Genomic DNA, 57,671 nt, shown 5'->3' on the forward strand with positions numbered 1-57,671 from the left:
GCTGACGTTTTAGGATTAAGCGATGTAGGTTCCGTTATCACACCAAAAGATTACGATAAGGTCGATGCTGATGATTACGTAATGCATGAAGATGGGGAGAAAATTTACTTTCTTATTAAATCAAAATCAGATGAATATTGTTTCACAAACAAAGGATTAATTCACCTAGATGGTACAAGTGCCACAAGCAAAAAACGTACATTACGCCGCTTTAGCTATAGTAAATATCAAATTAAAAACGCAGCACTTGAAACTGCAGGAACGATTGATTTAGATGTGGAAATTAAATTTCAAATGGGAGATGAGCACTACTCAATTGATGTTCATAAAAAACATATTGAAGAATTAAAAGATTTATATAAGGCTTTACTTAAAATCGAAGAAATTTCATACGACAACGACATTACATTGCAGTACGCTCATAAAAGTTTAGATATGGCTTCTAACACATTTAGCCGTATTTCAAATGCACAAGTGAATCTGGCAGAGCAATTTAAAGAGATGAATGAGATTGCCTTTAACTGGCTCGTTGATACGAAAAAGCAATATAATGTGAAAGATTACGGTTTTGTCTTTGAAAAGTTTATTAATAACTAATTTAAAACAAACAAAAAACCTTGTTATCAAAAGATAACAAGGTTTTCTTAGCGTCCCAGGAGAGATTCGAACTCCCGACCGTACGCTTAGAAGGCGTATGCTCTATCCGGCTGAGCTACTGGGACATGGAGCGGGTGAAGAGAATCGAACTCTCGACCAGAGCTTGGAAGGCTCTTGTTTTACCACTAAACTACACCCGCATATATTATTTTATTTTTCTTCGTTAGCGCCGTTGCCCTATCGACAATACTTAGTATATTCTCCACTCAACATAAAGTCAACACTTTTTAAAAAAAGAGGATAATTTTTCTTATCCTCTTTTAAAAGTTGCTTGTTCCACCAGCTGTCCGTCTAATGTTTCAAAACGAACTTCTATATGATTTTCATCCACTTCTAATAAAGCGAATGTTTTTTCCACACGAGAGCGCGGGAGCAAAATACTTCCTGGATTAATAAATAAAATCCCATCAATTAATTCTGCCCCTAATACATGAGAGTGTCCAAAGCACGCTACTTGCACTCCTACTTCTTCTGCATGATACGCTAACGTTTGTAACGTCATTTTCACATTATGACGATGACCGTGTACAACTAAGAAACGAATTCCATCTACATCAGTTACAATTTCATCTTGAAAGTTAGCATAATCACAATTCCCTTTTACAACATGGAAACCTTGCAGCTCTTCGTGAGCAGGCGTTAGCTCTGAATCACCACAATGAATCATGACATCTACTTTCCCTTCGTAATTCTCTTTTAACTGCTGTAATTCCTTCACAGAGCTATGACTATCGCTTACGATTAAAGCTTTCATCAATCTCTCTCCCTTATTCTTCTAAAAACCATTCTGGGATTTTTTCTTCTAATTTACGAAGAGCATGTCCGCGGTGACTAATCGCATTTTTCTCATCTGAGCTTAGCTCCGCCATCGCTTTTTTATATTCTTCTACATAAAAAATCGGATCGTATCCGAAACCATTTTCCCCGCGGCGCTGTTCTAAGATTTTCCCTTCGCACGTTCCGTTTACAATAACCGGCTCTTTATCAGCTTCAGGGAAAGCAACTGCTAGCGCACAGTAAAAACGAGCTGTACGTTTTTCGAAATCGACGTCAGTTAACCCTTGTAACACCTTATCTATATTCGCCTGATCATCTTTCGGTTCTCCAGCAAAACGAGCTGAATATACACCTGGCTTCCCGTTTAAGGCATCTACAATAAGACCAGAGTCATCCGCAATTACGATGGAATTCAACTGTCTACTAAGACTGTCTGCTTTTAAAATTGCGTTTTCTTCAAATGTTTCACCAGTTTCTTCGACTTCTTCAATATGAGGAAAATCGTGTAAAGACTTCACTTCTAAGTCAAATCTCTCAAATAACTCAGCAAACTCACGTACTTTCCCAAGATTTTTCGTCGCTACAACAACTTGCTTCATATTTTCCACCTCTACTCTATATGAGATACGATGTCACCTAACGCTTCTTTTTGCTTTTCAACAAGTTGAAGAATCCCTTGTTCAGCAGCATCAAGTAATTCATTTAACTGAGCTCTGCTAAACGTCGCTTCTTCTCCAGTTCCTTGTACTTCAACAAACTGACCTTTTCCAGTCATAATAACGTTCATATCAACGTCTGCTTTAGAATCTTCTACGTAGTTTAAATCTAAAACAACACCTTGTTCTTCAACAATGCCTACTGACGTTGCCGCTAAATAATCTTTCACCGGAATTTTAGATACTTTTTCTGCTTGCAATAATTTTTCAAAAGCTAATACCATCGCTACATAAGCACCTGTAATAGAAGCTGTTCTCGTTCCGCCATCCGCTTGAATTACATCACAGTCAATCCAAACCGTTCTTTCGCCAAGCGCTTCTAAATCAACAACCGCACGTAATGCTCGTCCAATTAAACGCTGGATTTCCATTGTGCGCCCTGTTACTTTCCCTTTACTTGATTCCCTGATTGTACGTTGCTCTGTCGCACGTGGAATCATTGCGTATTCTGCTGTTACCCAGCCTTTTCCTTCTCCACGCATAAACGGCGGTACACGCTCTTCAATTGTCGCTGAACAAATTACCTTTGTATCCCCAACTTCAATTAGTACTGATCCCTCTGGATGTTTTAAATAATTTGTATGAATATGTATATGGCGTAGCTCTGCTTTTCCTCTACCATCTACTCGCATAAAAATAACCCCCTCATAAATACTCTCATTAGTATAGCCAAATTTAAATGTACGATATGTATAACAATAAAAGAAGGGGAACTCAAAAAGCAATTCCCCTTTCTTACATAAGTATATCAAATTATTCGCGATTAAAAACTACCTGTATTCACGTTTTGTGGACGATCAACAGGTTTTATTAACTTTTCACCTTTCTCATCCATAAGATTTGCTTTCCCATTCACTTCAATAGAAACATTTTTCACACCTTGTTTTTCCGTTAAAGATAAGACTAACGATTTCAACACATAATTTGAAATCATATTTTTGTCTGGGTTCACAAATATATTTTCATTAAAGTTTAATGTAATATTTCCGTCCTGCACTTTCGGATTCGTAATAAGCTTAGCTCCTGGATTAAAATCATTTAGTAGCGATCCTTGAATCGGACCTTTTACAAGCTCATCCACAATGGCCGCATAATCATTTTCTTTTCCTTCTGCCACGCGTCTTGTTACCGGTACGTAATATTGCTGCTTATTATTATTTTGCGCCATAAAGTAAAGTGTAACCGGTTTTGTATGCGTCACATCTGCTACTTGTTCATCATCAAAGTTAATTCCATCCGCACGACTTACCCCTTCACCAAGTGGTGTACCCGCAACAGGCATCTTCGCTAACTTTTCACCATTTATTTGGAACTGCACTTGTTTTATTTCTGTAAATTGAGTCAAAGTCCACGCTACTGATTCAACAATTTGACGTTCTTCTTCTTTTGAATAATTTTTCATTTCTTTAGAGAAATCAATTACTGCTGTCCCGCCTTTTTTCAAATTCAAGGTCATCGTCGTATTCGCTGGAAGGACTGCTCGAAATCCATTTGGCAATAAATTTGTGACCGGTCCATCTTTCACAAGATACTCTAACGTTTGCTGTACAACTTCATTCGCTTTCGGAGTAGGCATTGTAATAGTTTGCGGTACGACATATCCATTTTTATCAACGAGGTATAACTCTCTATTTACTGTTTGCTCTTGTTTATCTTTTTTAGCAGTTTCTTTCTTTTCACCTTCTGTATACGTAACTTTTTTTGGCGGATCAATTTGTTCTGTCGCTTTCTCTTGATTTAACAAGCCACACCCTGATAATAAAATCGCACTCACAGTAGCACCAACAACCCATTTAAAAGTGGATTTAGGCATGCCATTCCCCCCTAAAATCTAAGTTTGTACTATTATGTATACGAGCTGTTTCATATTTTAGAACAAGCTATAGCCACTTACACAGAAAAAACCCCTGATTTCTCAGGAGTTCTCTTATATGAATCTACTATTATTCTGTATCTAAATTAATATGCTTCACATTTTCAATCGGCTGACCGAACCACTTTGATGCAATTTCTTTAAACAGACCTATTTTACCAGTCGTTAAGAAGAGGTGATCACTTTGTTCTTCTCCCTCATTTAACATCTTACTATGGTATAAAATCGTACTTACCTCACGCGCTGTTTCATCACCCGAACTAATTAATCGCACTTGATCCCCCATTACCTTTTTAATAACAGGACCTAAAATCGGATAATGTGTACACCCTAGAATAAGCGTATCAATGTCAGTACTTTTCAACGGTTGCAATGTTTCTCTTACAACTTCATACGCCATTTCACTTTCGAAATTCCCACTCTCTACAAGCTCAACGAAAGGTGGGCACGCTAAACTTTCTACCATAACACGGTTATTAATAGACTTTAGCGCCTCTTCATAGGCACCACTTTTTACCGTTCCAATCGTTCCAATAACCCCAACATGATACGTATTTGTCACTTTTAAAGCTGTACGTGATCCTGGATGAATAACTCCAACCACTGGAATTGGTAATTGTTTCTGCATTTCTTCTAATACAACCGCAGTTGCTGTATTACACGCAATCACTAACATTTTGATATTCAAATCTAATAAATGCTCCGTCATTTCCCACGTAAATTGACGCACTTCTTCACGAGAACGCGGACCATAAGGGCAACGTGCTGTATCCCCTAAATATATAATGCGCTCTTTCGGCAACTGACGAATTAATTCCTTCGCTACTGTTAAACCGCCCACTCCTGAATCAATAACACCGATCGCTCTATTCAACTTAATCACCCGTTTTCTCATTCATCATCTTATTTTATCATTATATTTTACGCACTTTAAGTTCGCTCACTTAAAGTGCTCCTGTATGAAAAATTTTTATGTGTACCTGTATAGACTAGGACCTTTTTTATTTTGCTCCTTTTTTTCGTAATTTGCAAGACAGAAAAATAACCGACCTTCTATATGAAAGTCGGTTTCTTCTATATAAAACAAAGCTCCTTCTTCTTTCAATTTACTTTCTAGCAAAAACGGAACTCTTTTTTCTAAATGTACAGCTTTCTCTTCATCATTTGTATAACCCGTTATACGCTTACCCGCACTAAAAAACGAACCATCCTCATTTTTCACACCAACTAATGCACTGACACCGTGACAAACAGCCGCTACAACCCGGTTATTGTTATACATATTCTCAATCAAATTTGCTACATATGGATTCCCCGGAAAATCTACAATCGCCCCGTGCCCACCACCAAATAAAACCGCATCATAATCCGAAAAGTGAACAGTTGAGACTGGCTTCGTATTTTGCAATAAAGAAGCGACATACTTAAATTCACGAGGTATACCATTCGGAATAGACACTCTATCAATAGGCTCTCGCCTTTTATCGACACAATATCAACATCGAACTTAGCCTTTTTAAACAAATTAAAAGGAGCTGCGAGCTCTTCAAGCCATAAACCAGTCGGGTGTCCCTTCATATCATGGGCACTTGTTGAAACTAACAATATCCTTTTCAACATATCCCCCTCCTTAATACCTATTTATGTATGAGACATTATTATCATTCATATAGAACATGAAACAAACAAAAAAATAGCCGACCTCTTGTATAAAAGTCGGCTGCTTTCTTATAGTTCGAGCTCTCCCATGCGAAGAAGCTCAACAACTGCTTGTGAACGTCCTTTAACCCCTAGCTTTTGCATTGCGTTTGATATGTGGTTGCGAACTGTTTTTTCACTTATAAAAAGTTCACCTGCAATTTCCTTCGTCGTTTTATCTTGAACCAGTAATTCAAACACTTCTCTTTCTCTCTTTGTGAGTAACGGTTTAGATTGATACGCTTTTTCCTTCAACTGGTATAACCCTCCTTGCTTAAGCCAGAGCTGTATATGTGTAAGTTGGGTGTTTATTTAGTCAAGATATTGTATGAACGAAATGTGCAGGTGGTGAATGAAAATGGGCTTTATTTCTTATGTTATTTTAGACTTTTATACATTGCGTGCACTCATTTTATCCACTTACTTTCCAATGCGCCATATTTGTTCTAGTAATATACTTACAACTGTACCTACAAACAAACCATTTCCAAATATATATTGCATAACAGAAGGCAATGATTGGAGTGCTACAGGCGGTAAAAACATAACGCCGCAGCCAAATAATACTGCAATCCCTAAAATCGTTACATTCCTTTCGCTAAGCTCCACTTGTTTTATATTATTAAACCCAATTCCAATTAGTTGTACGAATGAAGCCATTAAAACTGCAGATGCGACAGCGGATGGTAACGATGCTAAGTAACGAATAATACTTGGAAAAAGAGACATTACGACTAGTAACGCACATGCCATTAAGAACGATCGTATATATTTTTGTTTCGTTAAGCGTATAAATCCTGCCGTTGCTGGCAACGGCACGACACCTACTGTTGAAAATACAGAGGAAATGATATGTGAAATCCCTCCAACCCACGTACCATCCTTCAGCTGTTTTTGTTCAATAGTCGCCTTATGAATCGTAGCCTGATTAATTGCTATAATAGCTGCCACTGTATTTGAAACTAAAATACATACCATAACGAAACTTGATACAGCCATACCTGTATTCCATTTTGGAAGCCCCCAAGCAAATATATGTGGAAGTTGCACAAAATGAGTTACTTGAGATGGAATCGTCACTTTTCCTGCAATTAGAAAAATAATCCACCCACTAATTAATCCTATTAAAACTGCATAACTTTTGACAAAACCTTTTCCAAAATTAGACAGTATAACAACGAACAGAAATATACTAAACGCTATTATTGCTGTAAATCCATCGATTTGAGAAATAGTAGCTGTAATTCCTAGCATTCCTTTTAAAAATACACCACTTAATTGCAAGCATAATAAAAGTAAGAACGTCCCTGTCACGAGCGGCGTAAATAAAAATAAAATACGCCCGATAAATCCCGTTACTCCTAGTCCTATTAAAACAACTCCCGCAACCATCATCCCTAATTCTAAAATTTGCAATGTACTATGTAATTGATCCTGCCCTACAGTTGCATAAGCAAGCACGGTAAATACACCAACCCAAGATCCAGCTGGTCCATCTGCAATCGGAAGTTTATGTCCAAGCCATCCTTGTAAAAAAGAAGATATACCAACTACGAAAAACGTACGCTGCATTAAATAAAATACTTCTTCCGTCGTAAGATGAAATAATCCGCCAACGACAATTGGTAGCGCGATTGAATTTGCTAATAAAAAAATAAACCACTGCAAGGTTCCCATAATATGATTGTGATTATGTTGATTGTCCAAATTTCCCATCCCTTCTAGCTTTCCTATAAAAAATATAGTATTAATGCTATTCAACTAAAAAAGAAGAGTTCTATTTTTACAATTAGAACCCTTCTCAAAACCTCTAAACGATTCTTCTATACGAGATTATCTAATTTCACTTGATCTAAATTCCCTACAACCATATTCCCTTTATACATAACTACACACTTCTCTGTTTGACGAGCTACTGCCTCAGCGGCGCATGTCGCGTCCGTCAAAACAAAACTTGCCTCATCTCCTACATTTGGCCATACTCGCTTCCCTTCATTATTTAACGTTTCCTTCCCTCCTGTAATAAAACGAAGAGCTTTTCCTAAAGACCTTTCATCACTCCAACCAAATCGTTCTGCCAATCGATTTGCCTTTTGAAGCATATCTCCCGTTCCGAACGGAGACCAATGATCTGTAATACTATCATTTCCTAATGAAACTTTAACTCCTTTTCGAGCTAATAATGGAATTGGGATTACTTGTTTACCGATTGGAACCGTTGAAGTAATATCAATCTTCAAGGCTGCTAGTCTTTCTGCCACTTCTTCAGCTTCTTTATCAGTAACGCCCCCAAGTCCCAGCGCATGACTAATTGTTACACGACCTTGCCATCCTGCTTCTTCCGTTAGGCTTGCCAATCTCTTCATTGTAAACGTTCCAAGGTTATTCGCATCATGCAAATGAATATCAACATCCGCATTAAACTCTACCGCAATGTCCATAATCGTATGTAATGATTTTTCAATATCATTATCTACTGTAGCTGGGTCCACTCCGCCAACTAATTGTGCGCCCATACGCATCGCATCCTTCACAAGTTGTACGGAATTACTGCGCAATAATCCATGTTGCGGAAAAGCAACTATTCTACCAGACAACCGATTTTTATACGTTTCTAATGCCGCTAACGTTGCCTCTAAATTACGAAGTCCAATAACCGGATCCACATTACAATGCGTTCTAATATTCGTTGCGCCATTTCGAAGCAATAACTCTAGCATATTTTCCGCCCTGTCTTGAGCAGTTGCTAATTGCTTTGGTAAAATCGTTTTTTCTTCATTAAAACGTGTAAAAATATTTTCTGCTGGCATACAAGCTTTCCAAGGCCCACTATAATATGTTTTATCAATATGAATATGCATCTCTTCAAAAGCTGGTAAAACTAATAAACGATTAGCATCAAAAGTTAATATTCCTTCCTCTTGAACGATTCCCGATATAATTCTTTTAATTCTCCCATCTTCAATAAGAAGACTACATATTTCTGTTTCCGTTCGTGAAATTTTCGCTTCTTCATATGTATACCCTGTTTCAAGCTTTACGTTAGTCAACCAATACAATGTCGTTGTCATTGCCATTTCCCCACCTTATATTAGAAAATACGTCACACCCTCATTATTATTTTAATATCAACTGAAAATTAAGACAATTAATACACCACATTGCCCCTTCACAAAAAAATGTAATATAACCTAATGGTCTTCTCATAAATTTCCATATAGAATAAAAGTACACTGTATCACTCATACATAACAGTGGTGATATAAAAAGGAGAGGATCATAATATGTCAAAAAAATTATATAAATCCGAAACTGATAAAATGCTATTCGGTGTGTGCGGTGGTTTAGGAGAGTATTTCGATATAAGCACTAGTCTAATTCGTATCATCTGGGTTATTGCCGTTTTATGTTTCGGAACGGGCTTTTTAGCTTATCTCATTTGTTTATTACTGATGCCACGTTCTTACTAACAGCACCAGCAATTATGCGGTGCCTTTTTTTATGTTTCCTACTTACTCATATCCTTTAAAATAACGCCTATAGAATCTTTTTCTATAGGCGCTTTTTCATGAAGAATATTTCATCGTTAAATGTAATACCGCCACTTCATCCTCTTCATTTTTATAACTATGTTTCTTATTCGCTTCAAATTGAATCGAATCAAACTCATTTAGCACGTACACATCGTTCTCCACTTGAATAGAAACTTTCCCTTTCATTACTGTTACAAGCTCAATTGCTCCTTCATGATGCGCTTCAGGTTCATATATACTATCCGCTCTTAAACAAGCTCGGTGCATTTCCATCCCCGTTTCTTTCGTGTAACGAAACATTGTTTCTAAGTGCCACGCTTGTCCTACATCTACTGCAAAGCCTTCTCCGCAGCGCGCAACAGCTACAGGCTCTCCAACAACCATCAATCTCGATAAAGGGATTGATAACCCTTTCGTAATTTTCCAGATGACAGCTAATGTTGGATTCGTTTCACCTCTTTCAATTTTTCCTAACGTTAATTTACTAACACTTGTCTTTTGGGCTAAATCTTCTAAACTTAATTTTTGTTCATTTCGAATTTGTCTTAATAACTGACCTACTTGCTGAATTACTTCTTTCGTTTGCATATCTTCATTTTCTTTCATCTATAAAACCACCTTAAAGTATAAAATAGTTTACTTTTATTATTTTAAAGTATATTATACTATACATAATTATTTAATTCCAAAAGGAGTGTTATACTTCATGCGCGCAATATTATTAGGGCTTTTATCATCAGCCTTTTTTTCTGCAACTTTTATTATTAATCGAGCGATGAATGTATCTGGAACAAGCTGGGCTTGGACCGCTTCCTTCCGTTTTCTATTTGCTCTTCCTATTTTATTCCTTATCGTTTTATTTCGCAAAAACTTAAGGGGGTTATGGGAAGAGTTAAAAAAACATCCATTGGTGTGGATCGGATGGGGTTCCGTTGCAGGTATTGGTTTCTATTCTTTATTAAGTTTCGCGGCTGTCTTTTCTCCCGCTTGGCTCGTTGCTGGAACTTGGCAAGTTACGATATTAGCAGGTTTACTACTATCACCACTATTTTTTGTTAAAATAGAAACGAAATCAGGTACAAAATTTGTACGCGGAAAAATTCCACTTCGTAGTTTATATGTAGCATTATTTATTTTACTTGGTGTAATTTGTATGCAAGCGACTGCAGCAGGCCACATTACAATATCTCAGTTCATTTCAGGTTTTTTACCTGTCGTGTTAGCTGCTTTCTTATATCCGTTTGGCAACCGAAAAATGATGGAACTTGTTGGCGGACGTCTTGATACATTCCAACGTGTATTAGGAATGGCAATCGGAAGTCTCCCTATTACAATTTTACTTGGTATATACGGATTTTCTACTACTGGTATTCCATCATCAACTCAAATGCTTCAAGGATTTTTGTTAGCATTATGTTCCGGAGTTATTGCGACGATGACATTTTTCTTTGCTACTGACTTAGCAAAAGATAATCTTGCTTTACTTGGAGCTGTTGAAGCAACACAAGCTGGAACGATGGTCTTTACCGTGCTTGGTGAGATTATTTTCTTAAATGGCTCATTTCCTAGTGGTCTGTCACTGATTGGGATGATTATTATCATGCTAGGAATGGTCGTAAATAGTGTTTTAAACCGTTCTGTTCCAGTCATTAAACAAAAAAAATCAGCATAAAAATAGATATGGTTCTTCTTCATAGAACCATATCTATTTTTATTGTCCCCCTATTTCGCCTTATCAGAATAGTATTTCATTAGCTATTTATACTAAAACCTATGCTATAATACGTTTCATGCGCATTAATAGGAGGTAAATTATGTTAAAAAAAGCAATCGCTGAATTTATTGGTACATTTGTACTTGTATTATTCGGAACTGGAGTAGCTGTCATTGGTGGCGGAATTGAAGGAATTGGAACACTAGGTATCGCTATGGCTTTCGGATTATCTATCGTAGCTATGGCATATAGCATTGGAACAATTTCTGGATGTCATATTAACCCAGCAGTATCAATCGCTATGTTCATCAACAAAAGAATGAACGGTATGGAACTTAGCTATTATTTATTAGCTCAAATTTTAGGTGGTTTATTAGGAACTGCAACGTTAGTAACAATTTTACGATCTGCTAAATTACCTTTAGATAATTTAGGACAAAATAGTTTTGGAACTCTTGGTTTATCTGGAGCATTTTTAGTTGAATTCATTTTAACTTTCGTATTTGTTTTAGTTATCGTTGCTGTAACAGGTAAAAAGGGAAGTTCTTCTTTAGCTGGACTAGTAATTGGTTTCACATTAGTATTAATTCACTTATTAGGTATTCCGTTAACTGGAACATCTGTTAACCCAGCTCGTAGTATCGCACCAGCTCTATTCGCTGGCGGAGAAGCAATTTCTCAACTATGGGTGTTCATCGTTGCCCCAATTCTTGGTGGTATCGTAGCAGCTGTTGTAGGAAAGTTTATTTTAAATACTGAAAAATAGAATTTTCAACATTTCCGAATATGAAAAAAAGCGAGCCCTCTTTATGAGGAAGCTCGCTTTTTTATTCTTTAATTTTCGACTTTAAATTTGTAACTAACTGCTGCACCGTTACATTTGCAAGTACATTTTCCATCGCTTCTTGCGATTGTATTAAAACAATCTCTAATACCGATTGAATATTAGCTCCTACTGGACATTCAATGTTGGGATTTTCATGGAAAGAAAATAGATGTCCTTCTTCTACAACTTCCACAGCTTTATATACATCAAGTAATGTAATTTCATCTAAATCACGAGCAAGTGTCGTACCACCTTTACCAGCTTGTACATCAACAAGTCCGGCTCTCTTCAACATTCCTGTAATGCGACGAATCACAACTGGATTTGTATTCACACTACCAGCAATCCATTCAGAGGTACAGCGAGAGTTTCGATCTATCGCAAGTAACGTTAACATATGAACACCTACTGTAAAACGACTACTAATTCCCATCTGCACACCCTCCTTTTTATTCATTCTATTAAAAGACGACCCTTATTATTATATACTATTTTTAATTTATACATAAAGAAAAAGCATGATTCCATTAGAAAATCATGCTTTCCCTCTATTATTGACGTTTAATAAATTTCGCTAAATCTTTAAATTTCACTTTATCTGAGTAATTCATTACACCATTTACATAGATACGGCTTGTAATAGCATTTAATATACCAATCGTCGCCAATAAAACTACTAATGTTATCGTAATCTCTAACATACCTGCTTCACCAGCTACAATCCGCGAGAAGGTGACCATCGGTGTGAAAAACGGAACATACGAACTTACAACAACAATAGTACTATTCGGATCACTTAATGATTTAATACTAATGAAGAATGCAGCCATGATCAAAATCATTACCGGGAAAGATACAGCTTGTAAATCCTCTGTCTTAGACACAACAGCTCCAGCCGCAGCGTACATCATCGCATAAAGTAAATACCCCGTAATGAAATAAACAAGAAACATACTTATAACCTTTGCATCTAATTTTGTAAAGTCAATTGGAATACCAAATAATGAGGCACTTTCTAAATCGACCCAACCTAACAAATAAGGAATAAGATAACCACACGCCAATATTACAAGTTGTAATAACGCCGTTGAAACAACCGCCAAAATTTTCGCATACATCATCGTAAGAGGCTTTACTTTCGGAAGCATTACTTCCATTACACGTGACGCCTTTTCAGATGCAATATTCATTGCGATTGTATTTCCGAAAGCTACAATAAACATATACAAAGCAAATGTAAAGAAATATGCAATTCCGAAAGAAGATGTGCGATCTTTTATCGCCTCTTGCTTCACTTGAATTTCTGCCTGTAATTGCTGCGCAATTTCTGGTGAAACATTATTTTTTGCAATCGTCACCATCGTATATTGTTGTTTTAAATAGCCTGCCATAATTGCAGAAGTTGCTTGGCTTGGAAATCCATTATACATATATGTAACTGCTGGAGCCCCATCCTTTTCCGTCACATGGAATAGACCATCTAAATCTCCCTCTTCTACTTGCTTATGCAGTTTATCAAAATCATCCTTTGAACCGACCGTTATGTTTGCTGATGGCAATAGCTTATTTAACTCTTCCTTTTGTACTTTGTATGTGGAACTCTCTACTACAACTGCAATTTTATCTTTATCCTTATTTTTATCATCGCCTGAAGTAAAATGATTAAATGCAAAAATCCCAAACACAACTAAAAATAAAATCGCACTCATAATTAATGATTTTTTAGATAAAAACGCTTCCCTAAAATAAAATGAAAATACATGAGAAAATTTACGCATCTTTATTTCGCCCTCTCTACAAAGATTTCGTTTAGCGTCGGCTCTAGCATTTTAAATTGTCGTAAGCTAACACCTTGTTCTTGCAATTGTTGCAAAATCTTTAGAGCTTCTGCATCGTCTTGTACTTTCACATAAAGAAGGCCTTGTTGTTTTTCATACGGAACATGTATAGCTTCTAATCCCTTTTCATTCTCTGCTATATCTTCAATCGTTAAATTACGAAAACCGTATTCTTTCTTAATATCACTTAACTGTCCTTCTACAACTGCTTCACCCTTTTTCAAAATACATACATGTTGGCAAAAAGCCTCTACTTGCTCCATACGGTGACTTGATAAAATAATTGTCTTTCCGCTCTGTACTTGTTCTCCAATAATACTAGCTAGCATTCCAGCATTAACTGGATCAAGTCCGCTAAATGGTTCATCCAAAATAAGGAGTTCTGGATCATGAAGAAGAGCAGCAATCAATTGAATTTTTTGCTGATTCCCTTTTGAAAGTTCTCCCGCCGTTTTAAATTTATATTCTGGAATTGCTAAGCGCTCTAACCAGTAATCAATTGCAAGATCCACTTCTTTTTTCGTCATGCCTTCTAATCTACCAAAATATCGCAACTGATCTATTACTCTACTTTTTGTATATAGTCCTCTTTCTTCTGGTAAATATCCAATTGTTACCCCGCTATCACCAAATGATTTTCCATCCCACGTAATAGAACCTTCATTTGGCGTTAATAAACCTAGTAACATTTTAATTGTCGTTGTTTTCCCTGCACCATTTCGGCCAAGTAACCCTAACACTTCACCTTTCGGTAACGAGATTTGCAAACCATTAACTGCTTTAGATTCTCCGAATATTTTTGTTAAGTTTTGAATTTGTAAACTCAATGTATATATCCTCCCCTTCAATAGCATTCTCGCTCTCGGTTACTATATGTTTGTTTAAAACAACATATAGTAACCTTATTCCATCTTCTTACATACATTCCTTTTCTTCAGCTACTTAGTTTTTATCTTATCTTTTTTATTTACCCTATCTACTATAGGACAAACTACTACATATACAAAAGACAATATGCAAATGTTCATAAAAAAAATATCATATTTTAATATATAATATTAAATGATTTTCTAACATCGAGGAGGATACATATGAAGATGAAGAGGGGTATTACCACTTTATTATCTGTAGCCGTTCTTTCCACATCGCTTGTAGCATGTTCAGGAACAGCTGAGAAAACAGTGGCAAAAGAAGAGAAAGTACAATTAACAGACCAGCAATTGATGGCTGATTTATGGTATCAAACAGCTGGCGAAACGAAAGCACTATACTACCAAGGATATAATATTGGTCAATTGAAGCTTGATGCAGCTCTTGCAAAAGGGACCGGCAAAAAACCTGCTATTGTACTTGATCTAGACGAAACTGTTTTAGATAACAGTCCTCATCAAGCAATGAGCGTTAAGACAGGAAAAGGTTATCCTTATAAATGGGACGATTGGATTAATAAAGCTGAAGCTGAAGCCCTTCCAGGCGCAATTGATTTCTTAAAATATACAGAGTCTAAAGGTGTAGATATTTACTACATCTCAAATCGTAAAACGAATCAATTAGATGCAACAATTAAAAACCTTGAGCGCGTTGGTGCTCCACAAGCAACGAAAGAACATATATTACTACAAGACCCGAAAGAAAAAGGAAAAGAAAAACGCCGTGAAATCGTTTCTCAAACACATGATATTGTCCTATTCTTCGGTGATAACTTATCTGATTTCACTGGTTTTGATGGAAAATCGGTAAAAGATCGCAACGAAACAGTAGCAGAATCCAAAGCACAATTTGGCGAGAAATTCATCGTTTTCCCTAATCCAATGTACGGCGATTGGGAAGGCGCTTTATATGATTATGATTTCAAAAAATCAGATACAGAAAAAGACAAAATTCGTCGTGACAACTTAAAATCATTTGATGCAAAATAATAAAGAGGATGGCATTTGCCATCCTCTTTATTGCATATTTCTTGTTAAAGGTAAAATAAACACTTCTACACGTCTATTTTTCGCTTTTCCTTCTGGCGTATCATTTGGTGCAATTGAACGGTATTCTCCGTAACCAATTGCACTAAATTTTTCTGGTTGCAATTCTTTATTTTGAAGTAATACCTGCATAAAATTAACGGCACGCTGTGTACTTAACTCCCAGTTTGATGCAAACTGAGCATTTGCGATAGGAACAGTATCTGTATGACCAGACACTGTAATTTCACGAGGTGATGCCGAAACAAGTAGGTTAGACATCTCTTTTGCAATCCCTAACGATTCTAACTTCACATCCGCTTTCCCTGAATCAAATAGTACATTTTCTAATATCGTTAACATTAATCCTTTTTCAGTTAACTTAGTTTGAAAAGAAGAGGATAGTTGTTTCTCATTAATATATTGATCAATCTTTTTTTGTAATGCTTTCAACTCATCCATTTCTTTTTTTTCTTTAGCTCTATCTTCCGCTTGTTTTTTTGCTTGTTCTGCCTCAAGACTACTTGCTGATAATTCTTTTTCCTCATTTGGTTTTTGATCACTTAAAAACTCTTTGTTTCCTGTTCCACCGGCTAACTCACTTCGAAAAGCAACAGCCATTTGTTTGAACTTCGCAGCATCTATACTACTCATTGCAAATAAAACAATAAACAAAGCAAACAATAACGTTAGCATATCAGAATACGGAATTAACCAAGTTTCATCAATATGCTCGTCATGCTTTTTCCTTTTACTTCTTCTATTCTTCCTACTCCGCATTTTTTTCCGCTCCTTTTTCTAGCTTCTTACGCTCAGTCGCAGAAAGCGCACCTAAAATGCGGTTTTTCATAATAAACGGATATGTACCTTCTTGTAGCATTAATAAACAATCAATAATTAAACGTTTCTTCTCTAATTCAGCAGCAGACTTTTGCTTTAATTTATTTGCAAATGGATGCCATAATACGTAACCTGAAAAAATACCGAAAATCGTTGCAATAAATGCACCGGAAATAGCATGTCCTAACTTTTCAATATCAGTTAAGTTTCCAAGCGCAGCTACAAGACCAATAACAGCGCCTAAAACCCCTAATGTAGGTGCATATGTACCAGCTTGCGAAAAAATAGCAGCCCCTTTTGCATGTCTTTCTTCAATCGCTTCTAATTCGGCTTCTAAAATTTGTTCTAAATCCTCTGCAGATACACCATCAATAACAAATTTCATACCACGCAAAAGAAATTCATCTTCAATTTCATCTAATTGTTGCTCTAAAGACAAAATTCCGTATTTTCTACTCTCAGATGTCCAATGAACAAATAATTCTAGCAATTGTTCATAACTTAAATCTTTTTTATTTGAACCAAAAAGAACTTTAAATAATTTTGGAACTCTTTTTAGTTGATTCATCGGAAATGCAATACACACTGCAGCAAATGTACCGACGAAAATAATTAGTGCTGCGGCAGGATTTAGTAAGGCTGTTATGTCAGCGCCCTTGACGACCATCCCTACGACTACCGCTAATACTCCTAAAATGATTCCAATAATTGTTGCAAAATCCATTCCCATTCACTCCTAGTCTATACAAGAAGTCTTTTATTCTCGATAATCGCTACATCTTCTTATATACATATATTACATAAAAAATGAACTTCATGAAAGATAAGAAATGAATTATATGAAAAAATACTACATTTTCACACATTTTCTGACATTTTCTTTGCATTTCTATTACGTTACGACTCTTATATTTCTTTTTCAACAAACTAGACTTATAATAAAAACGATACATATTTTATTAAGAAAGGACTGTTATTACAGGGCATCATGAAAAAAATAATAATTATTTCTGCCGCTACTATTGTAATCGGTATTACATCTTTCGTTTACTTTGGTTCTAAATCACCACTACAAAACGAAGCGAAAGCTGTCGAAAGTCAAAAACATAATAACCACCAAAAAGAAGAGATTCCTGCTTTTCAAAAAGCTGATCATAACGCAAAGAAACTAGATGATAATTTTTCCGTTGTAACAAATCCAGATTCTGCTCTTGTATTAGTCAATAAACATCGTAAATTACCAGATGGGTACATTCCAGAAGATTTGACGAAACCGAACGTACCATTTACTAGTCCAAAAGATAAAGAGAAAACATTACTTCGTAAAGATGCTGCAGATGCGCTTGAGAAAATGTTCCAAGCAGCGAAAGACGAAGGATTAGAACTTACAGCAGTTTCAGGTTACCGTTCTTACAAGCGCCAACAATCATTACATAACACATATATTAAACGCCAAGGAAAAGCTGAAGCTGATTCGGTAAGTGCAATTCCTGGAACAAGTGAGCATCAAACCGGTCTAGCAATGGATATTAGCTCAAAATCTGCTAAATTCCAATTAGAACCAATCTTCGGAGAGACAGCAGAAGGAAAATGGGTTGCAGAACATGCCCATGAGTTCGGATTTGTCATTCGTTATTTAGAGGATAAAACAAAAACAACAGAGTATGCATATGAACCGTGGCACTTACGCTACGTCGGTAATCCATACGCCACATACATATATAAGCACCATCTAACATTAGAAGAGGCGATGGAGGACAAAAAATAAGAGAGCCAATCGCTCTCTTATTTTTCTTTTATTCTATTATAATAGCGATTTCTTCCATTCCTCAGACCACGGTTCGCCTCTTCCAGTTTTTTTCGATGCTTGCACCATCATACCGCGCCCAGCTAAGCAAACTTCCCCTTCTGCATTTTTGACCATATAGTGTAAATCTAAAGAGGAATTCCCAACAGCTCCTGCCTTTACATATACTTTCAACTGCTCATCAAAATAAATTTGTTTTATGAAATTGCATTGTAGATCTGCGACGACTATCATCGTTTCTGATGATTCATGTGTCCATTCTTGCATAAATCCGAGTTCTTTAAACAATGCGATACGCGCTTCTTCAAAATATGTAAAAGCAACGACATTATTTACATGTCCAAACATATCTACTTCACCAAAACGAACTTTGACAGGATTATAAAATGAAAAACCATTTTCCCATTGCTCAAAGTCTTCAATATAAGAAATTCTCTTCATTGTTCCCTCTCCTTTTCGTTCTTAAAATAAACAGAATAAACAGAATAATAAAGTTATAAATATTGCCTCTTCAACATGAAGAGGCAATATTTATTAATAGTTATTGTCGCTACCAAAGAAATCTTTGAACGATTGAATTGTTGTATCACGGTTTAATGCTGCAATTGAAGTTGTTAATGGAATACCTTTCGGACATGATTGTACACAGTTTTGAGAGTTACCACAGTTTGCAAGTCCTCCATCACCCATAATTGCACGTAAGCGATCTGCTTTATGCATTTCACCAGTTGGATGCGAGTTAAATAAACGCGCTTGTGAAAGCGGTGCTGGTCCAATAAAGTCAGACTTACTGTTTACGTTCGGACATGACTCTAAGCAAACACCACATGTCATACATTTTGAAAGTTCATATGCCCATTGACGCTTTTTCTCTGGCATTCTTGGACCTGGTCCTAGGTCGTACGTACCGTCGATTGGAATCCAAGCTTTAACACGTTTTAACGCGTTAAACATACGGCTACGGTCAACTTGTAAATCACGTACAATCGGGAATGTCTTCATTGGCTTTAAGCGAATTGGTTGTTCTAACTGGTCAATAAGAGCTGTACATGATTGACGTGGTTTTCCGTTAATCACCATCGAACAAGCACCACATACTTCTTCTAAACAGTTCATATCCCATGCAATCGGAGTTGTTTGGTTCCCTTTTGAGTCAACAGGATTTCGGCGAATTTCCATAAGCGCCGAAATAATATTCATATTAGGACGATATGGAATTTCAAACTCTTGATCAAACTCTTGTGCATCTGGTCCATCTTGTCTCGTAATGATGAGGCGGATTGTTTTCTCAGACATGTTGTTTATCCCCCTTCTCTTCATCCTTAGCAGCTACATCGTGTTTTGAGGAATAGTCACGTTTACGTGGTTTAATTAATGAAACATCCACTTCTTCGTAATGGAATGCTGGTGCATTTCCTTCTCCCTCAAATTTCGCCATCGTAGTTTTTAAGAAGTTCGCATCATCACGATTTGGGAATTCTGGTTTGTAATGCGCTCCGCGGCTTTCATTACGGTTATATGCGCCAATTGTAATAACACGTGCTAACTCGAACATATTTGCAAGTTGGCGTGTAAATGAAGCACCTTGGTTACTCCATCTCGCTGTATCGTTAATGTTAATGCGTTTGTAACGTGCCATTAACTCTTCAATTTTCGCATCAGTTTCTATTAGCTTTTTATTTTCACGAACTACTGTAACGTTATCTGTCATCCATTCTCCAAGCTCTTTATGAAGAACATATGCATTTTCGTTACCATCAAGCGTTAAAATATTGTTAAATTTCTCTGTTTCGATTAATTCATTTTGCTCATATACAGTAGATGAAACAGCATCAGATGATTTAGAAAGACCTTTCATATACTCAATTGCGTTCGGTCCTGCTACCATACCACCATAAATTGCTGATAATAGTGAATTCGCTCCTAAGCGGTTTCCACCGTGCATAGAATAATCACACTCACCTGCTGCAAATAAACCTGGAATACTTGTCATTTGCTTATAATCGACCCATAATCCGCCCATTGAATAGTGAACCGCTGGGAAGATTTTCATTGGTAGTTTACGAGGATCATCACCTGTAAATTTCTCATAGATTTCAATAATTCCACCAAGTTTAATATCTAGTTCTTTCGGATCTTTATGAGAAAGATCTAAGTACACCATGTTTTCACCGTTAATACCTAGTTTTTGCTCTACGCAAACATCAAAGATTTCACGCGTTGCAATATCACGAGGTACAAGGTTTCCGTAAGCTGGATATTTTTCTTCTAAGAAGTACCATGGCTTACCATCTTTATACGTCCAAACACGTCCACCTTCACCACGTGCAGATTCACTCATAAGACGTAACTTATCGTCTCCAGGAATTGCCGTTGGATGGATTTGAATGAACTCACCGTTCGCATAATATGCACCTTGTTGATATACAGCAGACGCTGCTGTACCTGTATTAATAATAGAGTTTGTTGATTTCCCAAAGATGATACCAGGGCCCCCTGTTGCCATAATCACGGCATCAGCTTGGAAACTTTTTATCTCCATAGTTTGTAAGTCTTGCGCGACGATTCCTCGGCACACACCTTCATCATCTACAACAGCTCGTAAGAAATCCCAACCTTCATATTTCGTTACAAGTCCTGCTACTTCATGACGACGTACTTGCTCATCTAATGCATATAGTAATTGTTGACCAGTTGTTGCGCCAGCAAATGCTGTACGATGATGTTGTGTTCCACCAAAGCGACGGAAATCCAGAAGTCCTTCTTCCGTACGGTTGAACATAACACCCATGCGGTCCATTAAATGAATAATACCAGGTGCTGCATCACACATCGCTTTAACTGGTGGTTGGTTCGCTAAGAAGTCCCCACCATAAATTGTATCGTCAAAGTGGATCCATGGAGAATCCCCTTCACCTTTTGTATTTACGGCACCGTTAATTCCACCTTGGGCACATACAGAATGTGAACGTTTTACTGGTACTAAAGAAAATAGTTCAACATTTACTCCTGCTTCTGCCGCTTTAATCGTTGCCATTAAGCCGGCCAAGCCACCGCCGACTACTATAAGTTTCCCTTTCATGCTCTCCCACTCCTTACTGGTTTGCTAGCTGTGGATCGATGAACGCTAATAATGCACTCACACCTACATAAGATAGACCTAAGAAAATAGCTAATGTTACATAAGTAGAGATTCTTTGTGAACGTGGAGATACTGTAATTCCCCAGCTTATACAGAATGTCCATAGTCCATTTGCAAAGTGGAAAATTGTTGAAACAACACCAACTAAATAGAAACCAAACATAAATGGGTTGTTTAAAATATCTGCCATCATATCATAGTTTACCTCTTTACCTAACAATGCTTGAATACGAGTTTCCCAGACGTGCCAAGAAATGAAGATCAGCGTAACGATACCTGAAATTCGTTGGAAGGCGAACATCCAGTTACGGAAATAGCCGTAAGATACCGCATTGTTCTTAGCTGTAAATGCAATATATAAGCCATATATAGCATGGTACAGTATAGGTAAAAAGATGATGAAAATTTCTAGCGCATACCGGAATGGAAGGAGCTCCATAAAGCCTGCAGCTTTGTTAAAAGCCTCTGCTCCTCTTGTTGCAAAGTTGTTTACAATTAAATGTTGCGTCAAAAAGACACCAACCGGGATGACCCCCATTAATGAGTGCCACTTACGAAACGTATACTCGCGGCCTTTCATGTCCCCATTACCCCCTTGAATGTTTGACTGCTGTTTTCAGATTAATTTACAACAATAATGTTTTTTCACTATTGGCATAAGAAAAACTGAAAAAATTATTCGAAATATTTCAGCATAATTTGATTCCAAGTTCATTTTACCCCTATTTTTGTCGAAGCGTCAAGAAAACGTATACATAATTTGCATATAATTTGCCAATTCTTTTTTTTTCTTATATATTCAGATTTCCCAAAAGAAAAATCTGTTTTTATAAATGAAAAATGTTATATAATAATCCCTATAGAAAGAGGGGAATATTGTGAGCAAAAATACAATCGATATAACATCTTTAGAAGATGTTTCATTGAACGCCTTCGCTTATGAATTGCTACGTGAAGAATTACTACCTGATTTAATTGGTAACGATTTAGATGGTATTTTATACTGGGCCGGTAGAAACCTTGCGAGAAAATATCCGCTAGAAACAATTGAAGAAGTCATTCAGTTTTTTGAAAAAGCTGGTTGGGGCACTTTAAGCATCATTGAACATAAACGTCGTGAAATGCAGTTTCAACTTAAAGGTGTACTTATTACTGAGCGTCAAAAACAAAAAAGACATTCTTCTTATCAATTAGAAGCTGGATTTATCGCCGAGCAAATTCAGAAGCAACGAAACGTCGTTGCAGAGTCTTACGAAGAACAGAAAAAACGTTCAGACTCTATTACATTTCTTGTTAAATGGGATATAAAAGATCTCATTGAAGTGTAGCATCTACCTACAGTCAACTAGACATATAAGTTTAGTTGACTTTTTTGTATATTCATTCAGGTGTGTTTATTTTAAATCTTCAGAAATTATACCAAAAAACAGAAGACATTGTAAACTACAACGTCTTCTTATCTGTTAAATACGTATAAATTGTCTCTGCGACATTTTTCGGCATACCCGCTTCGACAAATTCCGATATGGAGGCTTCTTTCATCTTCTTTAATGAACCAAAATGTTTTAGCAATACCTTTTTTCGTTTATCACCGATTCCTGGAATATCATCCAACGCGGATTGAATAACAGATTTCCCATGTAATTGACGATGGAATGTAATTGCAAATCGATGCACTTCATCTTGAATGCGCTGCAATAAATAAAATTCTTGGCTATTCCTCGCAAGCATCACAGGCTCAGGCGGATCCCCAATAATTAAATGTGATGTTTTATGTTTTTCATCTTTTACAAGCCCTGCCATTGGAATATATAATCCTAGCTCGTTTTCAAGAACATCACTTGTAGCCGCGAGGTGTCCTTTTCCCCCATCGATAATTATTAAATCTGGCAAAGGTAACTTTTCCTTTAATGCTCTCGTATAACGGCGTCTCACAACTTCCCTCATAGACTCGTAATCATCTGGTCCTTGGACCGTTTTAATTTTATATTTCCGATATTCTTTCTTCGCTGGTTTCCCATCGATAAAAGCAATCATTGCTGAAACAGGATTGACTCCTTGAATATTCGAGTTATCAAACGCTTCAATACGATATGGCGTTTCAATCCCTAGTTGCTTTCCTAGATTATCAACAGCTTTAATCGTCCGTTCTTCATCACGTTCAATTAAGTGAAATTTCTCTTCTAGTGCAATTTTTGCATTTTTATTTGCTAATTCCACAAGATCTTTTTTCTTCCCACGCTTCGGCTGTGTCGCTTCAACTTCTAAAAAGCGCTCTACTAATTCTGAATCTATACTTCCTGGAACGACAATTTCCTTTGGCTTAAAATGACTACTGTTTTCATAAAATTGACCGATAAAAGTTAAAAAACCTTCTTCAGGTTCATCATATATCGGGAACATGGAAACATCGCGCTCAATTAACTTTCCTTTTCGAACAAAGAAAACTTGAACACACATCCACCCTTTATCAACTGCATATCCAAACACATCACGATCCACTAAGTCACTCATAATCATCTTTTGCTTTTCCATAATTGCATCAATATGAGCAATTTGATCGCGCAACTCTTTTGCTCGTTCAAATTCTAGTTTCTCTGAAGCTTCATACATCTTCGTTTCTAATTCTGAACGAATTTCTTTATGCCCACCGTTTAAGAATTTAATAATTTCATCAACAATTTCTTTGTTTTGCTCATCCGTTACTTCTTTCACACAAGGCGCTAAACATTGGCCCATATGATAATATAAGCAAACTTTATCTGGCATATTTGAGCATTTACGAAGTGGATACATTCGATCTAGCAATTTTTTCGTTTCATGAGCTGATTGCGCATTCGGATAAGGGCCAAAATACTTTCCTTTATCCTTTTTTACGTTTCGCGTAATGAGTAAGCGAGGCTGTTTTTCAGCTGTAACTTTAATGAAAGGATATGTTTTATCATCTTTTAATTGAATATTATATTTTGGATCATATTTTTTTATTAAATTTAACTCTAAAATAAGAGCCTCCAAATTTGAGGAAGTCACAATATATTCAAAATCAACAATTTCTCCAACAAGCCGAAGTGTTTTCCCATCATGTGAACCAGTAAAGTACGAGCGCACACGATTTTTGAGTACCTTTGCTTTTCCGACGTATATAACCGTTCCCTGCTTATCCTTCATTAAATAACAACCAGGTTGATCGGGCAAAATTGCTAACTTCTCTTTTAAATGCTCGTGCACTCGTCTCCCTCCATTTCTACATGCTTATCATTTTTATTTTCACATAAAAACATACTATGCCAAAACACCCAACATACGTTCTTTTATTGTAACGGAAAGGTTGTAAAAAAGAAAATAAAAAAAGCTACCAAATGGTAGCTTCTTTATTTTAGAAGTGTTTAGAAACTAATTCTACTAACGCTTCTTTCGGTTTGTAACCTAACGCTTGATCAACCACTTTACCGTCTTTTAATACGAAAAGAGCTGGAATGCTCATTACTTCGAATTGACGAGCAGTTTCTTGGTTTTCATCAACGTCTACTTTTATTACTTTTACTTTCTCGCCTAACTCTGCATCAATTTCCTCTAATACAGGAGCGATCATTTTACAAGGTCCACACCAAGGTGCCCAGAAATCTAATAATACAACACCTTCGCTAGTCTCAGCTGCGAAGCTTTGGTCATTTGCATTTATAATTGCCATTTTATTTCCTCCTTCAAGTATATTCTACCAAGAGTATATCATTAACTTTTATACGTGGCGAATATTATGTATCGTTATGTATTGTAACAAAAAAATGTTCCTTTATACTATATAAAAATATGGATGAAATACTAAAAAGATGAGAGACAGGGGATCTCTCACCTTTTTCTATATATAGGGGTACTTCACTTGGAACTCAAGGGTATTCAAATCATGAATGTACTTTTAACTTTTTAAACTCTTCTGTTAAAAGAGGTAATACTTCAAATAGATCACCGACAATACCGTAGTCAGCTACTTTGAAGATACTTGCTTCTGGATCTTTATTAATCGCAACAATTATTTTTGAATTAGACATACCAGCTAAATGTTGAATCGCACCAGAAATCCCGCATGCAATGTATAGGTCTGGTGTAACAACTTTACCTGTTTGACCAATTTGTAATGAATAATCACAATACTCAGCATCACAAGCACCACGAGATGCTCCAACAGCGCCGCCTAGCACGTCAGCTAATTCTTTTAACGGTTTAAATCCTTCTTCACTCTTCACACCGCGTCCACCAGCGATAATAACTTTCGCTTCAGAAAGATCCACACCTTCTGCAGTTTTACGGACAACGTCTTGAATAATTGTACGTAAGTCTTTCACATCAACTGTAATAGAAGAAACGTCACCTGTGCGAGATTCATCTTTTTCAAGAGTTGCGATATTATTTGGACGTACTGTCGCAAATAATATACCATCTGTTACAATCTTCTTCTCAAATGCTTTACCAGAATAGATTGGACGAGTAAAGATAACATTGCCACCTTCAATTTCTAAAGCAGTTACGTCAGAAATTAAACCAGCTTCAAGCTTCGCTGCTAGTTTTGGTGATAAATCTTTACCAAGTGCTGTATGTCCAAATACAATGCTTTCTGGATTTTCTTCAGCATATACAGCTAAAAATGCTTGTGCATAGCCATCAGATGTATATGATTTTAATTTATCATTTTCAACTGTCACAACGCGATCTGCACCGTAATGAATCAATTCATTTGCAAAAGAGGCAACGCTGTCTCCAACTAGAAGACCTACCACTTCACCGCCTTCTGCAATTGTTTTTGCTGCTGCTACCGCTTCAAACGAAACGTTACGTAGCGATCCATCACGAACTTCACCCATTACTAATACTTTACGAGCCATAGATTTTCCCTCCTGCATATATAATTTCGTATTTTATTAGATTACTTTCGCTTCTGTGTGGAGCAACGATACAAGTTCTTTTACTTGATCTTGCAGCTCGCCTTGTAACACTTTTCCTGCATCTTTCTTAGGAGGCAAATAGATTTCAATTGTTTTTGTTTTTGCTTCCACATCATCTTCTTCTAAATCTAAATCATCTAATTCTACTTCTTCTAGTGGCTTCTTCTTCGCTTTCATAATACCTGGTAGTGATGGATAACGCGGTTCATTTAAACCTTGTTGCGCTGTTACTAGAAGAGGTAATGATGTTTCAATTACTTCTGTATCTCCTTCAACATCACGCTCAATCTTCACATTTGTGCCATCAATTTCAAGCTTCGTAATCGTCGTTACGTATGGGATATTTAACGCTTCAGCTACTCTTGGACCAACTTGTCCAGATGCACCGTCAATCGCAACGTTCCCGCCTAAAATTAAATCTATTTCTTTATCTTTTAAATATTCAGCAAGCACTTTTGCTGTTGTAAATTGGTCACCATTCTCAACATCATCTTCAATGTTAATTAGTACCGCTTTATCGCAGCCCATCGCTAATGCTGTGCGAAGTTCTTTTTCACTATCCTCGCCACCAACTGTTATAACAGTAACTTCTCCACCTTGTGCATCTCTTACTTGAATTGCTTCTTCAATTGCATATTCATCGTAAGGGTTGATGATGAATTCCGCTTCGCCATCGTAAATTGCACCGTTTTTAATTACGATTTTTTCTTCTGTATCAAATGTTCGTTTCATGAGTACGTAGATGTTCATTCCATTTACCCCCTTATTTTTCAGAAAGATTCTATCAATTTTAAAATTCTGTTAATTTTTATTAAAAAAATAACTGGACTACCTACCACTAAATGACGGCTTACGTTTTTCTAGAAACGCCGCTACGCCTTCTCTTCCATCTTCACTCGTAAATACTTCACCAAAAATCTGTGCTTCACGCTGTACACCTTCATAATAATGAGACGATTTTGTCGTTTGTAATAACTCTAGCACTGCACGAGTTGTTGCTGGGCTTTTTCCAGCAATCTGTTTTGCAATTTTAAGCGTATCTTCTAAAATGGATTCTTCAGAAAACACTCCGTTAACAAGCCCCCATTGCAATGCTTCTGCACCAGTAATTGGTGTACTTGTTAACATCATTTCACAAGCTTTCGCTTTACCAACATAACGTGATAAGCGCTGTGTACCTGCAAAACCAGGAATTAATCCAAGTGTTAATTCAGGTAAACCAAGCTTTGCACTTTCAGTTACAAAGCGCATGTGGCAAGACATAGCAAACTCCAGGCCGCCGCCAAGTGCCGCTCCATGAATTGCCGCAATAACTGGTTTTGAGCATTTTTCAACACGCTCAAACGTAACTTGTCCAAGCTGTGCTAACTCTGTTGCTTGCTTCGCTTCAGTAACAGATGTAAATTCTTTAATATCTGCCCCTGCTGAGAAGAAGCGTCCTTCACCATGTAGAACAACAACACGAATGTTATCATCCTTTTCCACTTGATCGATTAATTCAGTAACGTCATGCATAACTTGTGAAGACATCGCATTAGCTGGAGCATGATTTAACGTCGCCACCGCGATGTGATCTTCAACTTTTACAGATAGGAATTTCAACATGATCCCTCCCATTATTTACGATAACCACAAGCTGCAATAAGTAGCCCGTGTACCGTTTTTGAAAGTGCGACCAGATCATACTTATGATCGCTCATTACCCAATTGGTCACAACTTCATCTACTGTTCCAAAGATCATTTGTCTTGCCACGCGAACATTTAAATCCGCCTGAAATTCACCTTGCTTTATACCTGTCTCTAAAATCTCATCCATAACTTGTAAGTAGCCTTTTAATACTTCATTTATTTTAAGGCGCAAGTCTTGATTGGACTGCCTTAGCTCTAATTGTGTAACGATAGCAAGAGGATCATTTTGTGACAACAGCAAGAAGTGCGTTTCTACCAACATGAATAACTTCGCTATAGCGCTTTCAATTCCTGCTGTTTTTTGACGAATTGTTTCAACAAATTCTCCCATCTTCTCTTGGAATAAGGATATTAATATATCTTCTTTATTTTTAAAATATAAATAAATCGTGCCATCAGCTACCCCAGCTTGCTTTGCAATTTTAGAAACTTGCGCTTGATGGTATCCATTCTCCGCAATCACAATGACTGCAGCATCAATAATCTGATTGTATTTCGGTCTATTTTTCTTCACTTTACTGTCCCCTTCAAGAAGATGACTGAATGAATAGTCATTCATCTTCTTATAATACTGACTATTTAGAAAAGTGTCAATCCTATTTTTTCAAAAAGAAAGGGCCTTAGCCCGTTTGCTCATCCTCATCCTCATTCTTTCTCTTCTCTTCATCTATTAGGACACGACGTAAAATTTTTCCGACTGTCGTCTTCGGCAACTCACTTCTAAACTCATATACCTTCGGAACTTTGTAAGCTGCTAAATATTTACGTGCAAACTGATCTAATTCTTCTTCAGAACACTCAGCGCCTTCTTTCAAAACAACAAACGCTTTTACAGTTTCCCCTCGATACGGATCAGGAACACCGATTGTTACCACTTCTTGCACCTTTTCGTGTTCATATAACACTTCTTCTACTTCACGAGGATATACGTTAAAGCCACTAGCAACGATCATATCTTTCTTACGATCTTTCACATAGAAAAAGCCATCCTCATCCATGTATCCTACATCACCTGTATGGAGCCAGCCATCTTGCAGTACAGCTGCCGTTTCTTCTGGCTTATTCCAATACCCTTTCATAATTTGTGGGCCCTTTACAACAATTTCACCAATTTCACCTGGAGGTAATGACTCTCCTGTTTCAAGTGACATGATGATTGCCTCTGTATCCGGCCACGGTACCCCAATACTTCCCGGCACACGCTTTTCCCACAAAAAATTCCCATGTGTAACTGGTGATGACTCCGTTAATCCATAACCCTCTACTAATTTACCACCTGTAACTCTCTCAAACTCCTCCTGCACTTCTACAGGAAGCGGTGCAGAACCACTAATACAAGCCTGAATTGAAGAAATATCATATTCTTTTAAAAGAGGACTATTTAATAGAGCAATATAAATGGTTGGTGCTCCTGGAAATAGTGTAACTTTATGTTTCTTAATTGCTTCAAAAACCATTTTCATATCAAACTTCGGAATAAGCACCATTTTATATCCTTGCATAATACTTAAATTCATTACAGCTGTCATCCCGTACACATGAAAAAACGGAAGAACACCAAGAATTACCTCTTCTCCTTCTTTACAATTATATAACCAATGCGCTCCCATTAAAGTGTTCGAAACGAGGTTTTTATGCGTTAACATAACCCCTTTTGGAAACCCTGTCGTTCCCCCTGTATACTGCAAAAGGGCTAGATCATTTTCAGGATCACATGGAACTTCAACATCAGCATTACTTTCTCTTTCTACCGATTTCCAAAGATGAATCGTTTCGCTTTCCGACACATTCACAACAAGATTTGCCTGCTTTTTTTGTACAAATGGATAAAGTAAATTTTTAGGGAATGGTAAAAAATCTGCAATACGGGTTACGATAATATGCTCAAGCTTTGTTGCAGTTTGAACATTAGTAACTCTCGGAAACACTAAATCAAGGCAAAGAATAACTTTTGCCCCTGAGTCATGAAGTTGGTACTCAAGCTCTCTTTCTGTATAAAGAGGATTCGTTTGTACAACAATCCCCCCCGCAAGCAAAGTACCATAATAACCAATTACAGATTGCGGACAATTCGGTAACATAATCGCAACTCTATCGCCTTTTTCAATACCAAGCCTTTGAAGGTAATTCGCAAATTTCTTTACCTTGTCATGGAAATCTGAAAATGTAACATCTTTACCTAAAAAGTGAAGCGCTTTCTTTTTTGGATAACGAGCAGCCATTTTCTCTAAATATCTATGAAGTGGCTGAATATCATAAGAAATTGTCCCTGGAATTTCATCTGGATAACTCTGCAGCCAAGGTTTTTCCACTCTCATTCCCCCTTCCAATACTTGTGAAAATAAATGAATGTTCATTCATGATGGTTGTTTTCATTATATTATAGTCAGAACAGCGTTACAATCATAATATTCTGACTATAATATAACTATGCTTTACTTCCTTAACTTCTTATTATATGTAGAAACTCTCCTAATTTTAAAAGAATAAGAGAGTTCACGTTACTTAGCTTAATCTTATAATCGTTAAAACTGCACCAGGTGTAGTCGTTGATAACGTGGCAACAGCTAACAATCCAAATAACTGCAAACTAATTGCACTCCCCGCTGCAAGAGTCGTAATAATTGTTGCACTAAATGAAGTCGTTGCTAATGCAGGAGCGTTGATAGTTCCAGCAAGTGGTGCCCCATTGATTGTAATTCGTGAACTAACTAATAATGAAGCCGTTATATTAATTGTATATGAAATATAATAATTCCCCGCATTTGCGGCCGTAAATACTGTGTTCCCCCCCGAAACTGTAATTCCTGGACCGATATTCTGATTATTTGGAAGTGTGACATTTGTCCCACCAAGTAATACTGATATTGCCGTACCCGACGTATTATTCGCAAATGCATACGTAGCAGTTATACTTGTGCCTGTATCTCCTGTTGCTCCTGTTGCTCCTGTTACTCCCGTTGCTCCTGTTACTCCCGTTGCTCCTGTTGCTCCTGTTACTCCCGTTGCTCCTGTTGCTCCTGTTGCTCCTGTTGCTCCCGTTACTCCCGTTGCTCCTGTCGCTCCTGTTGCTCCTGTTGGACCTGTTGCTCCTGTTGCTCCTGTTGCTCCTGTTGCTCCCGTTACTCCTGTTGCTCCCGTTACTCCCGTTACTCCCGTTACTCCCGTTACTCCCGTTGAACCTGTCGCTCCTGTTGCTCCCGTTACTCCCGTTGAACCTGTCGCTCCCGTTGGACCTGTTGCTCCTGTTGCTCCTGTTGCTCCCGTTACTCCCGTTGCTCCTGTCGCTCCTGTTGCTCCCGTTGGACCTGTTGCTCCTGTTGCTCCTGTTGCTCCCGTTACTCCCGTTACTCCCGTTGCTCCTGTCGCTCCCGTTGGGCCTGTTGGACCGAGCTTAGGAACTGTCCCATCGCAACTAAAACAGCACGAATCAACATGTAAACCATTTTGATTATTACATCCACAATATCCATTTGCATTATTACTCCATAAAGACATGTTGATCCTCCTTCGTGTTCAATCTTTTAAGTACAGCCCACTAATTAAAAATATCTTTCTAATAAAAATCAGTTTTTATTTTCCTTATCAACTACCCGCTCTGGAACAAACCTTTTATAAACAAAGTTTTTTTCCTTACATTCTAATAAATATTACATGCAATACGCTCTCCTTTCGCTTGTACTTTCGCCTTCCTCATTAAAGGAATTTCAGCTCCTTCAACCTTGATACACGTATGCATTTAAATACAATATATTAAAATCTGTATAAATCGTTATTCTTTCGTCAAAATTCCCAAAAAATATTAACACTTGAAATATCCTCATAGTATGATTCGGTCGTTATAATTGATAACGATTTTCAATATCGTTCATTGTAAATAAAATAATTTATTTTGGGGCAGAAGATGAAGAAATTTCTTAGCATTTTCATGGTAGTTCTTCTATTCGTTGTCGGATGCGGACAACAGAAAGAAGAGAAAAAAGAAACAAAAGCAGACAATAAAAGTCAAGCTGTAACAATTAAACATGCTGAAGGGGAAACAAAGTTAGATAAACCAGCGAAAAAAGTTGTTGTACTTGAGTGGGTATATACAGAAAACTTATTAGCACTTGGTGTTCAGCCAGTAGGATGGCAGACATTAAGAATTATAATAAATGGGTAAATACAGAAACAAAACCAAGTAAAGATGTTGTAGATGTAGGAACACGTCAACAACCAAATTTAGAAGAAATTAGCCGTCTAAAACCAGATTTAATTATCACTGCATTATTCCGTCGTAAAGCTATTAAAAATGAATTAGAACAAATTGCACCAACAGTTATATTCAATCCATCAACAAGCAATAACGATCACTTTGCAGAAATGATAGAAACATTTAAACAAATTGCAAAAGCAGTTAGAAAAGAAGAGCAAGGTAAAAAGTATTAGCTGATATGGATAAAACATTTGCTGATGCACAAGCGAAAATTGACAAAGCTGGCTTAAAAGATAAGAACATTGCAATGGCACAAGCAATTACAGCTAAAAATGTGCCAACATTCCGTATTTTAACTGACAATTCTACAGCTTTACAGGTTACAAAAAAATTAGGTTTAACAAATACTTTTGAACCAGGTAAATCTGAGGCAGATGACTGTTTTAATGCATCAAGCTGGCTTAACAGTCCCTGGTGTATATGGTCCTGCAAAAGAAGAATGGGTTGCGGCTGGAATGGAAGCTTCCCAAATGTAACGACAGAAAAAGACAAGGTGTTTATGCACCTTGTCTTTTTCTGTAACTTGTTTCATGTGAAACTATTTTCTACTAAATGGTATTTTATGAGAAAATACGTTAAGATAAATTCATATTAATTGGAGGGAACTAAATTGAATACAAAAAACAAAAAAATAACAATAAGAACTCTCTTACTAACTTCTATCATTGGAGTTATCAGTGTATCTCTTTACTTCACAAATTATGGTACCCCTTGGGAAAAACAAACAGCAATTGCAGAATCAAAAAATTATATTACAAAATACTTTAATCTAGATGCGGAAGTCAAAAATACTTCTTACGATGCTAAAATGGATAGCTATGCAATCTCCTTTGAAACAAGTACAGATGGAGAGCTTACTATCGAATATAAAAGTCCTAATAACTTTAACATTTCTCCAGGAGTGCAAGAGTATTTAAGCAAACACTATAAATTTACAGAGTAGTAACGAAGCATACATATACAAAAAAAGAGTTAGTATAACGCCAACTCTTTTTTACGTATTCTTGTCATACTGTTATATCTTCCTTCTCTATATTTTTAATTCCGTAATATGCAATCGCAAATCCAATCGCTGCAAATGTGAATTGAAGAGGAAGAAACGTCGCTATAGGAAATATGGGCGGGTTATTAATTGCGATTAATACAACGATAATAGAAGAAACGATTGTAGCTGGCACAGAACGTTTACGCATCCCGAAATATAGAGGAATTAAGCTTATTCCTGCCGTGGCAATGGCTAAAGGAATAAGCTTTATCCCTTCTTGAATCAATTGATCTACTGTGAATGAATTAGGAAGAATTGAAAAATAACTATCTATCCCAAAGAAAATTCCTACTACTAAAATGTTAGATACAATAACTGTTATAAATGTTAATGTCGCTGTAATAGCCAACTTACTAGCCATCATTTTCTTTCGGTTAATTGGATAAGAAAACATGAGTAGTATTGTTTTACTTTTATATTCATCAATTATTAACTTGGCTATTAGTACGCCACCAAAAATAATAAATGTTGCTCTTACTAACGCACTAGCCATCGACAAAATTATCTGCGGATCCCTTATTTTTGGATCCCCTTCTATTTGAGCAACGATACTAACGAAGATTAGTAGTGCCAGTATAACGATATTCGCAATAACCGCTCTCTTCACATACCATCCGAGCTTAAACTTCTTCAATTCTAGCTTCATAAGACGTAGCATGATAGTCCTCCTTTCATTTTAAATTTAATTGATATAAATCGCCCCTGTTTCACTTAAAATCTTCACTTCGTTTTTTGCATCACCGATGGTTCCTTCTTTTACCTTTTCTGTATTTTTATCTTTCTTAAGTCCGTTTACATTCACCATTATGTCAGACGAATTACTTTTAGCCATAAGTTTCAAAGAAGTCGGAACACCCTTATACCGTACGCCAATATCCCCTGATTTTGTTTCTACAAATAATGATTTTCCTTCTGTCATATCTTTCAGTAATACTTCACCAGATGTTGAAGTGATGTTCATATTTTCATTTTTTATATTTTTCACATAATTATCGCCAGTAGTAGAAGTTATATTTACTTCTTGTAATGAACTATCTTTTAACATTAAATCTCCACTTTCGGATATGAACTCACCCTTATCTGCCGATAGTCCTACAATCATTTCATCTCCAGACTTGCCTTTTGTCACGATACTTTTTACTACTATATCGCTTATTTTCACATCGCCCGATTTATTATTTAATACAATTTTATCTATTTCTTTCTTCGGAATAGCTATAGATATACTATTTTTCTTCCGAAACGTAAAACCATTAAAAAATCTGGTCGCCTTTTGTTTTTGCTTAATCACAACTTTATTTCCTTCATGTTCTATTTCGATGGGATCTAAATCTTTATCTGCTCGTTGGCCTTGAGCAGAAATCACTATTTTGTTAGCGTCTGTGCTTTTAAATTCAATATCCCAGTTTTCATTGTCTACTTCTATTTCTTTTATATCATTTATCTCAAAAGACTTTTCTTTCTTAAAATCTTTCCCCTGAAATGTCTTAAAACCAAAAACCACACTAGCAATTGTAATAAGTAAAATTGCAATTACTATTATTTTTTTCACTATTCATACCCCAGTTCGTTGTTGTTTTAAGCTTGCTTCACGCCACATCAATCTTGTCGATTTTACGATATGAAAGATAACTAATAAAAATCCCTAATAAACAGAGCACTATTGGGATAGCGATAAAATTAAACATACTTACTTGACCGTTTCCAGAACCAAAGTTACTACTAATTAGCATCCCAATTATTACTGCAGAAGTAATTGTTGTCGGTGTCGATTTCTTTCTCATCCCAAAAAATAAAGGAATTAAACTTATACCAGATATCATAAATGCATTTATAAAAGTAGCTGGAACGATAGCTATTATTTCACCTATCGTAGCTGGCGTTTCAATCAGTCCCATCATTGGACTCACAAAATATGCGAGTAAACTAATACTGAAAGTAGCGATAATCGTGCTCACAAAACAAAAACAAAAAACAATTGTTAATTTCGCCCTCATTAGCATTTTTCTTTGCAGTGGGTACATAAACGATAGTTGCATTGTTTTGTTCTTATACTCATCAATTATTAAACGTGATAAAATGACCGAACTAAAAATAATGAATGTTATCCTAATAACAGTGTTTATTAAAACCATTTGTTGCGTGAAGTCAGAGAATAGCCCATCTACCTCGTCTTTCACTCCCAACGCCATGAGGTTTACTACGGCGAAAATTGCTATAATACAAATTGCTACACTTTTAAAATAACTAGATAATTGATGTTTCTTCCATTCAAGCTTCATTAATTTAAACATATAAACCACGCCTCCATTCCTTATATAACTGCCTCTACGCTACTAACATTCTAATTCCAGCAGTAACTACGCTTAACATTCCTATCACTAATAAAATTAAAATCCATTTCCGCTCAGGTTTTCTATAATATAAAATCCCACTTATGAACATTACGATCAATCCACTTACTATATTCACTAACAATCCATTAAGCATGAATGCCCTCTCGATCCATTACATTTAAGAAATACTCCTCTAAAGAACTATGTTTCTTATTAATACTTTCAATTTCTACATCGTTCATAATGAGTGCTTTTGAAATGGCTTGCTGCGTCGCCTTCAATTCATACACACGAATCATGTTTCCACTCATTATTTTGTAATTTTTTATAGCGAGTTTATCTTCTAAAATATAAGCTGCACGCTTCACATCAGGAACAGTGATTTCAATGTACTCTGTTTGTTTTCCGTTAATACTCTTCATCGAAACTTCTTTTATTAGTTTTCCATTTTGAATCACACCAATTGTATCTGCCATTTGTTCCATCTCACCTAAAATATGACTAGAGACTAATAACGTAATGCCATATTCTTTGCAAAGCATTTTAAATAAATCTCGTAACTCTTTAATACCAATTGGATCTAAACCATTAATCGGTTCATCTAAAATGAGTAGTTCTGGCTTTGTCATGATCGCCCTTGCAATACCAAGTCGTTGCTTCATCCCTAATGAAAAATCTTTTACTTTTTTATCATCTATACCGTGCAGTTTTACTAAATTTAAAGCATGATCAATTGCGTTTTTATCGTAATACCCCATATATTCACAATGTAATTCTAGGTTTTCCTTCGCCGTTAATTTATCATAAAAGATTGGATATTCGATAATTGTCCCCATTCTTTTTAATACTTCATAAGATGTGTCTGTTAACTTCTCACCGAAAATTTCAATATCACCGCTCGTCGGTTTTATTAAATTTGTGATCATCTTCATAATCGTTGTTTTACCTGCACCATTCGGTCCTAAGAAACCGTATATCTCTCCTTTTTTCACATGCATGTTAACACTAGAAATAACTTCTTTCCCTTTAAACACTTTCGTTAACTGGTTCGTTTTCAATATATATGTCATGTCACTTTCCCCTTTCGCACTGCTCTATATTTCTATAATAGACAACGGAAATCTCTTTTTTCTTACCCGTTCCTTACAAATTCCTTACGCTGAAAAAAAAAGCTTGTAGAATCTACTTCTCTACAAGCTAAAACTGCATCTTTGTTAATACAACTGTAAAAACCGTTTTTTCATACGGCTTACTAGAAAGATAAATTTCTCCATCCATCGCTTCCACAAGCCTTTTCGTAATCGTTAACCCTAGACCACTTCCTTGGTACAATCTATTTCTTGAATCTTCAAGTGTGTACATACGCTCAAACACTTTATCAATATGAGATTCATCAATTCCTTTTCCTTTATCCCATACGTCTATATACACACTCGTTTCATCATCTCTTAAAGTCATACCAATTGTCTTTCCATCGTCCCCATATGTAATCGCATTTGATATTAAATTATTCAATACCCTGCCTAATACTTCTACATTTCCAAGTGCATATATATTTCTTTCTGCTATATCAATATGGACATGAAAACCTTTCGTCGTCACTAAATCATAAAAAGATAAAATCTTCTCTCGGCAAACTTCATTCATATTTACTTTTGTCATCTCGATTGCTTTGTCACCGGATTCTAATTTTGCTAAATCAAAAAACTTATGAATCAGTTCCATCACTTCTAGTGTTTTTACATGCACCTTTTCGAGTAATATTTGCTGCTCTTCCTCATTTATCGTTTTATCCTCATTTAACATTTCGGTATATCCAAGAATAACTGTTAGTGGTGTTTTCAAATCATGTGAAATATTTGAAAGCATTTTTCTCATCGAAATTTCCACTTTCGCATGATCTGCATTCGTTTTCTGTTTTGCATCTAATAAATGATTAATCGCCACTAATAACTTTTGCAATTCTAGATCATCTGTCATAATTAATAGCTTCTCACCAGTTTGTTCTTTTACAATTCGATTTAACTTCTCATACGTGTAGCGTAAATTCCTACTACTATTTTTCCTAATTTTATATTGCACGTAAATAACGATAAGCAATATAATAATCACCACTGTTAAAAATACAACCATACTACATCACTTCCAACTTATAGCCGATGCCCCATAATGTTTTAATATATTCTGGATTAGATGGATCACTTTCAATTTTCTCACGTAATCTTCTCATATGAACATTAATAACATTATCATCACCATAATATTCTTCATTCCAAACAAGCGTATATATTTGTGCTTTCGTAAAAACACGATTTTGATTCTTCACGAATAGCTTTAAAATCTCAAATTCTTTTAAAGTAAGTTTAAGCTGTCTTCCCTTTTTCTCCACAGTAAAATTAATTGGGTCAATTATTAAATCACCAATCTGAATCGCCTCATCTTTTGATTCCACAGCTGAATACTTTGTAGACCTCCGAATACCCGCTTTTACACGTGCAGCTAGTTCAATCATAGAAAACGGCTTACAAATGTAATCATCTGCTCCAAGTCCTAATCCAACAGCTTTATCAACATCTGTATCTTTCGCTGACATCATTAAAATCGGAACGGCACTTTTTTCTCGAATGATTCGCACAACCTCTAAGCCATCTAACTTTGGCATCATAATATCGAGGATAATCAAATCAAATGAACCTTTTAAAAATGCGTTAACTCCTTCTTCTCCATCAGATGCGATTGTAACTTGAAAACCTTCTTTTACTAAATATGTTTCAACCATCTCTTGAATTGAGATGTCATCTTCAACTAATAAAATATGATGTGACATATTTCTATCCCCTTTTTTAACAAACATTAACAATTTAATTGTATCGTAACGAATGAATGCTGGAAAGAATTATATGAATTTTCAAACCAACTTCCCTTCCTTCCTTAACAATGATATGATGAAATTCACTACGATTGTTCATAATTAACTTTATATAAAGGAGACTTATCATGTCAGAAAACAAAAAAGTAAGCTTAGCTGATTTAATGCGCGAACAACTTGCGAAGAAAAAGCAAGGAAATGGAAACGGCTCAAATAATGGAAGTCAAAGTCAAGAAACGAAAAAATTACAAAACCAACAAACGAAGAAAACAAACAACCAACGTAGACGTACAGGTGTATAAATGAACGGGCAAAAACGATCTAACATTTCATCAGGTCTTGAAGTTGATATTGTATTAAAACAAGATCAACGTACAGGTAAGCTAACAAGAGGAATTGTAAAAGATATTTTAACGAACTCACCTTCACATCCGCACGGCATTAAAGTAAGATTGCAAGACGGACAGGTTGGCAGAGTACAAAATATTATTCAATAAGAAAAGGAGCTCATTTAAACTTGAGCTCCTTTTCTTATTTTCATTAACCTTTAATTTTTTCGATGAAAACTACTTTTAAATAGTCTCCCTCTTTAAATTGATCAATTGTACGGAAATCTTCCGGTAAAGAATGTTCTTCTAATATTTTATATTTACCGTTCATTTCTTTAAATGCTGTATCGATAAAGCCATTAAACTTTTTCATATCGAATGCGCTACAATTTGTAGAAGCAACGATAATACCGTTATTTTCTGTAATCGCAATTGTTTCTTTTAATAAGTTTTTATAATCTTTCGCCGCACTGAACGTATATTTTTTCGAGCGTGCAAAGCTTGGGGGATCAAGTACAACCATATCAAATTTCATCTTTTTCTTAGCTGCATATTTGAAATATAGAAATACATCTTCTACAATAATATCTTGTGCTTCATAATCAATTTCATTTACACTAAACTGCTCAATCGTTTTACTTAAACTACGATTTGCAAGGTCCACACTCGTTGTTTTACTCGCTCCGCCAAGCGCTGCAAATACAGAGAAAGCCCCAGTATAAGAGAACATATTTAGAACCGTTCTTCCTTTTGCATATTTATCACGAATTTGTTTTCGAACGTTACGCTGATCTAAAAACACACCAACCATCGCCCCATCATTTAAATAGACGGCGAAGTTCACACCGTTCTCTTTTACGATAAGTGGGAACTCACCGCGCTCTCCTGCTACGAAATCATCACCTTCAATGTATTTCCCTTTCGTATCAAAACGCTTTTTCTCATAAATACCTTTAAAGTTTGCTACTTTTTGAAGCGCCGCTATGATTTCATCTCTGAAAGTATAGATTCCTTCACTATACCAGCTCACTACATAATAACCATCATAATAATCGATGATTAAACCGCCAAGGCCATCACCTTCGCCATTTAGGGCACGGAATGCCGTTGTATCATTTGATTTATAAAAATGTTTTCTTTTATGTAAAGCAGCTTTTATTTTACTTTCAAAGAAATCCTGATTAATTTGTTCTTTCTCTTTTCTCGTTAAAATCCAGCCATACCCTTTATTTTGTTTTCCATAATAGCCTTTTCCGATAAATTGGTTCTTCTCATCTACTACTTTGATGATTGTCCCTTCTTCACGTACATCATTTAAATTTTGAATTGCATCTTTTAAAATAAGCGGATATCCACTTTTAATTTCTTTTATAAACTTCGGTTTTATTTTTATAGTTACTTCAGATCGCATGTAATGTCTTCCTTTCCATTTGAATGCTTTCTAATTAGTAGGAAGCAATGTAAAAAACGAGGCTGAAAAAAGCCTCGTTTCACTATACCATATTATTGCTTTGCTAGTACAACTAGCTCATCTCCTAGCATAACTGCTATTTATTTATATAAAAACTATAATTATAATTGACAACGATAATGAAATTCATTATCATTTAAAGTATGTGAAACGATGAAAATAATGGTAGATTTATAGGAGGAATAAAGAAATGATTATTGTTACAAACACATCTAAAATTACGAAGGGTGACGGTCATAAATTAATCGAGCGCTTTAATAAAGTAGGTAAAGTCGAAACAATGCCAGGTTTCTTAGGACTAGAAGTTCTTTTAACACAAAATACAGTTGATTATGACGAAGTGACGATTAGCACTCGTTGGAATGCAAAAGAAGATTTCCAAGGTTGGACGAAGAGCACTGCCTTTAAAGATGCACATTCACACCGTGGTGGATTACCAGACTTTATTATCGATAATAAAATCTCATTCTATGATGTTAAAATTGTCCGTATGCCAATTGCTGCGGCTCAATAACTTCGGTTTTAATAATTGGTATAGAAGTATGAGAAGTAATATATCTTCTCTACTTCTATACCTTTTCTTTTTTCAATTTCTTTTCACCAACTTCGCGTGCACGACTAGTCTACCAGCCTCTGGATCCAGTGCATAATCACATGTAGAAAGTGTTAAAATTTGATCATCCGCTGTCACTTTTGTATCTGTTTGATAGAGTGATCTTTCCTTAATTTTTTCTAGAAAAGATGCATAGTCCTCATCGCTTCCAAAATCCGTTTCAATATAATAGAAATCAGTTGTCGTTGTATATACTGAAAATACTTCTACATCGTATCCTTCAAACAAAGTATCGTAATACAATTTGCGATGAGACATAAAGAAATCTTCTTCTAACATTTTTTTAAGACTCCCAAACATAGAACCGTCTTTCATACGATGTCCGTATAGAATCGTATTTCGATTTTGAGATTTCACATCGTTGCGATGATCCATAAAAATACTGCCTGCCCTCATATCCTCGCCTTTATAATTACGATACAAATAGTAATCATTATCTTTCGCTTGAACAATCGGATAATTAATTTGCGTATCATCCATCGTAATCCAACCAACTATTTCTGGATTAATTTTTTGTAAGGCTTGGAACTGTGCACGTACTGCTCCATCTGATGATTTTTCTTCCATCGGACTCCTTTGATAAATATCTTGTGCTTCAGCCATTACTTTGCGATTTTCATAGTAATCTATGAACACCCCGCCTAATTCATACACAGAGTAGAAAAAGATGCCTAAAAAAACAACTGTAAGTATTCTTTGAAAAAAGGAATTCTTTTTCTTTTCTTTCTTGCTGCTCAAAATATCACCTCAAAACGAATTGCCAAAGGGATTTAGCCGCCTGTCAAATCCCCATTGGTACCATATACAATCCTGTATCTTCATCGTGTTTCACAACGACCTCTACGCCATATATGCTCTTAATCATATCTTCTGTTACAACATCATGTGGCGTACCTTTCATAACTATTTCTCCATCCTTCATCACGATAATATGATCGCTATAACGGATTGCTTGATTAATGTCATGTAATACCATAACAATCGTTAAACCCTCTACTTCATTTAACTCTTTCACTAACTCTAATATTTCAAGCTGATAGTAAATATCTAAATACGTCGTTGGTTCGTCTAAGAACAGCATGGGCGTATTTTGCGCTAAAGTCATCGCAATCCAAACACGTTGCCTTTCTCCACCAGATAATGCATGTATTGGCTTATCACGCTTATCTTGTAGTCTCGTACACGTCAATGCTCTTTCGATTGCTTCGCTATCCTCGTCAGTTTGTGTAGAAAAAATATTTTTATATGGCATACGCCCAAAACTCGTCAATTTCTCAACCGTAATATCTGATGGCGCCTCATTTTGCTGATGAACGACCGCTAGCTTTCTAGCAAATTCTTTCGGCTTATACTGGCTAATAGCTTTCCCATCTAGCATTACTTCTCCGCTACGGGGATTATGATTTCGCGACATAACACCTAGTAATGTTGATTTCCCACAACCATTTGGACCAATAATTGTTGTAATTTTTCCAAGCTCTATCTCACTACTAACAGACTTTAAACGATCCGTTACATTATCATAAGAAAAGGTTACATTTTTAATTTCCATGAACTCGATCACTCTTTCTAAGCAAGAATATTAAGAACGGACCACCGATAACTGCCATAATCGTTGCCGCTGGAATTTCATTAGGCGGTACGATTAGCCTACCGATTGTATCTGCCGTTAAAATTAATAACGCACCTGCAAGGGCTGAAAACGGAATAAGTACTTTATGATCTGATCCAACCAATTGCCTTGAAATATGCGGGATAAGTAATCCAACGAAAGCGATAACGCCCGCAATCGCAGTTGATACAGCTGCTAACAGGACAGCAATGGCTGAAATAATAAGGCGTACCCTTGTCACATGAAGTCCAAGATTTTTAGCCGTTTTATCTTGTAAAGATAATAAATTACACCATGCCCCTACAAACAGTGCAAGTATAAGACCGATCGATCCATATGTAACAAGTACTTCCACATCGCTCCATGTCTTCATCGTTATATTAGATGTTGTCGTCTGTTTAATACTTTTAATGAAATATCCACAAATCGTAACGAAAGATTCATTTAAACCAGTAAACATCGCATTAATTGCTATACCGATTAAAATGATACGCAGCGGACTTAAACCTGATTTCCAAGAAAACGAATAAACGAGATAACAAGCAAACGCTCCGCCTAAAAATGCGAATAGTGGTGTCCAGAAAAAGAACTGAGGAAATAGCGTAATGATAACAAGCGTCATAAAACTGGCCCCTGAAGATATCCCGATAACCCCAGCATCCGCAAGTGGATTTTTCATAACTGCTTGGAAAAGCACACCAGAAACAGCAAGCGCTGCTCCAGTGAAAAGTGCAATAATAATGCGCGGAAAACGTAAATCTTTAATAACTTCAACATCTTCATTTGTCCCTGTAAATATACCTTGTAAAAGATCAATGACACCTATTTCCAAACTACCTTTCACAGCAGATACAGTAGTCATAACAACTAGTAATACTGTGACGATGAAGAAACTCCAAAATTTTTTATTCATCTCAATCTTCCTTTATCTATACATGCATCATGGATACATCATTTTCTTTAATTCATCTAGAGCTTCAATAGCTGCTAAATTCCCCGTTGTTCCAAACAAACGCTCTTCTAAATCGTACACTCTATTATTTTTAACTGCGGCAAAGTGCTTCCAAATGTCGTTCGTTTTGAATTCCTTATCAAACATTTTCACAACTTCATCTGGCATACCGTGTGCTGCACGTAAAATAATATCTGGGTCAGCTTTTTTTAAATACTCTGTATTAGAAGCTAAATACTCTACTTTCTCATCTTGTACGATATTTTTACCACCTAGCTGTTTTACTAAATCTCCAATATATGAGTGTTCTGTCGCTACTAAATAGCTTCCAGGCACTCCAAGTAAAATAAGGACTGTCGGTTCTTTCTTCCCTTTTACCTCTTTTTGAATGTCTGCAACCTTTTTATCAAACTTTGTTACGACTGCTTCAGCCTGTTTCTCACGCCCATATTTTTTACCCAACTCTGTAATTGAGTTTTGCATGTTTTTCAAACTCGTTAAGTTTAAAAAGTTTGCTTTTATACCAGCTTCCTTAAAAACTGGCTTCAATTCATATTCAAGTGTTGTAACCGATAATACTTCTGATGGTTTCATTGATTTTACCTTTTCCATATCAGGGCTCATCGGATTCCCAACATCCGGTAAACCTTTATAACGCTTCGGTAATGTTTTATAACTAGTTGGAACACCAATTAAATCTACTTCTAACGCATCCATAATTTCAGTCACGGCGACTGTCGTTGCAATAACACGTTCCTCACTACTGCTCTTTACCTTTTTTGCTGTTTCTTTTTTTGGTGATGAGCACCCAGCTATACTAAATAAAAGAATGATAGCCATGAATACACTCGTGATTTTCTTCACTCTCAATCACCACTCCTTTCAGTACAATATGAAACGAGTCTTGATGCATGAAACCATGCATCAAGACTCCAAATTTTACAGTCTACCTGCTCTATATTTACGAACTAAGAAAGCAAGTGATCCTAGTAATAGCAACATATACATTCCAATTTGTGCTGTATCTGCTGTTTTTGAGTTTTTCTCTTTTTTTACATCATTCTTCACATTTTCATTTTGCTTCTTACCGTCTACATTTCGGTTAAAATCAGGATTACCGATTGTTTTTACATTGTCTACTTTCGGTGTAATCGCTGGATTTTTCGGATCATTCTTCGGATCGTTTTTCGGATCCTCTTTAATAGTTCCTACTGCACCAATACTATTTGTATCAAATTGAATTTGCACGTCGTAGAAATGATGGTAGTTCATTGAATCAATATCTACTTTTACTTTCGCATTTAATTTTGCAAATAAATCATCTACTTCAAATTCTACAACTCTTGTATTTGCATTTTTATCTTCACTTACTACTTTTGCATCAGCAAATCCACCATTATTTTCTGTTTGGAACTTCGTAATCCACGCACTATCTTTCAGTGTCACCGCAACATATTTTTTGCCATCTTTCACTGTTAATCTTGCTGGATTTACAACGTATTGATTCATCATTGAAATCTCATCCGTTTTATCTTTCAACACTTTAAAAGCAACATCATATTGACCGTCTTTTAAATTTTTTGGATCAACTGTTATATGTCCATTTTGGTTATTATTTCCGCCTTGGTTGTTATTTCCACCTTGGTTGTCGTTTCCACCTTGGTTGTCGTTTCCACCTTGGTTGTCGTTTCCGCCTTGGTTGTCGTTTCCACCTTGGTTATCGTTTCCACCTTGGTTGCCTAAAGCTTTAATACTACCTTTATCAAATGCGAATTGAATGTCGTAGAAATGATGGTAATTCATCGCATCAATATCAACTTTCACTTTTGCATTTAACTTTTTCGATAAGTCGTCTACTTCTACTTCCACTACTCTTGTATCTTGCTCTTTATTTGTACCTAATACTTTCGCATCGACAAACGAACTATTCTTTTCAAACTCAAACTTTGTAATCCATGAGCTATTCGTTACTGTGAAGGATACATATTTCTTACCATCTTTCACTTTCAATACGCCTGGACTCTTCGTATATGTGTTCATCATTGAAATTTCTTCTGTTTTATCTTTTAGCACTTTAAAACCGATACTGTATTCACCGTCTTTAATAGCATTTGGATCAATTGTTGTGTTATTGTCTTGGTTGTCGTTTCCGCCTTGGTTATCGTTTCCACCTTGGTTATTGTTTCCGCCTTGGTTGTCGTTTCCACCTTGGTTGTCGTTTCCGCCTTGGTTATTGTTTCCGCCCTGGTTGTCGTTTCCACCTTGGTTATTATTTCCGCCCTGGTTATCTAAAGGCTGAATGCTATCTTTATCAAATGCAAATTGAATGTCGTAGAAATGATGATAATTCATTGAATCGATATCTACTTTCACCTTTGCATTTAACTTTTTAGATAAATCGGCTACTTCTACTTCCACTACCCTTGTATCAGCCTTCGTATCCTCATTTAATACATTGGCATCCACAAACGAGCCATTTTTCTCAAACTCAAATTTTGTAATCCATGAGCTATTCGTTAATGTGAAGGATACGTATTTCTTACCATCTTTCACTTTCAATACGCCTGGGCTCTTTGTATATGTGTTCATCATTGAAATTTCTTCTGTTTTATCTTTTAACACTTTAAAACCGATACTGTATTCACCATCTTTAATTGTTTCAGCATCTGGTTGTTTATCTCCATCCGGTTTTTCTACTTCCGGCTTTTTATCTTCATCCGGTTGTTTCTCTTCATTTTTAACTTGTTCAAGTTTATCTTGTTCAAATAAAAGTTGTACATTATGTGTTTGCTTGTAACCTTGCGATGCCACTTCAATAAATACTTTTGTATTTATTTTTTTTGATAAATCATCCACTTCAAATTCTACGACTCTTGTATCTTTTTCTTTATCTTCACTCACTACTTTTGCATCAACAAATGCACCATCTTTTTCCGTTTGGAAATTTTTAATTAATGAGCTACTTTTTAGCGTTACAATCGCTTTTTTCTTACCATTTTCTACTTTCAATACTCCTGGATTTTCCATGTAAGTATTCATCTTAGATTCTTCATCCGTTTGATCTTTTAATACTTTAAATGGAATACTGTACGCACCATCTTTAATTATTTCAGCATCTGGCTTTTCTACTTCCGGCTTTTTATCTTCATCCGGTTGTTTCTCTTCATTTTTAATTTGTTCAAGTTTGTCTTGTTCAAATACAAGTTGTACGTCATGAGTTTGCTTGTAATTTCTTGATGCCATCTCAATAAATACTTTTGTATTGATTTTTTTAGATAAATCATCCACTTCAAATTCTACGACTCTTGTATCTTTTTCTTTATCTTCACTCACTACTTTTGCATCAACAAATGCACCATCTTTTTCCGTTTGGAAATTTTTAATTAATGAGCTACTTTTTAGCGTTACAACCGCTTTTTTCTTACCATTTTCTACTTTCAATACTCCTGGATTTTCCATGTAAGTATTCATTTTAGATTCTTCATCTGTTTTATCTTTTAACACTTTAAATGGAATGCTGTACGCACCATCTTTAATTGTGTTAGAATTTGGTTGTTGATCTGGGTCAGGCTTTTGGTCGGGCTTCTGACTTGGATCTGGATTTTCATTTGGATCTGGCTTATTAGCTGGGTCCTCTTTTTCATCTGGTTTTTCTACATGAATTGGTGTAATGCTATTTTGGTCGAATGAAATACGAATGTCATAGTAATGATGATAATTAAAAGCATCAATATCAACTTTTACTTTCGCATTTAATATTTTCTCTACATCTTCTACATCAAATTCTACTACTCTTGTATCGTTCTCTTTATCTTCACTAACTACATTTACATCAACGAATTGACTACCTTTTTCTGTTTCAAACTTCGTAATCCATGCACTATGCGTTAACGTAAAGGATACTTTCTTTTTCCCATCCTTCACTTTCAAAGTCCCCGGGCTTACAGAATACTGCTTCATCATTGATTCTTCATCTGATTTATCTTTCAAAACTTTGAAACCGATTGAATATTCACCGTCAGCTAAAGTTGTAGCCGCTTGAACTGCAAGTGGTTGTAACGTTGATACGAATGTGAAAATCGTTAGAAACATTGCAACAACAATTTTAAAATACCTGTTCAATAGAATGACTCTCCTTTTTAAAAAATTCCCAATTATTTAATGCTGTTCCCATCAAATACAAAACGAATATCATATGAAGCGTTATAATTAATAATTGGGATGTTAATTTTCACCTTGCCTTTTAGTTTTTCTGACAAGTCAGCAACTTCAAATTCTACTACTCTAGTATTCTCTTTTTTATTTTCACTTAAGACTGTTGTTTCTACGAATTGACCCTCTTTTTCTACTTGGAAACTTTTAATAGAAGCACTATCTTTCACTTTAAATGAAACATATTGTTTTCCATTCTTAACTGTTAATGTTCCCGGGCTTTCAAAATAACTATTCATCCTAGATGATTCATCTTTATCGCCTTTCCATACAATAAAAGCAATATTATATTTTCCATCAGCTAGTTGTGTAGCAGCTTTTGCATCTTGTAACCCTAGTGTTGCTATAAACGTAAATAAGACAGCAAATACGGCAATAATCATTTTAAATTGTTTAAACATATATTCATCACCCTTTCAAAGATTTATTTACTTACCTTTACTTTACGAACTAAGAAAACACCCGAGATTAGAACTAACGCTGCAAATAATCCAATGCGGGCATCATCACCTGTTTTGGGGTTATCTGTTTTTTCAGCCTTACCACTTTCATTTGTCCCTTTATTCGCATCTTTATTTGTTTCTTTACTCTCTTCTTTCTTTTGCTCTTCTTTTACTTGTCGATCTTTTTTAGTTTCATCATTATTTTTTGTTGCAGCAGCTACATTGTTATCGCCACCTACAGCTTTTACATTCGCATCAAACGCAAAACGAATTGTGTAATGATGGTCGTAGTTTGCACTTGGTACAACAACATGAATTTTTACTCCCAGCGGTTTAGATAAATCATCAACTTTAAATTCAACCGTTCTTTTATCTGCTGCTTCGTCTTTGCTAATTACTTTTGAATCAACAAAATTACCATTCTCTGGTGCTTTAAATTCTGTAATCCAAGCACTATGATTCATTGGAACTTGTACTCTCATCTCACCATTTTTTACAATTAACTTAGCGGGTTTTTCAAAATAATCATTTGCCATTGAAGCTGAATCATCTTCCGCCTTTTTGATAACGTAGTTAATATCGTAAGTACCGTCAGCTAATTTTGCTGAAGCTTGTCCAGATGGTATTACAAGAAAAGCTAGCATACATACTAACGTTATAATAAATGCGGGTAATACTGAAAACTTTCTCATTTTGCTTACTTCCTCCTTGTTTATCTTTCGTTTTATAATTTGAAAATGATAATTATTCTCAATTTATAAGAAAAAAATAATCTCTTCTACCTTTATTTCATTGTCATTACTTTATGTAATATAAGTATTGGTGATTATCATTCTCACTAAAGGTCAAAAAATATATTTTTCCTCCATATTCCTTATAAAAAGCACTCTAAAATAATTCAATCATTTTACTGATTATCATTCTCAACAGACTACAAAAAAATAAACTACCTAATTCTATTGTTCTATCACCTCTTCTTCCAAAATGATATAGTCATAGAAAACCTCTTCCCTTGCTCCCGTCACTTCCCTTCCAATATTTCCACAACTAAGTCAATCTTAGCCTACTGCTAATTTTATTGTCAACTATATTACGTATAAATTTTTTAATATCTAAATTTTTTTATATACGGCTTTTTCTACAAAAAAAGGGGCTTCCTTTCATAGAAAGCCCTCTTTTCTCTATTTTTCTACAGCAATTTCTTGCTTTTGAAACCTAGAAACTATATAACCAATTCCTATACCGATCATACCTGGAACTAACCAGCCAATCCCTACACTATATAATGGAATCTTATCTAGAATAGGTGCTAATGCTGCAATTTGCAGATTCGCATTGTGCAATCCATCAAAGAAGCTAATTGCAAATGCCCCTACAATACCGCCTACATACATTGCTAATGGAAGACGAACGTAATTTTCAACGAGTGATAATACGATAAGTACGATACCAATTGGATAAATTGCAATTAGAATTGGTAATGCTAATGCGTTTAACTGAGTTAAACCAAGATTTGCTACCATAAATGCTAATACACAGAAAATGAAAATGACTTTTTGATAAGAAAGCTTTGGTAATAACGAAGAGAAATATTCCCCACAAGCTGCAACAATACCTACAGAAGTTGTTAAACATGCTGCTGTAATTGCGATACCTAGTAATAATGTTCCATAACTACCAAATAAATGATTCACGACGTTTGTTAAAATAATTCCGCCGTTTGCTCCCATTCCAAGTGACACACTAGAAGCCCCAAGATACGCAAGCGCTAAATACACAAGTAGTAAACCAAGTGCTGCAATGAATCCTGCAAAGATTGTTACTTTCGCAATGCTGTTCTTATTTGTAACCCCTTTTGCTTTTAAAGCATTGATCACAACATTTCCGAAAACAAGTGCTGCAAGTCCATCTAAAGTTAAATATCCATCAATAAAACCTTTAAAGAGCGGGGCACTATACGCTTCTGTCGGTGCACCAAACTCTCCCATTGGCGTCATAATTGCTTTCGCTACAATTATTGCAATAACAGCTAATAAAATTGGTGTTAACACTTTACCAATACGGCCTACTAATTTTGAAGGGTTTAAAGCTAAATAGAACGTTACTGCAAAGAAAATAAATGTAAAGATAACAAGTGGATATGATTGACTAGCTACCTCACTTGGTAAAAACGGTGCAACACTCATTTCATAAGCAACTGTTCCTGTACGTGGAACACTTACGAATACGCCTAAACATAAATAAATTGCAGTGATAAAAACAAGTGCGAATATAGGATGTACACGTCCCGCTAGCTCATTAATATCTCCCTTTAAAGCTATAACAATTACTCCTAATAAAGGCAGTCCAACGCCTGTTACGATAAAGCCAAACAACGCAATCCACACGTCCGTTCCAGCACCTTGTCCTAACGCTGGTGGGAAAATCATATTACCTGCACCGAAAAATAGTGCAAATAACATTAAACTTATTGCAAACATCTCAGAAAACTTTAAAGATGATTTCATTTCTACTAACCTCCTAATTAATCGTTTTATTAACAAAATATTCTGAATTAAAATCCGTCACATATCCTCTTTCCAGCATACTTCCCTATAAAAGAACGCAAAAAACACCCGTCCCTAACAAAGGGACGAGTGCTGAAATCGTGGTTCCACCCTTATTCTAATAAAATGAATTTATAACAAAATAAGCTCATTTTATAGCTCGTGTAAATTGATAACGGTTTTATCCGCCAAGAATTACAATGCATCATGCAGTTCACTCTTGAAGTTTAGAGGTGGTAAGTGTATTTTTTCGTATTAGGAAGCTCACAGCCTAAGGCTTCCCTCTCTGAGAATCGTAAAAAATAGCTCATGTCCTCATCATTACTTTTATTAAATATCTTGTCGAAACTTGTTGTTTTTTATTATATGGGCTATTTTCAAAAAAATCAATAGTTTTATTTTTTCTGACAAAAAATATAGGGAGAAAACTTTTCTCCCTATAACTGCCCTATTAATATTTCTAATTCCTCATCTGTAATGCCTCGCCATTTTCCCGCTTCAAGCTCGTTTAGCTCTATATTCATAATGCGCACTCGCTTTAGCTTTGTTACAGTAAACCCGAAAGCACGGCTCATTCTACGAATTTGCCTGTTCATCCCTTGCGTTAAAACGATGCGAAATGTAGACTGATCGACTCTCATCACTTTACATGGCTTCGTCATTCCATCTTTAATCTTTACACCGCTGGACATCTCATCAATAAACCAATCTGTAAAAGGCTTATCGACCGTCACAACATATTCTTTCTCGTGCTCATGATCACCGTGTAAAATTTTATTTGCAATGGCGCCATCATTCGTTAATAAAATGAGTCCTTCCGATGCTTTATCTAATCGTCCAACAGGAAAGATTCGCTCTGGGTAATTGATATAATCAATAATATTATCTTCAATATGATCGGCTGCTGTACAAGTAATTCCAACTGGTTTATGGAAGGCAATATACACCTTTTCTTTCTCTTCTTTTGCAATAACCTGTCCATCAATCGTTACAACATCACCATCGCTCACGAGTGCACCGTGCGTACATATTTCACCGTTAATGCAGGCACGGCCAGCTTTAATAAGGCGGTCTGTTTCACGTCTTGAGCAGGATTTTGCTTCGCTTATGTATTGGTTGATTTTCATGTTTTATTCCTTTTCTTATAGATTAAAAGCGTCAATCCATGGCAATATCATTATGCCAAGATTGACGCTCCTTCACTTCGCAAAAACAACTAAATAAATAACCCCAATCACCAAAAATATTCCGCAACAAGCTAACAATACTTTTGCAAGTTTGTCCATAAACATATAATGGTTCCCCTTTTGTTTGGTTTTTTGCTATTTTAATTCGACAACTGTTACACCTAGGCCTCCCTCGCCCATGTCACCGTAGCGATAGGTTTTCACACCGCGGTGCTTCTTCAAGTAATCTTGTACACCTTGGCGAAGCGCTCCTGTTCCTTTACCGTGAATAATTGATACACGAGGATAGCTTGCAAGCTGTGCATCGTCTAAATATTTTTCAACGCGCATCATTGCATCTTCATAACGTTCGCCGCGAAGATCAAGCTCTAACGACACGTGATAATCTCTACCCTTCACACTTGCGACTGCTTTTTTCTCAGTTTGCTTCGGTGTATTAATGTATTCCATATTGGATTCTTTCACTTTCATCTTCAGAATACCAATTTGTACGCTCCACTCTGTATCACTTACTTTTTCAAGCAATTGACCTTTTTGACCGAACGTTAACACTTTTACTTCATCACCTGGTCGTAATTGTTGCTTTGGCGCTGTATTTTTCACATGTACTTTTTGTTTCTTCACAAGCTCTGGCGCTGCCCCTTCTAGACGGCTCTTCGCTTCAATAAGCTCATGGTCTTTCACATTTACAAGCTGTGCTTTACGCAATTGACGAAGTTCATGAATAATGCCTTCTGCTTCTTTCTTCGCAGCTTCGACTTTTTCTTCCCCTTCTTTTTGCACTTTTAATAATTTTTCATCGCGCTCATCGTTAAATTCAATGATTTGACGCTGTAATTCACGATGAAGTTTTTCAGATTGCTTACGATGTTCTTCCGCTTCTTTTCGTTCGCGCTCTGCACTTTTTTGGCTTTCTTCTAGCTTTGCAATCATATTTTCGATTTTGTTCGTATCTGTACTAATTTGGTTACGAGCGCGATTAATTACGCGATCAGACAAACCAAGACGCTTCGAAATTTCAAAGGCATTACTACGTCCTGGTACACCGATTAATAATTTGTACGTTGGGCTTAATGTATTCACATCGAACTCAACGCTCGCATTAATAACTTGCTCACGGTTGTATCCGTATGCTTTCAGCTCTGGGTAATGAGTCGTTGCAACAACGCGTGCACCGCGGTTACATACTTCATCTAAAATTGAAATTGCTAGTGCAGCCCCTTCTTGTGGGTCTGTTCCAGCACCTAATTCATCGAATAAAACTAAGCTTTCAAAATCAGCTTTTTCTAAAATATCTACAATGTTCACCATATGTGAGGAGAACGTACTTAAACTTTGTTCAATCGATTGTTCATCACCGATATCAGCAAAGATATTTTTAAATACACAAATCTCTGATTCGTCCATTACTGGAATGTGCAGACCAGATTGTGCCATTAAGACACAAATACCGACTGTTTTCAGTGTAACTGTTTTACCACCTGTATTCGGTCCTGTAATAACAATTGTGGTAAAGTCTTTACCAAGCATAATGTTATTTGGCACGATAATTTCCGGATCGATAAGCGGATGACGAGCTTGTCTTAAATCCATATAACGCTCATTATTTACGATTGGCTTCGTCGCTTTAATTCGCTTCGCATAAAGAGCTTTTGCAAAAATGAAATCAAGATTTGCAACTACTTCTACGTTTGATAGAACGATATCAGCTTCCACTGCTACTTCTTCCGTTAGCATCATTAAAATGCGTTCTACTTCTTGTTTTTCTTTCACACGTGCTTCTTGAAGCGCATTATTTAATTCCACGATTACTTGCGGTTCTATAAATAACGTTTGTCCAGAAGCAGATTGATCGTGAACAATACCACCATATACGCCGCGGTATTCTTGTTTTACCGGGATTACGTAGCGTTCGTTACGAATCGTTACAATTGCGTCTGATAACATTTTTTGCGCGTTTGAAGAACGCGTCATGTTTTCTAATTTCTCCCGAATACGGCTTTCCGCAGTACGAATTTGGTTACGAATACCACGCAATTTGTCACTTGCGCTATCGACTACTTCACCGCCGTCACCGATACAGTTTGTAATTTTCTTTTCTAAATCATATAAAGATACAATTTGCGCGACATGTGTTTCTAAAATCGGAAGTTCAACACCATTATCAATCATATCGTCAATGAAGCGTTTCATTTGGCGACTACCATACATCGTACTTGCGATTTCAATTAATTCATGCGGACTTAACATACTTCCAATTTTCGCACGCTTAATATTTGAACGAATATCAGAAATCCCTCCAAGTGGTACATGTCCTTTTAAACGGATAACTTTTGCTGCCTCATCCGTTGTTTCTTGCAGTTCCACAATTTCTTCAAAATCTGTGCTTGGCACTAAATTCTTCACTTTATCACGACCAAGTGAAGATGCTGTATGTTCAAGTAATTGTTCTTTTACTTTATTGTATTCTAATACACGCAACGTTCTTTCTAACATGTTGCAGGTCCCCCTTGTGTTACTTATTACGTTTAATATAGTCTAATAAACGTTCAATATCCCATGTGTTAATCACATTATCTTTTTGAATCCAACCTTTACGTGCTGCCGCTACACCTGTTTCCATATCTTCTAACATTTCAAGTGTATGAGCATCCGTATTAATCGCTACTTTTACACCAGCATCTTGTGCTTGTTTTAATAATTTCGCACTTAAATCTAGACGGTTTGGATTTGCATTTAATTCTAAAACTGTATTTGTTTCTTTTGCGAGCTGGATTAATAAATCTGTATCTACATCGTAACCCTCGCGGCGCCCAAGAAGACGTCCTGTCGGATGAGCAATCATCGTGACATGCTTATTCTCAAGTGCAGTGCGAAGACGTTTCATAATCGTTTCACGGTCTTGTGAGAAGCTAGAATGAATCGCTCCAATAACATAATCTAGTTCTGCTAATACTTCATCGTCAAAATCAAGTGTCGCATCTGGTAAAATGTCCATTTCAATCCCGCGCAAAATTGTAATGTCTGGATACTTTTCATTCATACGTTCAATTTCTTTCGCTTGTTCACGCAGACGTTCTTTCGTCAAACCGTTCGCTACTTTCAAGTATTGCGAGTGATCAGTAATTGCCATAAATTTATACCCACGAGCACGACATGCTTGTACCATTTCCTCAATTGAAAAAGCACCGTCACTCCATGTTGTATGCATATGTAAATCACCTTGTATATCAGAGAACTGAATTAAGTTCGGATACTCTTTAATTAATTCAATTTCTTTTCCATCTTCACGCACTTCTGGTGGGATGAATGGAAGACCAAAGTGGGCGAAGAATGCTTCTTCTGTTTCGAATGTTTTCACTTCACCTGTCTCTAAGATTTCCACACCATATTCACTAATTTTCTCGCCTCTATCTTTTGCGATTTGGCGCATTTTTACGTTATGGTCTTTTGATCCTGTGAAATGGTGAAGAGTTGTAATAAATTCTTCTGGTTTTACTAAGCGGAAGTCAATTGAAATATCATATTCATATTGAAGACGAACAGATACTTTCGTATCTCCACTTGCAATCACTTCAATCATATTATCAAATTGTAGTAAATGTTCACGTACTACTGCTGGCTCTGTCGTTGCAATGATAAAATCTAAGTCCTTCACTGTCTCACGAACACGGCGTAAACTACCAGCGCGTGAGAAGCGAATTACTTCAGCAACATTCGACAATTTCTCCTCTATTTCCCCGGCAATAGGCAATACCATCGCAATTGGTAAACGCTCTGGACGAGAGCCTACTTGATCGATTGCTTCTAATATTTTCTCTTCTGTTTTTTTACCGAAACCAGCTAAAGCTTGTACTTTATTTTCCTCACAAGCAGCTTTTAACGTCTCCATATCAATAACGCCTAGCTCTTTATATAACTTAGCTACCTTCTTACCACCAAGGCCTGGTAGTTTTAATAACGGTAATAAACTATTTGGTACTTCTTTTTCAAGTTCTTGTAATACTTCAGATGTTCCCGATTCTATATATTCTTGAATAACTGCTGCCGTTCCTTTTCCGATGCCTGGAATCTTTGTAAAATCTTCAATTTCAGAAAGACTGCGATCATCGCTTTCTAGCGCTGCTGCCGCTTTACGAAATGCTGATATTTTAAATGGATTCGTACCCTTTAATTCCATAAATAGGCCGATTGTCTCCAATAATTTAATAACTTGTTTTTTATTTACTTTCATCATTCTCCCGCCTTTCGTTCATAGAAAAAAACTCCTCTTTCTGAAAAAAGAGAAGTTATACTCTGCTACCTGTCTGCCATAGCTCCTTCACCTTTTCAGAAAGAATCGGTGTATCGTCTACAATTATTTTGCTAATTGATGATTTTTGTAATGGTGTTTGTATTTGTTCAATTGGAAGAATTGATCCAACAATAATTAAGACAAACAGAATGATATACACTTCTAAAAAGCCAAGAAGTGCCCCAGCAACCGCATTGACTTGCTTTAAAACTGGGATTTCTGCAAACATATTCAGTAAATTACCAAGTAGTGAAAGTGCGATTTTTGTAATAATAAATAATACAATAAACGCAATTGCTTGATAGAAGACACCCTCAATATTATTCGCATCTATCCATTCTGGAACAGACACATTCTTATCAAATGGATACGGAATAATTTTCGCAAGTGCTGGCGCTAAATCTTTACAGTACCAGTATGCAACGAGGTATGCGATAATAAAGCTTGTTAACTTTACAAGTTGCAAAATAAATCCTCTACGTAAACCGAGGAAAAATCCCATAACAAGCAATAAAATGATAATAATATCAATCATGTTATTCAATTCCTTTTTGTGTCATACTTTCTTTCAATTTCTCATGTTCTTCTTTTAATTTTATGTAATCGTGTATGACGTTTACCGCCGTCAATACCGCTAGTCTACTCGTATCAAGCGAAGGATTCTTGGCATTGAGTTCGCGCATTTTATCATCCACAATCGCTGCTACCATGCGGATATGACTTGTACTTTCATCGCCAACAACTGAATATTGTTGACCATATATTTCTACATTAATTCGACTTTTATTTCCCTTTTGTTGTGACAACTCACCGGCCTCCAATCACGTACAGAATCCTAAAGTTTATCATACCATGAACCATCATAATATGGAAACAGAAAGAACAATCCGATATGATAAAAATAACAATATTAAAAAAGGAGCGACCATTTTGTCAAATTCTATCGTAATACAGACAAGTTCTAGTGCAATTGAAGACATGAAACAACAGTATAAACAGGCACTTAGCCCGAAAATTCCGCAAGGCGGTGTCTTCATGGCAAAGGTACCATCTTGCACGATTACAGCATATAAATCAGGCAAAGTAATGTTCCAAGGGGGCCGTGCCGAAGCAGAGGCTGCTCGTTGGCAAACTGTCTCTCAAACACCAAAATCAGCTGTAAAAAAATCGGCCAATTCGCACCAATATGCACCACCTTCTTCTATTGGCACAATGTCGATTTTAGGGTCCGATGAAGTAGGTACTGGAGATTTCTTTGGACCGATGACAGTTGTTGCTGTATATGTGGATGCGAAGCAAATTCCACTTTTAAAAGAACTTGGTGTAAAAGATTCCAAAAACTTAAATGATGCTCAAATTACTGAAATTGCAAAACAACTCCTTCACGTTGTTCCTTATAGCTCTCTCGTTCTTCACAATGAAAAATATAACGAGCTATTTGATAAAGGAAACAACCAAGGTAAACTAAAAGCTTTACTGCATAATAAAGCCATCACAAACT

At 36.1% G+C, this 57,671-nt stretch carries 59 protein-coding genes, 2 tRNA genes, 3 pseudogenes and 1 other annotated feature (2 of these 65 only partly in view); of the genes and pseudogenes, 14 read left to right on the top strand and 50 right to left on the bottom strand.

Going from position 1 to position 57,671, the window contains the following annotated elements; genetic code table 11:
- A protein-coding gene (locus FT637_RS04525) for a PH domain-containing protein (RefSeq protein WP_193645283.1) crosses the window boundary here: on the top strand, positions 1-597 show its 3' portion. It extends 18 nt beyond the left edge of the window; only the last 597 of its 615 coding nucleotides appear in the window; the start codon falls outside the window, past its left edge; the stop codon is at positions 595-597.
- 51 nt (positions 598-648) lie between these two features.
- Here FT637_RS04525 and FT637_RS04530 read toward each other — a convergent pair.
- The 11 genes and pseudogenes from FT637_RS04530 to FT637_RS04580 form a co-directional block, all read right to left on the bottom strand.
- A tRNA-Arg gene (locus FT637_RS04530) sits at positions 649-722 on the bottom strand.
- A 1-nt stretch (position 723) separates the two neighbouring features.
- Positions 724-797 (bottom strand) — tRNA-Gly (locus FT637_RS04535).
- Positions 798-907: 110 nt separating this feature from the next.
- Positions 908-1,411: a metallophosphoesterase gene (locus FT637_RS04540; RefSeq protein ID WP_193645284.1), complete on the bottom strand. Its 504-nt coding sequence runs from the start codon at positions 1,409-1,411 to the stop codon at positions 908-910.
- Positions 1,412-1,424: 13 nt separating this feature from the next.
- A complete protein-coding gene (locus tag FT637_RS04545) occupies positions 1,425-2,033 on the bottom strand; it encodes an XTP/dITP diphosphatase (protein ID WP_193645285.1) in 609 nt (202 codons plus the stop codon).
- Between the two features lie 11 nt (positions 2,034-2,044).
- Positions 2,045-2,782 (bottom strand): ribonuclease PH, encoded by a 738-nt coding sequence (gene rph / locus FT637_RS04550; protein WP_193645286.1) that lies wholly within the window; start codon positions 2,780-2,782, stop codon positions 2,045-2,047.
- 131 nt (positions 2,783-2,913) lie between these two features.
- On the bottom strand, positions 2,914-3,963 hold the full coding sequence (locus FT637_RS04555) for a GerMN domain-containing protein (protein WP_193645287.1): 1,050 nt from the start codon (positions 3,961-3,963) through the stop codon (positions 2,914-2,916).
- Positions 3,964-4,093: 130 nt separating this feature from the next.
- On the bottom strand, positions 4,094-4,906 hold the full coding sequence (racE, locus tag FT637_RS04560) for a glutamate racemase (protein ID WP_413773222.1): 813 nt from the start codon (positions 4,904-4,906) through the stop codon (positions 4,094-4,096).
- 192 nt (positions 4,907-5,098) lie between these two features.
- Positions 5,099-5,643 (bottom strand): annotated as a pseudogene (locus tag FT637_RS04565) (type 1 glutamine amidotransferase domain-containing protein); the annotation flags it as partial.
- A gap of 108 nt (positions 5,644-5,751) precedes the next feature.
- The gene (gene gerE / locus FT637_RS04570; RefSeq protein WP_000659484.1) at positions 5,752-5,976 is read right to left on the bottom strand and encodes a spore germination transcription factor GerE; all 225 of its coding nucleotides are present in this window, start codon (positions 5,974-5,976) and stop codon (positions 5,752-5,754) included.
- A gap of 165 nt (positions 5,977-6,141) precedes the next feature.
- Positions 6,142-7,437: a purine/pyrimidine permease gene (locus tag FT637_RS04575; protein ID WP_193645288.1), complete on the bottom strand. Its 1,296-nt coding sequence runs from the start codon at positions 7,435-7,437 to the stop codon at positions 6,142-6,144.
- Between the two features lie 107 nt (positions 7,438-7,544).
- A complete protein-coding gene (locus FT637_RS04580) occupies positions 7,545-8,792 on the bottom strand; it encodes an amidohydrolase family protein (protein ID WP_193645289.1) in 1,248 nt (415 codons plus the stop codon).
- Positions 8,793-9,005: 213 nt separating this feature from the next.
- Here FT637_RS04580 and FT637_RS04585 point away from each other — a divergent pair, with 213 nt between their 5' ends.
- Positions 9,006-9,191 carry a PspC domain-containing protein gene (locus FT637_RS04585; RefSeq protein WP_193645290.1) on the top strand — a complete coding sequence of 62 codons (186 nt, stop codon included), beginning with the start codon at positions 9,006-9,008 and terminating at the stop codon, positions 9,189-9,191.
- Positions 9,192-9,287: 96 nt separating this feature from the next.
- Here the strand turns inward: FT637_RS04585 and FT637_RS04590 are convergent, their stop codons facing one another.
- Positions 9,288-9,860, bottom strand: coding sequence for a helix-turn-helix domain-containing protein (locus FT637_RS04590; protein ID WP_193645291.1), 573 nt, complete (start codon positions 9,858-9,860; stop codon positions 9,288-9,290).
- A 100-nt stretch (positions 9,861-9,960) separates the two neighbouring features.
- Between FT637_RS04590 and FT637_RS04595 the strand changes: the two genes are divergently transcribed.
- Both FT637_RS04595 and FT637_RS04600 read left to right on the top strand, forming a co-directional pair.
- On the top strand, positions 9,961-10,926 hold the full coding sequence (locus tag FT637_RS04595) for a multidrug resistance efflux transporter family protein (protein ID WP_193645292.1): 966 nt from the start codon (positions 9,961-9,963) through the stop codon (positions 10,924-10,926).
- Between the two features lie 142 nt (positions 10,927-11,068).
- Positions 11,069-11,734, top strand: coding sequence for an MIP/aquaporin family protein (locus tag FT637_RS04600; protein WP_193645293.1), 666 nt, complete (start codon positions 11,069-11,071; stop codon positions 11,732-11,734).
- Positions 11,735-11,795: 61 nt separating this feature from the next.
- Here the strand turns inward: FT637_RS04600 and FT637_RS04605 are convergent, their stop codons facing one another.
- The 3 genes from FT637_RS04605 to FT637_RS04615 form a co-directional block, all read right to left on the bottom strand.
- Positions 11,796-12,227 carry an Rrf2 family transcriptional regulator gene (locus tag FT637_RS04605; protein ID WP_002112095.1) on the bottom strand — a complete coding sequence of 144 codons (432 nt, stop codon included), beginning with the start codon at positions 12,225-12,227 and terminating at the stop codon, positions 11,796-11,798.
- Positions 12,228-12,345: 118 nt separating this feature from the next.
- Positions 12,346-13,572 (bottom strand): ABC transporter permease, encoded by a 1,227-nt coding sequence (locus tag FT637_RS04610; protein ID WP_193645294.1) that lies wholly within the window; start codon positions 13,570-13,572, stop codon positions 12,346-12,348.
- Between the two features lie 2 nt (positions 13,573-13,574).
- Entirely contained in the window at positions 13,575-14,459 is an 885-nt protein-coding gene (locus FT637_RS04615) for an ABC transporter ATP-binding protein (RefSeq protein WP_193645295.1), read from the bottom strand.
- Between the two features lie 264 nt (positions 14,460-14,723).
- Here FT637_RS04615 and FT637_RS04620 point away from each other — a divergent pair, with 264 nt between their 5' ends.
- A complete protein-coding gene (locus FT637_RS04620; protein WP_193645296.1) occupies positions 14,724-15,551 on the top strand; it encodes a 5'-nucleotidase, lipoprotein e(P4) family in 828 nt (275 codons plus the stop codon).
- 27 nt (positions 15,552-15,578) lie between these two features.
- Here the strand turns inward: FT637_RS04620 and motB are convergent, their stop codons facing one another.
- Together motB and motA are read right to left on the bottom strand one after the other, a co-directional pair.
- The gene (gene motB / locus FT637_RS04625; protein WP_193645297.1) at positions 15,579-16,367 is read right to left on the bottom strand and encodes a flagellar motor protein MotB; all 789 of its coding nucleotides are present in this window, start codon (positions 16,365-16,367) and stop codon (positions 15,579-15,581) included.
- Entirely contained in the window at positions 16,357-17,151 is a 795-nt protein-coding gene (gene motA, locus FT637_RS04630; protein ID WP_002129301.1) for a flagellar motor stator protein MotA, read from the bottom strand. The genes motB and motA overlap by 11 nt, the downstream gene beginning before the upstream one ends.
- Before the next feature lie 264 nt (positions 17,152-17,415).
- Between motA and FT637_RS04635 the strand changes: the two genes are divergently transcribed.
- The gene (locus tag FT637_RS04635) at positions 17,416-18,195 is read left to right on the top strand and encodes a D-alanyl-D-alanine carboxypeptidase family protein (RefSeq protein ID WP_193645298.1); all 780 of its coding nucleotides are present in this window, start codon (positions 17,416-17,418) and stop codon (positions 18,193-18,195) included.
- A gap of 36 nt (positions 18,196-18,231) precedes the next feature.
- Here the strand turns inward: FT637_RS04635 and FT637_RS04640 are convergent, their stop codons facing one another.
- The 4 genes from FT637_RS04640 to sdhC all read right to left on the bottom strand — a co-directional run bounded on the left by FT637_RS04640 (position 18,232) and on the right by sdhC (position 21,956).
- Complete coding sequence (locus FT637_RS04640; protein WP_193645299.1) at positions 18,232-18,675, bottom strand: acyl-CoA thioesterase; 444 nt, start codon at positions 18,673-18,675, stop codon at positions 18,232-18,234.
- Between the two features lie 93 nt (positions 18,676-18,768).
- The gene (sdhB, locus tag FT637_RS04645) at positions 18,769-19,530 is read right to left on the bottom strand and encodes a succinate dehydrogenase iron-sulfur subunit (RefSeq protein WP_002088861.1); all 762 of its coding nucleotides are present in this window, start codon (positions 19,528-19,530) and stop codon (positions 18,769-18,771) included.
- The gene (sdhA, locus tag FT637_RS04650) at positions 19,523-21,316 is read right to left on the bottom strand and encodes a succinate dehydrogenase flavoprotein subunit (RefSeq protein ID WP_193645300.1); all 1,794 of its coding nucleotides are present in this window, start codon (positions 21,314-21,316) and stop codon (positions 19,523-19,525) included. The genes sdhB and sdhA overlap by 8 nt, the downstream gene beginning before the upstream one ends.
- 13 nt (positions 21,317-21,329) lie before the next feature.
- The gene (gene sdhC / locus FT637_RS04655; RefSeq protein ID WP_193645301.1) at positions 21,330-21,956 is read right to left on the bottom strand and encodes a succinate dehydrogenase cytochrome B558; all 627 of its coding nucleotides are present in this window, start codon (positions 21,954-21,956) and stop codon (positions 21,330-21,332) included.
- A 298-nt stretch (positions 21,957-22,254) separates the two neighbouring features.
- Between sdhC and FT637_RS04660 the strand changes: the two genes are divergently transcribed.
- Positions 22,255-22,704: a YslB family protein gene (locus FT637_RS04660; RefSeq protein ID WP_193645302.1), complete on the top strand. Its 450-nt coding sequence runs from the start codon at positions 22,255-22,257 to the stop codon at positions 22,702-22,704.
- A gap of 115 nt (positions 22,705-22,819) precedes the next feature.
- Here FT637_RS04660 and uvrC read toward each other — a convergent pair whose 3' ends face one another.
- From uvrC to FT637_RS04700, 8 genes are all read right to left on the bottom strand, one after another.
- Positions 22,820-24,604: an excinuclease ABC subunit C gene (gene uvrC / locus FT637_RS04665; RefSeq protein WP_193645303.1), complete on the bottom strand. Its 1,785-nt coding sequence runs from the start codon at positions 24,602-24,604 to the stop codon at positions 22,820-22,822.
- Positions 24,605-24,752: 148 nt separating this feature from the next.
- Entirely contained in the window at positions 24,753-25,067 is a 315-nt protein-coding gene (gene trxA / locus FT637_RS04670) for a thioredoxin (RefSeq protein WP_193645304.1), read from the bottom strand.
- A 211-nt stretch (positions 25,068-25,278) separates the two neighbouring features.
- Positions 25,279-26,256, bottom strand: a complete 978-nt coding sequence (gene etfA / locus FT637_RS04675; protein WP_193645305.1) for an electron transfer flavoprotein subunit alpha — start codon at positions 26,254-26,256, stop codon at positions 25,279-25,281.
- Positions 26,257-26,292: 36 nt separating this feature from the next.
- Complete coding sequence (gene etfB, locus FT637_RS04680; RefSeq protein WP_002199236.1) at positions 26,293-27,066, bottom strand: electron transfer flavoprotein subunit beta; 774 nt, start codon at positions 27,064-27,066, stop codon at positions 26,293-26,295.
- Positions 27,067-27,144: 78 nt separating this feature from the next.
- Positions 27,145-27,921, bottom strand: a complete 777-nt coding sequence (locus FT637_RS04685; RefSeq protein WP_193645306.1) for an enoyl-CoA hydratase — start codon at positions 27,919-27,921, stop codon at positions 27,145-27,147.
- Between the two features lie 11 nt (positions 27,922-27,932).
- A complete protein-coding gene (locus tag FT637_RS04690; protein WP_193645307.1) occupies positions 27,933-28,565 on the bottom strand; it encodes a TetR/AcrR family transcriptional regulator in 633 nt (210 codons plus the stop codon).
- A gap of 61 nt (positions 28,566-28,626) precedes the next feature.
- On the bottom strand, positions 28,627-30,318 hold the full coding sequence (locus FT637_RS04695; protein ID WP_193645308.1) for a long-chain-fatty-acid--CoA ligase: 1,692 nt from the start codon (positions 30,316-30,318) through the stop codon (positions 28,627-28,629).
- A 193-nt stretch (positions 30,319-30,511) separates the two neighbouring features.
- Positions 30,512-31,504, bottom strand: coding sequence for a BclA C-terminal domain-containing protein (locus FT637_RS04700; RefSeq protein WP_193645309.1), 993 nt, complete (start codon positions 31,502-31,504; stop codon positions 30,512-30,514).
- 406 nt (positions 31,505-31,910) lie between these two features.
- On the opposite strand from FT637_RS04700, the pseudogene FT637_RS04705 reads away from it, so the two are divergent.
- The 3 genes and pseudogenes from FT637_RS04705 to FT637_RS04710 form a co-directional block, all read left to right on the top strand.
- A pseudogene (locus FT637_RS04705) lies at positions 31,911-32,637 on the top strand (ABC transporter substrate-binding protein); the annotation flags it as partial.
- Positions 32,633-32,737 (top strand): annotated as a pseudogene (locus tag FT637_RS29805) (hypothetical protein); the annotation flags it as partial. The pseudogenes FT637_RS04705 and FT637_RS29805, both read left to right, overlap by 5 nt.
- 134 nt (positions 32,738-32,871) lie before the next feature.
- Positions 32,872-33,204: a spore coat protein C gene (locus tag FT637_RS04710; RefSeq protein ID WP_193645310.1), complete on the top strand. Its 333-nt coding sequence runs from the start codon at positions 32,872-32,874 to the stop codon at positions 33,202-33,204.
- Positions 33,205-33,268: 64 nt separating this feature from the next.
- On the opposite strand, the gene FT637_RS04715 is transcribed toward FT637_RS04710, so the two are convergent.
- The 7 genes from FT637_RS04715 to FT637_RS04745 form a co-directional block, all read right to left on the bottom strand.
- Complete coding sequence (locus tag FT637_RS04715; RefSeq protein ID WP_193645311.1) at positions 33,269-33,964, bottom strand: ABC transporter permease; 696 nt, start codon at positions 33,962-33,964, stop codon at positions 33,269-33,271.
- A gap of 24 nt (positions 33,965-33,988) precedes the next feature.
- Positions 33,989-34,858, bottom strand: a complete 870-nt coding sequence (locus FT637_RS04720) for a DUF4097 family beta strand repeat-containing protein (RefSeq protein ID WP_193645312.1) — start codon at positions 34,856-34,858, stop codon at positions 33,989-33,991.
- A 37-nt stretch (positions 34,859-34,895) separates the two neighbouring features.
- Entirely contained in the window at positions 34,896-35,600 is a 705-nt protein-coding gene (locus FT637_RS04725) for an ABC transporter permease (protein WP_193645313.1), read from the bottom strand.
- Positions 35,601-35,634: 34 nt separating this feature from the next.
- Positions 35,635-35,796 (bottom strand): hypothetical protein, encoded by a 162-nt coding sequence (locus FT637_RS04730; protein ID WP_002143307.1) that lies wholly within the window; start codon positions 35,794-35,796, stop codon positions 35,635-35,637.
- Positions 35,789-36,712, bottom strand: a complete 924-nt coding sequence (locus FT637_RS04735; protein WP_193645314.1) for an ABC transporter ATP-binding protein — start codon at positions 36,710-36,712, stop codon at positions 35,789-35,791. The genes FT637_RS04730 and FT637_RS04735 overlap by 8 nt, the downstream gene beginning before the upstream one ends.
- 127 nt (positions 36,713-36,839) lie before the next feature.
- The gene (locus tag FT637_RS04740) at positions 36,840-37,775 is read right to left on the bottom strand and encodes a HAMP domain-containing histidine kinase (protein ID WP_193645315.1); all 936 of its coding nucleotides are present in this window, start codon (positions 37,773-37,775) and stop codon (positions 36,840-36,842) included.
- 1 nt (position 37,776) lies between these two features.
- The gene (locus tag FT637_RS04745) at positions 37,777-38,469 is read right to left on the bottom strand and encodes a response regulator transcription factor (RefSeq protein ID WP_002088884.1); all 693 of its coding nucleotides are present in this window, start codon (positions 38,467-38,469) and stop codon (positions 37,777-37,779) included.
- A 170-nt stretch (positions 38,470-38,639) separates the two neighbouring features.
- On the opposite strand from FT637_RS04745, the gene FT637_RS04750 reads away from it, so the two are divergent.
- Both FT637_RS04750 and FT637_RS04755 read left to right on the top strand, forming a co-directional pair.
- Complete coding sequence (locus FT637_RS04750) at positions 38,640-38,813, top strand: hypothetical protein (RefSeq protein ID WP_002015431.1); 174 nt, start codon at positions 38,640-38,642, stop codon at positions 38,811-38,813.
- The gene (locus FT637_RS04755) at positions 38,814-39,008 is read left to right on the top strand and encodes a YwbE family protein (protein ID WP_001014315.1); all 195 of its coding nucleotides are present in this window, start codon (positions 38,814-38,816) and stop codon (positions 39,006-39,008) included.
- Between the two features lie 43 nt (positions 39,009-39,051).
- On the opposite strand, the gene FT637_RS04760 is transcribed toward FT637_RS04755, so the two are convergent.
- A complete protein-coding gene (locus FT637_RS04760; RefSeq protein ID WP_193645316.1) occupies positions 39,052-40,251 on the bottom strand; it encodes a class I SAM-dependent rRNA methyltransferase in 1,200 nt (399 codons plus the stop codon).
- A 250-nt stretch (positions 40,252-40,501) separates the two neighbouring features.
- Here FT637_RS04760 and isdG point away from each other — a divergent pair, with 250 nt between their 5' ends.
- A complete protein-coding gene (gene isdG / locus FT637_RS04765; protein ID WP_193645317.1) occupies positions 40,502-40,825 on the top strand; it encodes a heme oxygenase in 324 nt (107 codons plus the stop codon).
- A 72-nt stretch (positions 40,826-40,897) separates the two neighbouring features.
- Here isdG and srtB read toward each other — a convergent pair whose 3' ends face one another.
- The 13 genes from srtB to zapA all read right to left on the bottom strand — a co-directional run bounded on the left by srtB (position 40,898) and on the right by zapA (position 56,976).
- Positions 40,898-41,662, bottom strand: coding sequence for a class B sortase (gene srtB / locus FT637_RS04770; RefSeq protein WP_193645318.1), 765 nt, complete (start codon positions 41,660-41,662; stop codon positions 40,898-40,900).
- A gap of 43 nt (positions 41,663-41,705) precedes the next feature.
- Entirely contained in the window at positions 41,706-42,476 is a 771-nt protein-coding gene (locus tag FT637_RS04775; protein WP_193645319.1) for an ABC transporter ATP-binding protein, read from the bottom strand.
- On the bottom strand, positions 42,466-43,449 hold the full coding sequence (locus FT637_RS04780) for a FecCD family ABC transporter permease (RefSeq protein ID WP_193645320.1): 984 nt from the start codon (positions 43,447-43,449) through the stop codon (positions 42,466-42,468). Before FT637_RS04780 ends, FT637_RS04775 begins: the two co-directional genes overlap by 11 nt.
- Positions 43,450-43,476: 27 nt before the next feature.
- Positions 43,477-44,358 (bottom strand): heme ABC transporter substrate-binding protein IsdE, encoded by an 882-nt coding sequence (gene isdE / locus FT637_RS04785; RefSeq protein WP_193645321.1) that lies wholly within the window; start codon positions 44,356-44,358, stop codon positions 43,477-43,479.
- A 69-nt stretch (positions 44,359-44,427) separates the two neighbouring features.
- Positions 44,428-47,610, bottom strand: coding sequence for an NEAT domain-containing protein (locus tag FT637_RS04790; RefSeq protein WP_193645322.1), 3,183 nt, complete (start codon positions 47,608-47,610; stop codon positions 44,428-44,430).
- A 32-nt stretch (positions 47,611-47,642) separates the two neighbouring features.
- The gene (locus FT637_RS04795; RefSeq protein ID WP_193645323.1) at positions 47,643-48,101 is read right to left on the bottom strand and encodes an NEAT domain-containing protein; all 459 of its coding nucleotides are present in this window, start codon (positions 48,099-48,101) and stop codon (positions 47,643-47,645) included.
- Positions 48,102-48,124: 23 nt separating this feature from the next.
- Positions 48,125-48,835: a heme uptake protein IsdC gene (gene isdC, locus FT637_RS04800; protein WP_193645324.1), complete on the bottom strand. Its 711-nt coding sequence runs from the start codon at positions 48,833-48,835 to the stop codon at positions 48,125-48,127.
- A 489-nt stretch (positions 48,836-49,324) separates the two neighbouring features.
- Complete coding sequence (gene brnQ6, locus FT637_RS04805; protein WP_193645325.1) at positions 49,325-50,650, bottom strand: branched-chain amino acid transport system II carrier protein BrnQ6; 1,326 nt, start codon at positions 50,648-50,650, stop codon at positions 49,325-49,327.
- Between the two features lie 118 nt (positions 50,651-50,768).
- Positions 50,769-51,020 (bottom strand) — a binding site (T-box leader).
- Positions 51,021-51,126: 106 nt separating this feature from the next.
- Entirely contained in the window at positions 51,127-51,816 is a 690-nt protein-coding gene (locus tag FT637_RS04810; RefSeq protein WP_193645326.1) for a 23S rRNA pseudouridine(2604) synthase RluF, read from the bottom strand.
- Between the two features lie 195 nt (positions 51,817-52,011).
- Positions 52,012-54,372: an endonuclease MutS2 gene (locus FT637_RS04815; RefSeq protein ID WP_193645327.1), complete on the bottom strand. Its 2,361-nt coding sequence runs from the start codon at positions 54,370-54,372 to the stop codon at positions 52,012-52,014.
- Positions 54,373-54,391: 19 nt separating this feature from the next.
- Positions 54,392-56,110 carry a DNA polymerase/3'-5' exonuclease PolX gene (polX, locus tag FT637_RS04820; RefSeq protein ID WP_193645328.1) on the bottom strand — a complete coding sequence of 573 codons (1,719 nt, stop codon included), beginning with the start codon at positions 56,108-56,110 and terminating at the stop codon, positions 54,392-54,394.
- 55 nt (positions 56,111-56,165) lie between these two features.
- On the bottom strand, positions 56,166-56,705 hold the full coding sequence (locus tag FT637_RS04825; RefSeq protein WP_002015450.1) for a CvpA family protein: 540 nt from the start codon (positions 56,703-56,705) through the stop codon (positions 56,166-56,168).
- A 1-nt stretch (position 56,706) separates the two neighbouring features.
- Positions 56,707-56,976, bottom strand: a complete 270-nt coding sequence (gene zapA / locus FT637_RS04830) for a cell division protein ZapA (protein WP_002112165.1) — start codon at positions 56,974-56,976, stop codon at positions 56,707-56,709.
- 124 nt (positions 56,977-57,100) lie between these two features.
- Here zapA and rnhC point away from each other — a divergent pair, with 124 nt between their 5' ends.
- Positions 57,101-57,671 carry the 5' portion of a ribonuclease HIII gene (rnhC, locus tag FT637_RS04835; protein ID WP_193645522.1) on the top strand. 368 nt of this gene lie beyond the right edge of the window, so the window shows 571 of its 939 coding nt (coding positions 1-571); its start codon is at positions 57,101-57,103; its stop codon lies off the right edge, out of view.

Origin of the sequence: Bacillus cereus (assembly GCF_015071065.1) — a bacterium.
Classification (GTDB): Bacteria; Bacillota; Bacilli; order Bacillales; family Bacillaceae_G; genus Bacillus_A; species Bacillus_A cereus_BA.

Coding starts and splice junctions, on each gene's coding strand:
- FT637_RS04745 (WP_002088884.1), bottom strand. CDS start 38,469: ATGTCACATCATATTTTATTAGTTGAAGATGACATCTCAATTCAAGAG.
- FT637_RS04730 (WP_002143307.1), bottom strand. CDS start 35,796: ATGCTTAATGGATTGTTAGTGAATATAGTAAGTGGATTGATCGTAATG.
- FT637_RS04750 (WP_002015431.1), top strand. CDS start 38,640: ATGTCAGAAAACAAAAAAGTAAGCTTAGCTGATTTAATGCGCGAACAA.
- FT637_RS04555 (WP_193645287.1), bottom strand. CDS start 3,963: ATGCCTAAATCCACTTTTAAATGGGTTGTTGGTGCTACTGTGAGTGCG.
- FT637_RS04815 (WP_193645327.1), bottom strand. CDS start 54,372: ATGTTAGAAAGAACGTTGCGTGTATTAGAATACAATAAAGTAAAAGAA.
- FT637_RS04715 (WP_193645311.1), bottom strand. CDS start 33,964: ATGCTACGTCTTATGAAGCTAGAATTGAAGAAGTTTAAGCTCGGATGG.
- sdhB (WP_002088861.1), bottom strand. CDS start 19,530: ATGTCTGAGAAAACAATCCGCCTCATCATTACGAGACAAGATGGACCA.
- FT637_RS04640 (WP_193645299.1), bottom strand. CDS start 18,675: ATGAAGAGAATTTCTTATATTGAAGACTTTGAGCAATGGGAAAATGGT.
- FT637_RS04725 (WP_193645313.1), bottom strand. CDS start 35,600: ATGTTTAAATTAATGAAGCTTGAATGGAAGAAACATCAATTATCTAGT.
- FT637_RS04700 (WP_193645309.1), bottom strand. CDS start 31,504: ATGTCTTTATGGAGTAATAATGCAAATGGATATTGTGGATGTAATAAT.
- etfA (WP_193645305.1), bottom strand. CDS start 26,256: ATGGCTCGTAAAGTATTAGTAATGGGTGAAGTTCGTGATGGATCGCTA.
- FT637_RS04585 (WP_193645290.1), top strand. CDS start 9,006: ATGTCAAAAAAATTATATAAATCCGAAACTGATAAAATGCTATTCGGT.
- trxA (WP_193645304.1), bottom strand. CDS start 25,067: ATGGCAATTATAAATGCAAATGACCAAAGCTTCGCAGCTGAGACTAGC.
- FT637_RS04825 (WP_002015450.1), bottom strand. CDS start 56,705: ATGATTGATATTATTATCATTTTATTGCTTGTTATGGGATTTTTCCTC.
- sdhC (WP_193645301.1), bottom strand. CDS start 21,956: ATGAAAGGCCGCGAGTATACGTTTCGTAAGTGGCACTCATTAATGGGG.
- FT637_RS04635 (WP_193645298.1), top strand. CDS start 17,416: ATGAAAAAAATAATAATTATTTCTGCCGCTACTATTGTAATCGGTATT.
- brnQ6 (WP_193645325.1), bottom strand. CDS start 50,650: ATGAAATCATCTTTAAAGTTTTCTGAGATGTTTGCAATAAGTTTAATG.
- FT637_RS04590 (WP_193645291.1), bottom strand. CDS start 9,860: ATGAAAGAAAATGAAGATATGCAAACGAAAGAAGTAATTCAGCAAGTA.
- FT637_RS04775 (WP_193645319.1), bottom strand. CDS start 42,476: ATGGAAATTAAAAATGTAACCTTTTCTTATGATAATGTAACGGATCGT.
- FT637_RS04580 (WP_193645289.1), bottom strand. CDS start 8,792: ATGACAACGACATTGTATTGGTTGACTAACGTAAAGCTTGAAACAGGG.
- FT637_RS04760 (WP_193645316.1), bottom strand. CDS start 40,251: ATGCGATCTGAAGTAACTATAAAAATAAAACCGAAGTTTATAAAAGAA.
- FT637_RS04540 (WP_193645284.1), bottom strand. CDS start 1,411: ATGAAAGCTTTAATCGTAAGCGATAGTCATAGCTCTGTGAAGGAATTA.
- FT637_RS04545 (WP_193645285.1), bottom strand. CDS start 2,033: ATGAAGCAAGTTGTTGTAGCGACGAAAAATCTTGGGAAAGTACGTGAG.
- etfB (WP_002199236.1), bottom strand. CDS start 27,066: ATGAACATCTACGTACTCATGAAACGAACATTTGATACAGAAGAAAAA.
- isdG (WP_193645317.1), top strand. CDS start 40,502: ATGATTATTGTTACAAACACATCTAAAATTACGAAGGGTGACGGTCAT.
- FT637_RS04600 (WP_193645293.1), top strand. CDS start 11,069: ATGTTAAAAAAAGCAATCGCTGAATTTATTGGTACATTTGTACTTGTA.
- sdhA (WP_193645300.1), bottom strand. CDS start 21,316: ATGAAAGGGAAACTTATAGTAGTCGGCGGTGGCTTGGCCGGCTTAATG.
- FT637_RS04740 (WP_193645315.1), bottom strand. CDS start 37,775: ATGGTTGTATTTTTAACAGTGGTGATTATTATATTGCTTATCGTTATT.
- FT637_RS04605 (WP_002112095.1), bottom strand. CDS start 12,227: ATGGGAATTAGTAGTCGTTTTACAGTAGGTGTTCATATGTTAACGTTA.
- FT637_RS04620 (WP_193645296.1), top strand. CDS start 14,724: ATGAAGATGAAGAGGGGTATTACCACTTTATTATCTGTAGCCGTTCTT.
- FT637_RS04780 (WP_193645320.1), bottom strand. CDS start 43,449: ATGAATAAAAAATTTTGGAGTTTCTTCATCGTCACAGTATTACTAGTT.
- FT637_RS04595 (WP_193645292.1), top strand. CDS start 9,961: ATGCGCGCAATATTATTAGGGCTTTTATCATCAGCCTTTTTTTCTGCA.
- FT637_RS04690 (WP_193645307.1), bottom strand. CDS start 28,565: ATGAATGACTATTCATTCAGTCATCTTCTTGAAGGGGACAGTAAAGTG.
- FT637_RS04685 (WP_193645306.1), bottom strand. CDS start 27,921: ATGTTGAAATTCCTATCTGTAAAAGTTGAAGATCACATCGCGGTGGCG.
- FT637_RS04575 (WP_193645288.1), bottom strand. CDS start 7,437: ATGGGAAATTTGGACAATCAACATAATCACAATCATATTATGGGAACC.
- FT637_RS04810 (WP_193645326.1), bottom strand. CDS start 51,816: ATGAAAATCAACCAATACATAAGCGAAGCAAAATCCTGCTCAAGACGT.
- FT637_RS04795 (WP_193645323.1), bottom strand. CDS start 48,101: ATGTTTAAACAATTTAAAATGATTATTGCCGTATTTGCTGTCTTATTT.
- motB (WP_193645297.1), bottom strand. CDS start 16,367: ATGCGGAGTAGGAAGAATAGAAGAAGTAAAAGGAAAAAGCATGACGAG.
- FT637_RS04735 (WP_193645314.1), bottom strand. CDS start 36,712: ATGACATATATATTGAAAACGAACCAGTTAACGAAAGTGTTTAAAGGG.
- isdC (WP_193645324.1), bottom strand. CDS start 48,835: ATGAGAAAGTTTTCAGTATTACCCGCATTTATTATAACGTTAGTATGT.
- rph (WP_193645286.1), bottom strand. CDS start 2,782: ATGCGAGTAGATGGTAGAGGAAAAGCAGAGCTACGCCATATACATATT.
- FT637_RS04755 (WP_001014315.1), top strand. CDS start 38,814: ATGAACGGGCAAAAACGATCTAACATTTCATCAGGTCTTGAAGTTGAT.
- FT637_RS04610 (WP_193645294.1), bottom strand. CDS start 13,572: ATGCGTAAATTTTCTCATGTATTTTCATTTTATTTTAGGGAAGCGTTT.
- polX (WP_193645328.1), bottom strand. CDS start 56,110: ATGAAAGTAAATAAAAAACAAGTTATTAAATTATTGGAGACAATCGGC.
- motA (WP_002129301.1), bottom strand. CDS start 17,151: ATGGATTTTGCAACAATTATTGGAATCATTTTAGGAGTATTAGCGGTA.